The organism is Flagellimonas aequoris, from assembly GCF_003584165.1.
In the GTDB taxonomy this organism is placed as follows: Bacteria; Bacteroidota; Bacteroidia; order Flavobacteriales; family Flavobacteriaceae; genus Flagellimonas; species Flagellimonas aequoris.
The window spans coordinates 115,344-172,557 of the sequence record NZ_QXFJ01000017.1; the positions used below are offsets into that span (position 1 = coordinate 115,344).

Below are 57,214 nucleotides of genomic sequence, written 5' to 3' on the forward strand. Positions count from 1 at the left end.
GATATTTTACTACCGGGAAGGCCATAGGTAATTCGGTCACCTTTGGAGAAACCGATCAATGATGCGCCCAAACTACTGGTCACAGAAATTTGGTTTGTCGTCGCATCTTCTTCGCCAGGAGGTACAAGCCGGAAGGAATCCTGATGGTCCGAGGAACCAACAAGGGTAACCTCGGAATACAGTCGAACAATGTCAGAGGGCATCTGGCCCTCATCCAACACCACAGCATTGTTCAAATTCAGGTCCAAGATCTCCAATACACCTGTATGGATATAATCTTCCCATATACAATTCTGTTTCATGAACTTTCTGGTCATCAGAAAATCATTCTTCTCCAAAATGAGACTGCCATACTTCATAAGGTTCTCTTATTTTCACAAATCCGTCAACCGGTATTGTCCAGATTTGGCACGTTTGGAAATCCAAAGGGCAAAGTCCGTACCCAATGTTCAAAAAAAAGGAGACGTTATTGTAATCAACTGATTATCAATACACAATTGAATATTAAAAATTTTGGAGTGAAAATGGAAACGGGGTATATTTCCCCAGTCGGCTATTTTATAACCGGTTCAATCCAGCTTATCACGCAAGGTTTTGCGATCTATCTGCAGTATTTCGGCGGCCTTGGTCTTATTTCCCTTTGTGTGCAAGAGAACCTTTTTGATATATTCCTTCTCCATTTCCCTAAGGGGCACAAGACCTTTTTGGGGGAAATCAATCCGGTACTTCAAGAACTCGGGTATATCTTCGATCCCTATGGGGCCATCCGACATGATCACCACGCGCTGGATTATATTTTCAAGTTCCCTGATGTTCCCTGGCCAGTGGTATCGTTCCAAAATCCCTAAGGCCTCAGGGCTAATTCTTGGCAGACGGTCTTTATATTCAACACCATATTTTCGGAGAAACTTTTCCACCAGCAAAGGAATATCGGATTTTCTATCCCGAAGTGGCGGCACATTGATTTCCACAACCGTAAGTCGATAATATAGGTCTTCCCTAAAGTTCTTGTTCTTGATCTCCTCCAAAAGATCCACATTGGTGGCCGCAACAATGCGGATTTCCACTTTTTCCAGTTTTCGGGACCCCACCCTGGTGATTTCCTTTTCTTGAAGTGCACGCAACAGCTTGGTCTGTACCGCCAAACCAGCTGCTCCTATTTCATCCAAAAAAAGGGTTCCTCCTTCAGCGGCCTGAAAGAATCCACTGCGGTTCTCATTGGCTCCTGTAAAGGCACCTTTTACATATCCGAAGAGTTCTGCCTCTTGGAGGTTTTCGGGGATGGCACCACAGTTTACTGCAATGAAAGGTCCTTTGGAAAACTTACCGGAATAATGGATGGCCCTTGCCACCAGTTCCTTTCCTGTTCCACTTTCCCCCGTGATCAGTACAGTGGCCCTATTGTCCCTCACGCGATCTATGATATTGAGGATTTTCTGAAAGGCGTCCGAACTGCCGACCATTCCTTCAAAACGGTTATCACTTATGTCAGGTATTGATTGTTTCTTTATGGACAAAGGTTGTTTCTCCTTGCTGTACAAGGCCTTTTCAACGGATTGTTTGAGTTCCTCTTTGGTAAAGGGCTTGGTCAAATAATCAATTGCGCCCGATTTGATGACTTCCAAGGCCCCGTCCACCGAAGGATAGCCCGTGACCACCAATTTGGGCATTAGGGGATAATGTTCGTTTGCATATTTCAATAACTGTAGGCCATCCACTTCGGGCATTTGAATATCGGTGATCAAAAGATCAATAACACTATCCTTTAAAATATACAGTGCTTCCTTTACCGAGATGGCCTTATAGACATGGTAATCGAGTCCTTTCAACTGTCTGGAAAGAAGTTCCAGGATGTGAATGTCGTCATCGACAACTAAGATGTTCTCTTTGTGCAGTGCCATACCTAAATTTTGGGAAACTCTAGGGTAAAGATAGTGCCTTTGGGGGTATTGGGCCGGTGTGAGATCGTTCCTTTGTAACTACGCACAATACCGTGCACTACACTTAGACCCAGTCCTGTACCCTCACCTGTTGGTTTTGATGTATAAAAGGGTTCGAAAATTTTATCCGCATGTTCTGTTTCTATGCCCTGTCCTTCATCCGCAATTCGGATAATGGTCCTGTCTTTTGATTTGTCAAGTTCAATATGTATAGCCCCCTTCGGCGGGGAGTAATAGGCTGCGTTCATGATAAGGTTGAACAGTACTTGGGTCAGTTGAACGGTATTGGCCCGCATTTGGATATGTTCCCGGCCAAAAGATTTGACAATGTTCAGCTGTTTGGCCTTAAGGGATGGTGCCAACAAGCGTAAAACATTTTCCACAACTGCGTTCAGTTCAATCTGTTCCATCTCTTGGGGCATTTCACAAGTAAAGAACATGAGCTTTTTAACGATCTCTCGACTGAAAATAGCATTATCGATAATTTTCTGGAGATCTCTCCTTGTGGCTTCATCTCCAGTATTTTCCACGAGCAGTTCGGCAAAACCTAAAATATTGGCCAAAGGGGTATTGAGTTCATGTGCAATTCCCGCGGTGATCTCTCCCATGATGTGGAACCGATCGGCTCGTTCCATTTGTCTTTTGGTTTCCTCTTCCGAATCACGGATGTGTTTGCGTTCCATCAAATTACCGATGGCCAAACAGACATTTTTGAGCAAGGTCCTTTCCTCATCCAAAAAATCTGTTACGCTAAATTCGGCAGAAGGATAGCCCACTGTTATTCGCCCCTCTACTTTGTTGAATATCTTGACATCGGAAGAATGGGAGACCATATCGTTTCCATAATTTTTGGTCTGTACCTGGTAATCCCCGATCGTTATCTGGACCGCTGCTGCCTCAGCAAACTGCCAACCCCGTTTTAAACAATGGGCAATGGCTTCAAGGGAGGTCTCGAGTTCATCATAATTTGAATTCACAATAATGGAGGTAACCTCATAAAGACAGGTCAGTTCCTTGACACGTTCCTTTAATTTTTGTTCTGTATTTGTCATAAAGCCATATATCATTTTTACAATTTAAAAAAACAATTTCCCAATCCTAATGATGGCATACTGGGCGTGGGTAAGGTTCATAAAAACGATCTGTCCCTTTATTGACAAAAATACAACATGGTCGATCATGAAAGCCCACGCCATATATTTAAAACAATTGTCCTGTCCCCTACCCAAACATCTTTTTAACCCATTTACAAAACGAAAATAGATAAAAAAGACATTTTTATCCTCTTTATGACAATTATCATGTCCCGCCTTTTTGGTCAACCCTACATTTGTTCCTATGAAACCTTATATAATTCTTTTTGTGGCTCTCATCATGTTGGTCAAACCCCTTTGGCCGGTCATCGAATATGTGGCCAATTATGATTATATAACAAAGGTGCTCTGCGAGAACAAGGACAGGCCCCAATTGCACTGCAACGGCAAATGCTATCTGGCCAAACAATTGGAGAAACAGCAAAAAGACCAGGACAAGAACCCCTTTGGGGAACAACGATCAAAAATGGAGATCCAACCCCTGGTTTTCTTTCAGTCCTTGTTGGTTTTTGATCTCGATACCCTTTTTCAGGTGTATCCAGACAAGAATTCCTTCCGATATCAAGGAATCCATTCCCAACTGTTCATTTCCGACATTTCCCATCCCCCAGAAGTGGTCTGAACAACTTCCCTGTACACATCCCGACGCTTTAAAATACTTGTTGGGACAGTACCCCAATCCCTTTTGAATTGATTCAAAACATTTTTCAATGAAAACCACATATCCATATGGGGCATGGTCGGGCTATTTGGGCCATTTGATTTTGGTCCTCTGTCTGGGGGTCATACCATTGTCCCCACAAAAGGCCCAAGCCCAAGAACCGATCTTGGCCCCTATCATAGACTCTATTCTCCCTATTGACTTAAAGGAAGTCATCGTCATTTCTTCCTTCAACAGGGGGATTGAACACAAATCCCAACCAAAGCCCCTATCCACATTGGACCAATATTTGGAATCCTCCAAAAAGGTTTCCATGGTCAAACGAGGGGCCTATGCCTGGGACCCCATGCTCAATGACATGACCTCCGAACGGCTGTCCATCACAATAGATGGCATGCGGATCTTTGGGGCCTGTACCGACAAAATGGATCCCATTACCTCCTATGTGGATGTGTCCAACCTTTCCGATATCCATGTGGAAAGCGGCCAACAAGGGGCACGGCACGGCAATGTGATCGGGGGCGCCCTGGACATGCGTTTGGAAAAGAGCAATTTTAGGCCCTTGGGATGGACAGGTGCAGTGGAAACTGGCTATGAGAGCAACAATACTGCCCAAATTGTGGGCGGTGAGCTCAACTTTTCGAATGAACATTTCTATGTGGATACGGACCTGATTTACCGCAAAGCGGAAAACTATACGGCCGGCGGAGGTGAAGAAGTTGCTTTTTCCCAATTTGAAAAATACAACCTCTCCACAAATGCGGGATATAAAGTTTCGGAAAACCAAAAACTGTTGGCCAGTTTCATCTTTGATGAAGCCCGGGACGTAGGGTATCCCGCACTGCCTATGGATGTGTCCCTGGCACGTGCCTTTATCGGCTCCCTGAGCTGGGTACAGGACAGTTTCATCGGTGACCTGGAGAATTGGGAGACCAAACTCTATGCGAACACCATTACGCATATCATGGACGACAGTCAACGGCCCGATGTACCCATTCGGATGGACATGCCCGGTTGGAGCGACACCTATGGGTTTTACACCCAGACCGAGCTGATCTTGGATGACCATCATCTTATAGGTAAACTCGACGGCTATTACAACCGTTCCCTGGCGGAGATGACCATGTATCCCAATGATCCCAACGAGCAGGACATGTTCATGTTGACCTGGCCCGACGTGCGGACCTTGAACTCAGGCATCTATTTGGAGGACAAAATTTCGCTTAAAGAAAGTTCAGTGAAGCTATCGACACGCTTGGCACTCCAAACCTTCAACGTGGCCGATGATTTCGGCTTGAACAGCCTTCGGATCTTCAATCCTGATATGGCCCAACGGCAGACCCGGGTACTAAAGAGTGTTTCCACGCACTACCACAGACAGTTCAAGGCACTTCACCTCAGTGGTGGGCTTGCGTATGGGGACCGTGCACCATCGGTTTCGGAAGGTTTTGGATTTTACCTGTTCAACAGTTTTGACAACCATGACTATATCGGAAATCCTGACCTTAAGAATGAAAAGGCCCTAGAGGCCAATTTTAAAATGGCGTGGCCCATAAAAAATCTGGACATCGCCGTGGAAGGCAATTATTTCCATACTTGGGATTACATCATCGGCGAGGTCCATCCCGAACTGGACGTTATGACCATTGGTGCCGATGGGGTCAAGGTATATACCAATCTGGAATATGCCAACCTTTACAATGTGTCTTTGGACATGGTATACCAACTCACATCGGAACTGGATTGGAGCGGATTGGTCTCCTATCACAGGGGTACGGATCAAAATGGCCGTAACCTACCCTTTATCAGTCCATTGGCCTATCGTTCCCGACTTACCTATGGACAAGGAAATTTTTCCGGCACCCTGACCCTTTCCGGGGCCTTGGACCAAAGCGATTTCAATCCGGATTTTGGTGAGGACCACACACCGGCATATGCCCTATTGTCATTATCATTGGGCAAAACCTTTTCCATAGGAGGTGAAGCCCTGTATGGCAAAGTGGGTATCGAAAACATTTTTGACCGGTATTATTCCACCTATTCCGACTGGAACAACATCCCCCGCATGGGAAGGAACTTTTTCATGACCTTATCCTATGCCATCAATTGATCATAAAACTTTTTTATAAATCCCATTTAAAACCCTAACAATGAAAAATATAAAATCCATTTTCGCCCTTCTTGCCCTTTCCTTGGGAATCGCATCCTGTTCCAATGGTACGGATGACCCACTTCCCGTAGCGGACAATCCCCTTGAGGAATTCAACTTGACAGGCAGTTTCGAGGCCAATGGCCATGCCCTGGAAATCTATTCCGAACAGGAAGGGTTTACCATGGGGTACAATGAACTGTTCATCCGTATCAAGGATCTATCGACAGAGGACTATGTATCCGATGCCACAATACATTGGAACCCGGTCATGCACATGACCGATAAAGCGCACTCCTGCCCAAGATCGGAAATCTCAACAACGGGAGAGGATACCGTCTATAAGGGCTTTATCGTCTTTCAAATGGCCAGTAATGATGATGAGTATTGGGAACTGAACCTGGAATACAGTTTTGGGGGCACTACCTATACCACTACCGAACAGATTACCGTCAATGCCCCTTCCAACGGAAAAAGGACGGTGAATGTGTTCACCGGAACGGACGATGTAAAATATGTACTGGCCATGATGCCCCTGACACCCGAGGTCACCGTGAACGATCTATCCGCGGTCCTCTTTAAAATGGAGACCATGATGAACTTTCCCGCAGTTGTGGATTACACGGTAGCCATAGATCCCAGAATGCCCAGTATGGGCAACCATAGTTCCCCGAACAATGAAGATCTGCTCTTTGATGCCGATACTGGAATCTATTCCGGAAAACTGTCTTTGACCATGACCGGCTATTGGAAGATCAACCTAAAACTTCTCAATGACCAAGGGGATATACTCAAAGGTGAGGACGTTACCGAAGAAAATGAAGGAAGCAGTTTATTTTTTGAAATTGAATTTTAAAGCTGTTGTTTGCGCTTTTATTCGTTTGTTTGAAAGGTCATCCCATTGTGGATGGCCTTTTTGATGACTGGTACGGCTTAAATTAAAGGAACTCCTTTGGATCAGCTTTAGAAATTTTGGCTCAGACAGGAAAAAACTCCTCAACATCCCTTTTGCCTTCGATCAAATCCAAAATGGTTGTGTTTTCCAATACTTTGATGAATTTTGATTTGTTGGCACCTACCAATTTATGGAGCACGCAGGGCTGGTCGGTATCGCAATCCTTGACGCCCAGAACACATGATTTCACCCTTTTTTCCCCATCGATTACCTTCACGATATCCATCAGGGAACGCTTTCTATCTTCTTTACTTAAAAAAAAACCTCCCCTGGGGCCCCTAGTGGACGAAATAACACCATGACGGGAAAGTTCTTGCAACAATTTGGCGAGATAGGCTTCGGGCACATGGACTACCCCATGCATATCCCGGACCATGACCTTATGGTCCTCATCGGAGTTCAATGCTAAATAGAGAACTCCCTTAATGGCATATTTTGAAGAATTGGATAGCATGATGGCAATATGCTAACAAAGATTAAAAGACATTTTTATCCTTTTTATGATTATTATCATGTTTTAGATATATAACCCTATATACATTTGAATCAAAATTTTAACCATTTATCACATGAAGACAACAATAAAAGGTATGGTCTTGTTCTTTGCACTCATCTTGTTGGGCTGCGGCGGCAAGAAAGAGGAAAAAAAAGAGGAAGGTTTCAGCGTACAACGGAAAAAGGCAGCAACGGAACAGCCTGTTGAGACCAATACGACCAATGAGGTGAAGGCTTCCGAACGAGTGGATATGTCCACGAAGGGTGTCGGCCCCATAAAATCCGTGACCTTGGCCCCGGAAATCGATCAGGCCTTGGCCGCCAATGGTAAGGAGGTCTACGAACAAATGTGTCTGGCGTGCCACAGGATCGGCAAAAAATTCATTGGTCCACCACCCAATGGAGTATTGGAGCGAAGGAGTCCCGAGTGGGTGATGAACATGATCCTGAACCCTCAGGAAATGGTACAGCAAGACCCTTTGGCCAAAGACCTGCTCCAAGAGTTCAACGGATCGCCCATGTCCAACCAAGGGTTGACCGAAGACCAGGCCCGTGCCATCCTTGAATATTTCAGGACATTAAAATAATACATATGAAATCAACCATTAAACTCAGTACCCTGGGGCTGATCTTGCTGCTTACGCTCAATGGCGGTTGCAAGGATAGGGCCCAAAACGAAACAACCGCTGCCGAATCGAATACATCCGATGCGGTCATTGAGAGCAACAAGGGGCAGGCCTTTATCGAGGATGATGCTTCCACACCCAATGTACTCCAGATTGCCATCGGGTCACCCGACCATAGTACTTTGGTGGCTGCAGTGCAAGCAGCGGAATTGGAGAACGCCCTGGTCAATGCAGGCCCCCTTATGGTGTTCGCCCCCACCAATGCCGCCTTCGATGCATTACCCGCAGGTACCGTTGAAGATCTTTTAAAACCGGAGAACAAGGAAGCCCTGGCCAATATACTCAAGTACCATGTAACCCCGGGCAATTATTCCAAGGACTTTTTGAAAAAATTCAAGAAGTTGGGGCAGGCCAACAATCAAGATGTTCCAGTAGAAGTCAAGGGTGATGATGTCTTTATCGGAGGTGCCAAGATTATTGCCAGTGTACCAGCGGGCAATGGAATCGTCCATATCGTGGACAAGGTCATCCTACCCCCTGCCCAGTAAAAATCGTAAAACCTGTAAAAACGAATAAATCCTAATACAATGAAAATTTATAACCATTTAATTTTGACCTTCGGAGTGGCCCTGATGCTGGTTTCCTGTGGTCAACAGAACCAAAGCTCCAACGGGGCCCTGTCGTCCAGTGCCGCTGAAAAAGTGTATGTTGCCCCTGGTGAGCAAGATGAATATTACGCCTTCCTTTCAGGGGGATACAGCGGTAACCTAACCGTTTACGGATTGCCCTCGGGAAGGATGTTCAAGGAGATTCCTGTATTCTCCCAGTTCCCAACATCGGGATATGGGTATTCCGAAGAAACCGTGCCGATGTTGAACACCTCCCATGGATTTGTACCTTGGGACGATGCGCACCACCCTGACATTTCACAGACCAATGGCGAGTTGGATGGACGATGGATTTTTATCAATGGAAACAATACCCCTCGTATCGCTAGGGTTGACCTCAGCACTTTTGAGACCGCGGAGATCATCGAGGTCCCCAACAGTGCCGGGAACCACAGTTCTTCCTTCATTACGGAGAACACCGAATATGTAGTGGCCGGTACCCGATTTTCTGTTCCCGTACCCCAACGTGATATGCCCATAAATGAATATAAGGGAAACTTTAAGGGTGCCCTGACCTTTATCAGTGTCGATCCTGAACACGGTCACATGGCCATCAAGTTTCAACTCTTGATGCCAGGTTTCAATTACGACCTCTCCCATCCCGGCCGTGGAAAGTCCCATGGTTGGTTCTTCTTTACCACCTATAATACGGAAGAGGCCAATTCCCTTTTGGAAGTGAACGCTTCCCAAAACGACAAGGATTTTATTGCTGCCATCAACTGGAAGAAAATTGAGGAATATGTGAACAACGGTGGCGGCACCAAAATGCCTGCCAATTATGCACACAATGTATACGATGAACACTCCCATACCGGGACATCCACCATGCGCAATGAGGTATTGACCGTTGATCCAACCAAGGTACCGGGAGCGGTTTATTTTCTTCCCACTCCAAAATCCCCCCATGGATGTGACGTAGATCCAACAGGACAATATATCATTGGCAATGGTAAACTCTCCGCTGATTTGACCGTACACTCCTTTGATAAAATGATTGCGGCCATAGAAGGCCAGAAATTTGATGGGGAGGCCTATGGTATCCCAATCCTGAAATTTGAGGATGTATTGGCAGGACAGGTAAAAAGTGGTGGCCTTGGCCCACTGCATACCGAGTTTGATGGTAAGGGCAATGCCTATACCACATTCTTTATCTCTTCCGAGGTGGTAAAATGGCAATTGGGCACTTGGGAGGTAATCGACAGAAAACCCACCTATTATTCCGTGGGTCACCTAATGATCCCAGGGGGCAATTCCAGAAAGCCTTTTGGAAAATATGTAGTGGCCATGAACAAGATCACCAAGGACCGTTATTTGCCTACCGGCCCTGAAATGGAACACTCGGCCCAATTATATGATATTTCCGGTGACAAAATGGAATTGCTCTATGATTTCCCCACCCATGGGGAGCCCCATTATGCGGCTGGATGTCCCGCAGAACTATTAACCTCGAATTCCAAGAAAATCTATCGATTGGATGAAAACAGGCACCCCTACGCAGTGACTTCCGCAGACGGATCGAAAGTGGTACGTGACGGAAATGAGGTCCATGTGTACATGTCCACCATTCGAAGCCACTTTACCCCGGACAACATCGAAGGTATCAAGGTCGGCGACAAGGTATATTTCCACATCACCAACCACGAACAGGATTTTGATGTACCCCATGGCTTTGCCATCCTCGGCCAAAACTCATCCGAGCTCCTCGTGATGCCCGGACAGACCAAGACCTCTGTTTGGGAACCTAAGCAAGTTGGGGTATGGCCGTTCTATTGCACGGATTTCTGTTCTGCACTGCACCAAGAGATGCAAGGGTATGTCAGGGTCTCCCCTGCGAATTCCAATACGGAGCTCAAATGGTCCCTCGGCGAATAATTTGATGTATTGTCTTCATTGAACAAAGCGGGCTGTGTCGATGACCTGCCCGCTTTAATCCCTAATTTCAGTATATCGACATCAATCCACCAAAAATCATATTCAATTTGGAACCTCTAAATCAAAGAAAAATGAAAAAGGCTGGTATTTTAATGATCCTTGGCCCACTCTTCCTATTGGGATTGTATGTCTTCCCCCTTTGGAACATTATGTTGGGTGCCCCCCAATATCCCGATCCGTTGGGATTGAATATCCACATCAATGGTCTACGGGGCGTGAGCGAATTTGATATACAGAACATCGATGGCCTGAACCACTATATCGGTATGCACACCTTGCCCAAAGCTGAGGAAATGTGGGAATTTGGCACTTTTCCCATGGTCATAGGAATCATGGTAGGTATTGGAGTATTGATCGGTGTTTTGGGATATCTGGGCAAAGTAAGCTATAAATGGTTCCTCGGGTGGTTCCTATTGATGTCCATATTGGGAATATTGGGCATGTACGATTTCAATGAATGGCTGGTGGACTATGGTACCAACTTGGATCCCAATGCCATTATGAAATTGACCAATCCCGATGGAAGTCCGATGACCTACAAGCCCCCCCTATTGGGCCATGTAAAAATGCTCAATTTTGACGTCACCTCTTTGCCATCCACAGGTGCCTGGCTCATGTTCATGGGTATGATGCTCACCTTGGTGGCTGCATTCATGGGCTGGAAAAGCACAAAAAACCAAAATTGACGATCCAATGAAAAAACTATTTTTCTCTTTATTTTTGGTCGGGGTCCTGTCCTTGGGCTGCCAAGTCCGTCCAAAGCCCATTGATTACGGGCATGTCGGCTGCCACTATTGTAGTATGACCATTGTTGACCAACAACATGCCGCCCAATTGGTGACCAAAAAGGGCAAGGTCTTCAACTTTGATGCCGTTGAATGCATGATGAACCAGTTGAAAGATGAGGACGGAACCGCCATGGCCCTATTTCTGGTAAATGATTTTGATCGACCGGGAGAACTGACCGATGCCACCAAGGCCACCTATTTGATCAGTGAGAACATTCCAAGTCCCATGGGGGCATTTTTAAGTGCCTTTTCAGAAGAAGAAGCCGCCCTACATGTAAAGGACGTCAATGGAGGGGAACTCTTGACTTGGAACGCACTGAAACAACAATTTAAATTAGACTTCTAACCTTTGAACCATGTATGCCATAGCCATCGACAATACCATTGCCCAGCAATCATTCGACGGTCTACAGATCGAATATCTGGTCAAAACACCTTCATTGGAAATTTTGAGCATCAGTTTGGCCAGGGATGCCGTCTTTCCAAAGCATATATCTCCCAAAGATGTCCATTTGGTCGTTTTGGAGGGCTCTATCGATTTTTATATCGAGAACCAAATCGTTACTTTAACGGTACAACAACATTTTGGCTTTTCCAAAGGGGTAGAACACTGGGTGAAGGCCAATACAGATGCTAAATTCTTGATAATCCGGTAGTGGATATGGTACCCAAGGCAATAATCTTCATTCATTTGTTGGCTGCCACGATATGGACAGGGGGACATTTGATCCTTGCCCTTGGCATTTTGCCCAGGGCACTGAAAAAGAATGATTTTTCCATTATCGCCCAATTTGAGGAGCGGTATGAGAAAATAGGCATCCCTTCCCTATTGATCTTGGTGGTTACCGGTATCTATATGGCCACAGTGTACGCCCCATCCTTTTTCGATTGGGATTTAGGGGACCATTATACCCGGCATATTGCCTTAAAATTGATGTTGTTACTGATTACGATAGGATTGGCCATCCATGCCCGGTTCTTCTTGATACCTAAAGAGAAATTACAGCCTTTGGCATGGCATATCATCGGGGTCACCATCACTGCTGTCCTATTTGTTTTGGTCGGGTTCAGTGCACGAAGTGGAGGAATTTTATGAGAACGGACACACAACATAACGCCTATATGCTAGTATGCATCCTGCTGGTGCTCACCCAAACCGTCATGGCCAAGACTTGGACCGTTTGCACTTCTTGTGAGCACAGCTCGATCAAGGGGACCATTGAACGTGCCGAGGCCCATGACACCCTATTGGTACAAAAGGGCACATACCGGGAATATGAGATCCTGGTGGATAAACCTTTATATATCAAGGGTATTGGATACCCCATTGTCGATGGGGAGAAAAAAGGGGAGATTTTTCAGGTTCGATCGGACCACGTGACCTTGGATGGTCTTTTCATTATCAATGTCGGGGTCAGCTACACCAAGGACAATGCTGCCATTCGGGTGATACAGAGCAAGGATTTTCTCATCCAGAATATGGTCTTGGAACAATTGTTCTTCGGTATCTATCTGGAAAAGTCCTCCCATGGCAAAGTGTACCACAATAGGATTATCGGGGAGGCCGTGGATGAATACAATTCGGGCAATGGTATACAACTTTGGTATTCATCGGATATAGAAGTGCGCAAAAATCATGTCCAGGGAACGCGGGACGGCATTTATCTGGAGTTTTCCGATCAGATTACCATCACAGGAAACACCAGTATGGACAATCTTCGATACGGGCTCCATTTTATGTTTTCCAACCATGATGTCTACACCCATAATACCTTTGAGAACAATGGTGCTGGGGTAGCGGTGATGTTCTCCAAGTTCATCACCATGAAAAACAATACTTTTCGAAAGAACTGGGGCACCGCGGCCTATGGCATGCTGTTGAAAGAGATCAATGATGCGGAAATCAGCAACAACACCTTTGAGGAAAACACCATTGGCATCAATATCGAGGGATCGAACCGGATAGACTATACCGATAATGACTTTATAGGCAACGGTTGGGCCATTCGGGTGATAGGAGCCTGTTATACCAACACATTCAAAGGGAATAATTTCTTGTACAATTCCTTTGACATCTCTTATAACAGTAAACTTAACGACAACATTTTCGAAAGTAATTATTGGAGCAGTTATACCGGCTACGATCTGGATAGGAATGGCATTGGCGATGTGCCCTATCGTCCTGTCAAACTGTTTTCCTACGTAGTGAACCGTACCCCGGAGACGATTGTCCTTTTACGGAGCCTGTTCATGGATATCATCGATTTCTCCGAAAGGGTCTCCCCGGTATTCACTCCGGACAATCTGCAAGATGCCCAACCTCTAATGAAGATACGACCATGACCATAGAAATAAACAATTTATACAAAAAATTTGGCAAGAACCAAGTGTTAAAAGGTGTGGATCTGAACATTGGCAAAGGTCATATTTATGCAGTGTTGGGACCTAATGGTTCTGGCAAGACCACCTTGATCAAAAGTATCTTGGGGATGGTCATTCCTGACAAAGGGGACATCTCCATTCTGGAAAAGTCCATAAAAAAAGATTGGAGGTATCGCAAGCAGATCAATTATCTTCCACAGATTGCCAACTTTCCGCCAAATATCAAGGTCAAAGAACTGCTTCATATGATCAAAGACCTGAGGAACAGTCCCAGCGAAGAAGAAACACTGATTGCTTTATTCGGTCTGGAACCCTTTCTAAGCAAAAAACTATCCACCCTATCGGGAGGTACCAAACAAAAGGTGAACATTGTCCTGACCTTTATGTTCGACAGTCCCTTGATCATCCTCGATGAACCTACTACGGGCCTCGATCCAAAGGCCTTGATATGCTTAAAAGGATTGATACTAAATGAAAAAGCAAAAGGAAAGACCATTCTGATCACTTCCCATATCATGCAATTTGTAGAGGAAATGGCCGATGAGGTCTTGTATCTTCTTGAGGGGGAGATTTATTTTAAAGGAACCATCGGGCAATTGATGGAACAGACCGGGCAACATGATTTTGAACATGCCATCGCGGCCCTAACAACCACAGAAAGCCATGCTGAAAATTCTTAAATATAGTTTTTATGACCTTATCCGTAGCCGTTGGAGTTACGTTTATTTTTTGTTCTACCTCACTTTGGGTTTCGTGCTGTTGTTCCTGAACAATGATGTCTCCAAGGCCGTGATCACCCTGATGAACGTGATCATTGTCCTTATTCCCTTGATAGGGACCATTTTCGGGGTAATGTACTACTACAATTCACGGGAGTTCACGGAACTCCTCTTGGCGCAACCCATTAAACGCAGTTCCATTTTTATGGGACAATATTTAGGTGTTGCCGGTTCATTGACCTTGAGCCTGGTTCTAGGCTTGGGCATTCCCTTTGTCCTATATGGCCTTTTGCGGAGCAATGCCATCTTTGATTTCTCCCTCCTATTGGTAACAGGTGCATTTTTGACCTTTATTTTTGTGGGGCTGTCCTTCGTCATTGCCATATCCAACGAAAACAAGATCAAGGGATTCGGGTACGCCGTACTGTTATGGCTCTTTTTGGCCGTGGTGTATGATGGGCTGTTCCTGATGTCGCTCATCGTGTTCGAGGAATATCCCTTGGACACCTTTTCCTTGGTGGCGACCATGCTCAACCCCATTGACCTTTCGAGGATCTTGATCCTCCTCAAATTGGATATTTCAGCCCTGTTGGGGTATACCGGGGCCATATTTAAAAAGTTCTTTGGTACCGACCTCGGCTTTCTGGTCTCCATGGCCGTTCTATTTTTATGGACAGTTTTACCCATTTTAGGACTGCGCCATAAGGCCAAAAGAAAGGATTTTTAAGACTTATCCCAGGTTTTTATAAATTATAAGGCGTGAAGGACAGTATACATCAACGGCATATTCGGGTGGCAATTTCTTATTTCGCCATGGCCGCCCTGTTGGGAGTTTTACTGCGCTTCTATCCTATTTTCTCCTTTGGTTTCAACTACAGATATATGGTCCATGCCCATTCACACATTGCATTGCTTGGATGGGTATATGTAGCCTTGACCACACTGATCCATTACTGTTTTGTGGAAAAGGGTACCTCGGATAAAAAATATACACGTATCTTTTGGTTTACCCAGGTTTCATTGGTCGGCATGTTGCTCACCTTTCCGTTCCAAGGGTATGCGTTGTTTTCCATATTTTTTTCCACCTTGTTCCTCATCATGTCCTATGTGTTCTTCCATTATTTTTCCAGAAACAGCGACCCAAAATTCAGGCATGGTAACAGTCTACGATGTATAAGGGCAGCACTTTGGTATATGGTCATCTCCAGTTTGGGGCCTTGGGCACTGGGGATCATCATGGGTACTTTGGGGGCCCAATCCATTTGGTATCGGTTGGCCATCTATTTTTATCTCCATTTTCAATACAATGGATGGATGCTCCTGGCCTTGATCGGGCTGTTTCTCTTTGCGATGGAACGGCGCGACATGGTGATACCCAAAAAAAGTTTTATGTGGTTTTCTTGGATATTGAACGCAGGGGTCGTGCTCACCTTTTTTCTATCCACATTGTGGATAGAACCACCACCCTTGTTATATGTCCTTGCAGGAATTGGAGCGATTGCACAGGGCTGTGGCCTTGTCCTATTGTGGGCCATGGCCAAATATGACATTAAAGTACTGCCCCTTTCAAAACTACAGGCTTTGCTAATGAAGACCGCGGTGTTTCTCGTATTTATCAAAATAGCCTTACAATTGCTGACCGCCCTACCCTATTTTGCACGGATCGCGACCATGTATCTTGACCTTACCATTGGTTATCTACATATGACTTTTCTGGGGATGATCAGTATCGGGCTTTTCTTTTTGGTGGATTATTTTGGTCTGTTCGTGATATCAAAGAAAGCGTACCAATGGTATTTTTGGGGATTCCTTGTAACTGAAATCCTTATTTTTTATAAAGGATTTGCTGCCTGGGTACAATGGCCCATCTTTAAAGGCTATATGGAAATCCTGGCCTTGGTGAGTTTATCCATACTATGCGGCCTACTTTTATTGATGGTCTTAAACCGAAATCGAACATAAGATTCTGAGTATGTCGCCCTACTTTGACATAAAGTGTATATTTGAGACCGATTGGCGTTCCCGATGCGGAAAAATAATAAGGGACATTTTTGTCCGAATTATAATAAATGTTATCTTTGTAACGAATAAATTTAGCAATGATGTTTTCAAAAGCCTGTGAGTATGGTATTCGCGCTGCGGTCTATGTCGCATTGCAATCCTTGGATGGAAGACGTGTCAGTGTCAATGAAATTGCTGAAGAAATTGATTCCCCGATTGCTTTCACGGCCAAAATCCTGCAACAGCTCTCGAGGAGCAAGGTCATCCATTCTGTCAAGGGCCCCACAGGTGGCTTTGAGTTGGACCGAACCGAGATGGATACCGTAAAATTAAGTATGATCGTCCATGCCATCGATGGGGATGATATCTATGTTGGCTGTGGCCTTGGACTCAAGGAGTGCAACGCAAACCAGCCATGTCCTCTCCACGACAAGTTTGTCGATATCAGGACCGATCTAAAGAATATGTTGGAAAATACGAGTTTGTACGAACTGGCAACGGGACTGGAAGTTGGACTGACTTATTTGAAGCGTTAAAAAAATTTAAACCAATAAAGGACATTTTTGTCCTATTTATTAAAATAACATTTAATTCTAATATCATGAACGATACCATCGAAAAAACAGTGGGCCAGATGGTGGCCGAGGATTACCGTACCGCCCAGGTCTTTAAAAACCACAAGATCGATTTTTGCTGCAAAGGCAATCGGACCTTACAGGAAGTTGCCGACAAAAATGGTCTGGACAAGGAAGTGTTATTGCAAGAACTGGATGAAGTCCAGCGGAACAGTCAAACGGATCAGCCCGATTTCAATACATGGCCTTTGGACCTTTTGATCGACTATATCGAAAAAAAACACCATCGGTACGTAGAGGAACGTATCCCGATATTAAAACAATATCTTAACAAGCTATGTCAAGTACATGGCAACAAACACCCTGAACTGTTTGGTATTTTTGAACATTTCACCGGTTCTGCCGGCGAACTGTCCATGCACATGAAGAAGGAAGAACTGGTCCTGTTTCCCTGGATCCGTAAAATGGTGGCGGGAACGGCAGATGGAAAGACCTTGGGACCACCACAATTTGGTACAGTCCATAACCCTATTCAAATGATGATGGAGGAGCATGACAATGAAGGGGAGCGATTCCGAAAAATCGCCGCCCTGAGCGGCGATTACACCCCCCCTGCCGATGCCTGCAATACGTATAGGGTTACCTTTTCCCTTCTTCAGGAATTTGAGGAAGACCTTCATCGACATATCCATTTGGAGAACAATATCCTGTTCCCAAAAGCAGAAATATTGGAAAAAAAAGTGCTTAGCAACTAAAGCCCTTATGGCTGGAACACCCATCAAACGTCACAAGGCCCTACAGGGAGTAAGCCGTGAACACCATCACGGCCTGCTCCTATGTTGGAAGATTCGAACGGGACTTTCAAAAAAGGTAGCACCGGAACGCATAAAGACCTATGTGGATTGGTTCTTTAAGACCCATTTGATCCCACATTTTGAATTGGAAGAAACTTACATCTTTCCCATCCTGGGTATGGGCAACCCAAAAATTAAAAAAGCGTTAAGGGAACATCGAAGATTGGTCAGGTTATTTACATCCAATGTTGACCTGATCAGAAGGTTGGTACAGATTGAAGAGGAACTGGAACAACATATACGCTATGAGGAACGCCAGCTCTTCAATGAAATTCAAAAAATTGCCAGTGACGCCCAATTGGACCTAATAGAAAAATATCACAATCATGAAAAATTCAAAGACAATACCTATGACCCATTCTGGAACTAAAAGCAAAGGCAATGTCCTTACCAACCTTCACAAGCGTCTGTTCTTGGAATACAAGAGAGGTGAGATGGGCTACGCCACCATAGCGATCATAGGGCAAAGCTGTTTGGGCTCTGCAGCAGCAATGGTACTGTTGATGGGAGCATTGGATACCGCGGTAAAAATGACCTTATTGTTTTTTGTCACCATCTTCTGCATGGCGTTCAACGGGGCCGTATTGGCACAATTGAAACCTTTGACCACATTCAATATATTAATTTTGAGTGTGCTATTCAGTACAGGAATCATTATTTTACATTTGGGTTAGTTCTTCCACGCGGATGGGATAGCACCTTCCTACCATACCTCCTACAGGTGTATTTATAAAAATCTCCCAGCCTTCCAATTAGGATATCAAGTTGTACCACTTAATCAAAGGTTAAATTAATCGTATATATATAAATGATAAAAAGGTCATTTTATTGTTAATAAGTCTCTTTATAACTTTTGCCCTACCCCGATTATCCCCTAAACCCTTGGTCTAATTTTATACAATGAACTTAAATGAATTGCACCATATATGTTTTATCATCATTTTCAAGTAGTGCTCCAAGAGGTTCCAGGAGAGGTCAGTCTTTGCTTTTCCATCTCAGGGTGTCCTTTACGCTGCAAGGGCTGCCACTCCCCTTTTTTGTGGAAGGAAGGTAGCGGCTCCGAGCTGACCTCCAAGGACTATCAAAAGTACCTCGACCAATATGCCGGACTTGCAAGCTGCGTACTCTTCATGGGGGGTGAATGGCACCCGGGAGCATTGGTAAGGTATTTGAAACAAGCCCAAGAACTGGGATATAGGACATGCCTGTATACCGGAGCCGATCGGGTATCCCCTGATATCCTTGAACATCTGACCTATATCAAGACAGGAAATTGGGACAAAGCCCTTGGGGGATTGGACAGTCCGACCACCAATCAGGTCTTCCGGGAAGTGAGGACCAATAAATTGCTCAACCATTTATTCATCTCTAAATAATATTCCATATGATACGGCTTACCGGCAAACAGATTGCCAAAAAAATTGCTTTCATCGATCATTACCTGCATTCCCACAATGCTGCTGACGGCTCCAAGGTTGACGCCAATGCCAATGTCACCTCCAAGAACATTGCCACCATGGAAGCCGAGCTCAATAAGGATATCAATATCCAGGTGAACCGGGCCTTGGTCCAACAGAAGATCGCCTCACTGTTCGGGAAGGACCTGGCCGATGAATATGTGAGGCAGATAGAATCGCACGAGATCTACGTCCATGATGAGACCTCGTTAAAACCCTACTGCGCATCTATAAGCATGTATCCCTTCCTATTGGACGGGCTGACCAAACTGGGTGGGGAAAGCTTGGCCCCAAAACACTTGGAAAGCTTTTGCGGGGAATTCGTCAATTTGGTCTTTGCGGTAAGTTCACAATTCGCAGGGGCCTTGGCCACCGTGGAGTTCTTGATGTATTTTGACCACTTCGCGGCCAAGGACTATGGGCCCGACTACCTGGTGACCCACAAGAACATCATTGCCAACCATTTGCAGCATGTCGTCTACGCCATCAACCAACCTGCCGCGGCCAGGGGCTACCAATCCGTGTTCTGGAACATTTCCATTTATGACAGACCCTACTTTGACAATATGTTCGGGGATTTTGTCTTTCCCGATATGGGCAGGCCCCAATGGGAAAGTGTCAAAAGGCTTCAGGCCTTCTTTATGGACTGGTTCAACGAAGAGCGAACCAAGGCCATCCTTACCTTCCCTGTGGTCACCGCGGCCATGTTGATCAAGGACGGGGCTCCGGTCGATACGGAGTTTACGGACCTATGTGCCCATGAACTGGGCAAGGGGAACTCCTTTTTCATCTACCAATCCGAAAACGCCGACAGCCTGGCTTCCTGCTGTCGCCTGCGCAATGAGATCAGCGACCATACTTTTAGCTATTCCCTAGGGGCCGGAGGGGTCGCCACAGGTTCCATCAATGTCATCACCCTGAACATGAACCGCTTGGTGCAGCAAGGGGCGGATATTGTGGAAGAGGTCCAAAAGGTACACAAGTACCAGGTCGCTTTTAGAAAGCTCATCGATGACTACGAAAGGGCGGGCATGTTGCCGGTGTACCATGCCGGTTTGATCTCCCTGGACAAGCAATTCCTGACCGTGGGCATCAACGGGATGGTCGAGGCTGCGGAAAGCCAAGGCATCCAAGTGGGCAACAATGAAAAGTACAAGGACTTCGTCAACCGTTATCTCAAGGCCATCTATCAGGAAAACAGAAAGGCCAGGGAAACCTATGGGTACATGTTCAACACCGAATTCGTCCCCGCCGAGAACTTGGGTGTCAAAAATGCCAAATGGGATCGGGAAGACGGCCTTTTCGTCCCCCGGGACTGCTACAATTCCTATTTCTATATCGTAGAGGATGAACAGACCAATGCCTTGGACAAAATTGTATTGCATGGCAAGGAGACCATTCAATATTTGGACGGGGGTTCGGCGCTCCACCTCAACCTCGAGGAAACCCCGAACCAAGAAGGATTCAAAAAATTGATCCATGCCACGGCCAACGCTGGATGCAATTATTTTTGTTTCAATATCCGAATCACCATTTGCAATGACTGTTCCCATATCGACAAACGCACCCTTTGGGAATGCAGCGCATGCCATTCACAGGATGTGGACCATGCCACCAGGGTCATCGGGTACCTCAAACGGGTCTCCAACTTTAGTTCGGGCAGGCAAAAGGAACATGGATTGCGGCACTATCATTTGAAACAGGCCAAAAGCACCATGATGGATAAAAGGGCCGAAATCCTTTTGGCAGGTCAAAAAGCAAGTAATACTCAAGAAACCATAAAAATATAATCCCCGCCAAATAGTGCCAGCGTTCCTTGACCCATATATGATTTATGCCTTTTTGAACCGTTTCCATATCGATTTACATGCATGGAATGCGTGGTTCGCAAAAAAATAGGAATTCAATATGATCAACTGGACAAGGCCTTTGGAAGATCAACATAAATACGACGTATGACAGCACATTCATTCCATATACCTGTAATGGGAATAGCATTTACCATTGACACCCCGTTGAAAGTGGCACACTTTGGCATAGATTCGACGATTTCACTGGTAGATGATATTCTTTTGGAAAAAATGCGAAAGATGTATTGTGAAAGATTTGAAATACCCTATCAGGAGATCACTGAAAATAGCATCGACTTCAGGGCCAAAAGAATCAGTTCTTATCTCAATCTCATTAAGGATCTGGCAGAAAAAAAATTCGAACAGCTAAAGGACGTCACACACGGTTTAAGCGATGGGCTAAAACAATATTTCGATATGTTGCCGAACACCTCATCGCTTAAGAAGAAGTTTGAAAATGTAAGTCTGGGCACCCATAATCCGAAGTTGTCCAAAAATTTTCTTGATTCAAATCTTGCCATGGGGAACATTGAAGTGAACATCATGACGAAACTGGATCGGGAGAATTATCGAAAAAAGGTTCCTTTGGGCCAGATATACAATGATGCCCATGCAGCACTTAGGGGCTTTGCAGAAAGTAATCTGAACTCTTCGGTTGTTTTTTCAGCGGGCATGAACCCTAGATTGTACGGATACATCGAGGAGTTTGAAGATTTTTATCCCGACGATTTCGGGTTCATTAAAAAGAAAATCATCCTAAAGGTGAGTGACTATAGATCGGCCATGATCCAAGGCAAGTTCCTGGCCAAAAAAGGGCTTTGGGTCTCGGAATACAGGATCGAATCGGGATTGAATTGCGGTGGGCATGCCTTCGCGACCGAAGGTCATCTGATGGGACCGATATTGGCAGAGTTCCGAGATCGGAAAAAAGAACTCGTGGCCGAAATCCATTCTATTCTTGCAAAGGCCCTTATGCATAAAAAGCGCTATGTCCCCCAATCTCCCCTACCCATCAAAATCTCGGCACAAGGTGGGGTAGGGACAGCGGAAGAACACAATTTTCTATTGGAGCACTATAAATTGGATTCCGTAGGTTGGGGAACCCCGTTCCTGTTGGTGCCCGAAGTCACCACGGTTGATGACTCCACAATGGAAAAATTGTCCAAGGCCAAAGAACAGGATCTTTATCTGAGCAATATCTCGCCCTTGGGTGTCCCTTTTAATAGTCTGAAAGGAAATACAAAAGATTTGGAAAAGAGGGTCAACATTGAAAAAGGTAGGCCAGGAAGTGCCTGTCCAAAAAAATATGTTGCCATGAACAAAGAATTCACCAATGAAGGCATTTGTACAGCGTCGCGACAATACCAACATTTGAAATTAAAAGCGTTGGACGGCATGAACCTTACTCCGGAAAAACATCAAGAGGCATATGACAAAATTGTTGAGAAATCCTGTGCCTGTGTGGGATTGGGAACCGCAGCGTTATTAAAATATGGATTGGACACCAAGGCCGAAGGAAAAGGTGTTTCCATTTGTCCCGGACCCAACATGGCCTACTTTTCGAAAATCACAGGTCTTAGGGAAATGACTCAACATATTTATGGCACATCCAATTTGATCGAACGTACAGATCGGCCGAATATGTTCATCAAGGAGCTTACTATTTATATTGATTATCTCAAAATCAAGATCGAAGAAACCAGAGGTTCCACAACCCCGAGGCAATTGGCGTATCTAACCATTTTCACCAACAACTTAAACGATGGGATATCCTACTATCAGACCCTGTTGGGGAATATCAGCAAAGCCTTTTTGGACAACTCCCAAATGGTAAGGGCCTTGGATCGTTTCAGGACCGTTCTGGACAATTTCTCGGTTGAGATCCATGATTTGAAAACCATCAACGCCCAATAGGGACACCACCTCACTATCACATGAGCTTTTCAGTCCATGAACATGGTCTGGGTGAAACCTCTTACCTTCTTTTATGGAGGGGTGGATATTATATTTTCCTAAACCAAGAAACCCATATCAATGGGGATGAACCATTTCTATAAGTTCATCCAACATGGTATTGCCCCTATCCCTATGATACCACATCTGTAGCTCCTTTTTGAGGTTGTCGTCCACTTTTCCGTTTCGTTCTTTATATTCCGCTACCATTTTGGAAGCCGTTTTCGGCCTTGGTCCCCACTCCTGTATTACCGTTCCGGCACTATTGGTGACAATCAGCTTGGGAATGGAACGGGTCCCGTTGGTCAAAAAACAGTCCATGAGCCGTGGATTTTCATCCCTTAACACCAATCGTAGTTCAATTTTCGAGGATGCCTTGGCAATCTTATGAAGAAGGGGTATGGCCTGTGCCCCATCCGAGCACCAACTTTCCAGCAATACCAGCCAAACTTGCTTTTCTGGGAGCTTGCGGAACACATCAAGTCTTTCATCTGGAATGGTGATTGTTTTTTCGATCCTTCGTAATCTATGGGCATTTAATTTTGTGTTGGCAATCCTTTCTTCGCTTTGCTCGGTTCCTGTCGCTTTACCTTTAGCGACAAGGTCGTTTATCATTGAAATGTACCCGGCGTAGTCCATCCCCTTGCGGATACCTTCTTGAACCAAATGATGTACCTGCTTTGTCATAGGCCGTCTGTATTTTTTAGGTATTGACTATTTTTTATAGGTTCAAGATCAATGTTGTAGAACCCACCTATATTTTCTTTTCTTTTCAAGCACTGCCCGATGATAAGATGTGCCACATTGATCATATTTCGCAATTCACAAATACCCACGTCCACTTTCATGGTTCGGTATAGTACCTCAATTTCACTATATATCACATCCAGATGTTTGATGGCTTTATGCAAACGGTCGGTACTTCGTACAATCCCCACATAATCTTGCATAAGTGCCTGTAAATGGGCCGTGTTGTGTTTGATAAGGATGTTTTCCTTGGCAAACCGTGTTCCCGTATCGTCCCATTGGGGTATGGTAAGGGATTCCGGGAATCTTTCTTGGTGTTCCAAATACTCAAAAATATTGTGGGCATATACCAGAGCTTCCAATAAAGAGTTGGATGCCAATCTATTGGCGCCATGCAAACCTGTCCGCGAGCATTCCCCACAGGCGAATAGGTTATTTATGGTTGTTCTTCCGTTTGGATCCACGACAATTCCTCCACAGAGGTAATGCGCTGCTGGGACAATGGGAATCCAATCCGTTTCAATAGTGATATGTCTAGTCCGGCATTCGTCATAAATGTTGGGGAAATGTGCCTTGAAAGCTTTTATATCAAGGTGTGTACAATCGAGAAAAACGCAAGGGTCCCCAAATTTTTTCAACTCTTGGTCAATGCATCGGGAAACGATATCACGGGGTGCCAGTTCAGCCCTAGTGTCGTAGTCCGTCATAAATCTATGTCCTTTTTTGTTTCTTAAATATGCTCCGAAGCCCCTCACAGCCTCTGAAATCAAAAATGACCGGCCTGCCTTACCATCGTAGAGAACCGTGGGATGAAATTGGACAAACTCCATATCCTGGATCTGTGCCCCTGCCCGATACGCCATGGCAATGCCATCGCCAGTGGCAATGATAGGATTTGTAGTGTGGCCATAGACCATGCCCACTCCTCCTGTGGCCAAGACAGTGTACTCTGCGCGGAAAGTTTCCACAATACCGGATTTTTGGTCTAGTACATAGGCCCCATAACATGTCGTTGGGACCGGATTGGCCCCACGGAGTTGGTGTTCCGTAATGAGGTCTATGGCAAAATGGTGTTGAAAAATTCTGATGTTGGGTCGCTGACGCACCTGATTCAGAAGGGCCTGTTCAATCTCATACCCCGTATTGTCCTTGTGGTGTAGGATACGATGCACCGAATGGCCTCCTTCACGACCCAACGCCAACCGACCATTCTTGCCCGTATCAAAACGGACCCCCCAGGACATCAGTTCCCTTACCCGTTCCGGGCCTTCCTTGACAACCATCTCCACTATGGCCGCATCACAAAGACCGTCTCCCGCGATCAAGGTGTCGGATATATGCTTTTGATAGGAGTCCTCCCCTAAATCAGAAACGGATGCAACACCACCTTGGGCATATTTGGTATTGGATTCGTCTTCATCGGCCTTGGAAACGATAAAGACGGTCCGATCTGGACATTTATGCGCCATCTTAAGGGCAAAGGAAAGTCCGGCAATTCCCGAACCGATCACTAGATAATCCACTGAAACCATTTCTGTCCTATTTGGAAAGTTTCAACATTCGCTCAATGGGAACCCACGCTTTTTCCGCAATGGCCCGTGAAACTTCTATTTCGGGGGTTTCATCCCTAAGACAACGGTATGTTTTTAGAAGGGTGTTTGACTTCATGAAGGCACATTCACTGCAGGCACAACTGTTATCTTCCACTACCGGGGCCGGGAGCAGTATGGTGTCCGGAACTTCCTTTTGCATTTCATGAAGGATACCGACCTCCGTGGCAACTATATATTTTTTATTGGGATGCCGTTTCACATAGGTTATCATGCCAGAGGTGGAACCGATGAAGCTTGCGGTCCTTAAAATATGTTCCTCCGATTCAGGGTGGGCAATGATCATTGCATCAGGATGTTCCTTGCACAGATCTAGCAATTTATCGATACAAAAAGCTTCATGGACAAGACAACTACCCTCCCAAAGTAACATATCCCTACCTGTTTTCCCAATTAGATAGTTACCCAAATTTTTGTCCGGTGCAAAAATAATGGGAGCGGTCTCAGGAATATCCGAAATGACTTGTAGCGCATTGGACGAAGTACATACATAGTCGCTCAAGGCCTTGATTTCTGCCGAGCAGTTGATATAGGTCACTACAAAATGTTCCGGATGGGCCTTCACAAAGGGTTCAAAATCAGCTATCGGACAGGAATCAGCCAACGAACAACCTGCATTCAGGTCGGGCAACAGCACCTTTTTTGTCGGATTTAAGATCTTGGCCGTTTCTGCCATGAAATACACTCCTGCAAATACAATGATGTCTGCATCGGTCTGGGCGGCAGCTTGTGAAAGTGCCAAGCTATCTCCGACATGATCGGCGACTTCTTGGATTTCTGGACGTTGATAGTAATGGGAAAGTATAATGGCATTTTTTTCTTTTTTGAGCCTTAGGATTTCATGTTGAAGGTCCATTCCTGGCATAAAAAAATTCATTTGTTGTCCACCTTTCATAGTTTAGTTATTTCATGATCCGTTCCCTTTTTACTGAATTTTGTGGCAAGGGCACATTGTGGCAGGGATTTGGTGGAGCGAAACTAGATGCGTTGACTGTCACAAAAAATGATAAAAATCATAATTAAAGATAAAATTATCTTTTTATTATCTTTGAATACTTCAAATATGGGAATCCTATGTTGTCAAATGCTTGCAAATATGCAATTCGTGCAGTAGTTTATTTAGCCATCCATGGTAACGTAAACAATAAGTTAGGTGCAAAAATAATTGCAGAGGAGCTGGAAGTACCACAACCATTTTTGGCGCAACTGCTCCGCAAACTGACCACGAACAAATTGGTTTCTTCAAGTAAGGGCCCGGGAGGTGGCTTTTTCTTGGACCAAAAAAATATGGAAAATACGCTTTGGGAGGTTGTTTCCAGTATAGATGGGGAATACAAATTTGATGACTGTTTTTTGGGACTTTCCAAGTGCAATAATGAAAACCCCTGTCCCGTACACCATATCGTTTCTCCGTTCAAGGAAGAAATCCTCAGCAGTTTCAAGGATAAGTCCATAGCTGTTCTCGTAACGGAAATCGAACAGAACGGTACGATCATTTCCCTAAAGGGAATCGATCTATCAATATGACGTTGGACGGGAAATTCAATATCCAAATTTTTGACAACGATTTATTCCCCTTCAAAAATGACACCCGATGTAGGGGTTTCAAACAACTTGATTCTGCTGAGCTGTGGAATCTTTAACCTGATCTTGTCCCACAACCAAATTGCAATCAGCTCACATGTAGGGTTTTCAAGTCCCTCTACCTCATTCAACAACTTATGGTCAATACACTCAATAATCGGGTCGACCGCTCTCTTGATCTCAGAGAAATCCATGATCCATCCCAGTTTTTCATCTATCTTCCCTTCAAAATACAATGTCAACTGGTAGGTATGGCCATGAAGGCCCCTACATTTATGTCCCTTGGGAACATTCGGCAAAAAATGGGCCGAATCAAACTTGAATTGTTTAAATAGTATCATGTCTTGCTATTTTTGCCAAACTGCTATCGGTATGTGCCGTACGTTTTAGGGATACTGCCCTTGATACAATGAACAGCATTAAAGGAACAACCCCTCCAAAAAGAAATATACAGGCACCAATACCCCGTAACCATGTCAGGGATTGAAACACCCCTCCACCAATGAACGCATCGGAGCGGGCAAACCAAAGCCCATTTTCAACCACGGCCTTAAATTGGATCGTACCTGCAGGAAGAAGGTCCAGTAGGACCATGAGCATCAAACCCAAATTGATGGACCAAAACGAAACTTTTACCAGTTTTTTATTCCATTTTTTGGGTTTAAGCAACAACTTTGTGGCAAATAGCATGGCGGCCAGGGAAATGTTCCCATATACTCCCATCAAGGCGGCATGGGCATGGTTTACGGTTAGATAGGTACCATGCTCGTAGTAGTTCATGATGGGTAAATTGATGATGATTCCCAATACCCCTGCCCCAAAGAAGTTCCAAAAGTTCACGGCGATCAAAAACAAAAACACCTCGGGGAACCCGAAATCACCCAATTCACTTGGTTTGATGCCCTCAAGGGCAATTCTGGGCATATTCTTGAACCGCCAAGCTTCCACGGTCAAGAGAATAAGGGGTACAAATTGTAATGTGGAAAATATACTGCCCAAGGCCATTGTCGCCACTGGTTTGGCATTCCAATAGAAATTGTGTGAAATCCCCAACAGGCCAGTGCCCAAAAATAGGATAGTGGCAAAGTAGATGACCCTTATGGCCGCATTCCTACTCACAAGTCCCATCAATACCATGAGATAGCTCACTATAACGGTAATGAACACTTCAAAAAATGCCTCTACCCACATATGCACCACCATCCACCTCCAAAAATCGGCAATAACAAAATTGGTTTCCGGCCTAGCCACAAAACCGGAGATAAACAGCAGGGGAATCCCGATTATGGAATACATGATCCAATTGGGAAGGTTCCAAGGCATACCCCTGACAAAGGCGGGCCTGATTCCGCGGAAGACCACAATGCCCCAGAGTACAAAGATAAGCATGAGCAAAACCTGAAAAGCCTGTCCAAAATCAACAAATTCCCATCCTTGATGCCCCAAAGCGTGCCACCAATCCCCCAAAAGTCCCATTGGGCCCAAGACCATACCTGTCAAGGAACCTGCAACCAGGACAACCAAAAGAATAAATAGTATGTTGATCAGTTGAAGTTGAAATTTCACCTCTTTTTTGGCCAAAATCGGAAGGATGAAAATGGATGAGGCAATCCAACAGGTCGATATCCAATATAAAGAAAGCATCAGATGCCAACTTCTGGAAACCGTAATAGGAAAGGATTCGGAGAGATCAACACCAAAAAATCCAAGATAATCCACAAATTCATTGATGGTGACAAAACCACTTGAAACCTGTACAAAAAACAATACAATCGCCACAAAGAAGAATTTATAGGACGCTTTTTGGGTTTTTGTTGGCACAAAATCCCGAACACTTCCAGCGGTCAGTAATTCTTTGGACGATGGTTTGAAAAATTTGTTCGACAACTGATTGTACTGTCCTATGAAGTACAGCACAATACCACAAAGTAGCACAAAGGCCAAAAGCCCAAGTACGCTCCACAGCACCACTGGAGAGGTTGGGGTGTTGCCTGCTTCAGGATCATAAGGCCAATTATGTGTATAGCTAAAATTTTTTTCCGGTCTTTCGGTGACACAGACCCATGCTCCCCAAAAGAAGAAATCGGAAAGATTGAGGATCTCCGATCTATCGGTGAGATAATTCTTCAAAGGAAAAGTGTTCTCACCGGAGATCCCCATGAAAACATGTAGATAATAATTCCTGACCTTTTCCAGTGCGTATACGTACGCATCATTCAATACCACGATATCCTCGGTACCGTCATAACCATTCTTCTTGAGCTCTTGTTTCACCTTTTCGGCAATCACTTTCTGCTCATTGGGATCAGCTGGGCGACCATGCTCCACCTTATATTGCTCCTGATAGTATTCATTGACATGTATGGTTATCTGATGAAGGGTCTCTGCAGTAAAATCGGGACCTCTTTGCGCCCCGTCCCCAAAGAATGAGCCATATTCCATAAGGGCATACTTATGGAAGACGATTTGACCTTCCTCTATATTCCCCTTACTGATCAGTACCGTACCATCCGAGGTCTGGAATCCGGTCATAGGTGGTGCATCATTGTATGTTTGAAACCCGATCAAACCGACACCGGCCAGGCTTATGATCAATATGAACAACAATGGGGCCCACCAATTTTTGGTATCCATCCAATAATCAATATTCTTTTTAAAACCCCTTTTGCCTGAAATAGTCCCTTTGTTCCCCATTTTTGACGCACTTAAAGTTTTTGTTAGTTAGTTATATAATCTTGAGTTTCTTCTCCCGCTGTTCATAAGAGCGGCTCAAGACCTACATCCATTAGATCGGAATAAAGCAAATGTAAATAATAAATATAAAATGACCTTTTTATATTTTATTATTGTGATCACCTTGTTAAATAGGTTCCCTTAATGGTCAAAAAAGTTTGATAAAACAGATTCAGTTAGGGATTGAAACACCATACTGAATCAATTGGCAATTCCAAAATCTCCCCTATCCACCATCAAATTCCATTAAGGCTATTGGGGTGGAACCTCAAGTCCCTTTGCTAATGCCAAAAGAGTGAATTTCCTATTAATCCTATAATCAAGCCACTCCTACTCGTACATGAAGTTCACTTACCGGTATCATCTCCAAAGTTTATGTCGCACAATACTTCGTCCAATCGAACATCATGGGGCTCTTTCGGTAACTGGTCCATTTTTTGGAAAGGATAAAACAATCCAATTTTAAAGGACGTGTTCAAGTTCGCCAAAAAAGTGTCATAATAGCCTGCCCCATACCCCAACCGATATCGATTTCCATCACAGGCCAGCCCAGGGACCACGACCAGATCATAAGTCCCTTCAAAAACCCTTTCCCCTGCCGGATGAACAGTTCCAAAAATACCAGGTTCCAAATCCTGTAGGGAGGTAAGCACTAAATTTTTGAAACTCCTTTTGGGTAAGGACTGGGGAGAAATTACAGTTTTTTTATGGGCCAGACATTGTTCGATAAATGGAAAAATATCAATTTCGGAACCCATGGGCAGATAGGTGTGGACCGTTTGGCATCCCTGCTGTTCCATAAGTTGCCATAAGGTCTTACAGACATATCGATCATAGAGGGTCTTGGTGGTCATGGACATAAGGTCGCGCTGATGCAGCATCCGTTTCCTAATTTCCTTTTTTTGTGTTTTGATAGGGGTATTCATACCAACAATATTTCGGACAAAAATATCCGTTATTTTTCAATTCTACGTATCTTTACACCAATTTCAAGTCCTGCTCAGATAAAGATCCAAAAAGGGTAAGTGGAACTTGGTGTATGGTTATTGTAATGTAAAAGATGGGACAAAAAAAGGAAATCGCAACCCTTGGGGAAGTACGACAATTGGTGGATATCTTCTATGGCAAGGTTCGCAAGGATGATATATTGTCGGATATTTTCAATGGAGTGATCCAAGACAATTGGCCTGCACATTTGGAAAAAATGTATTGTTTTTGGCAAACAGTGCTATTGGGTGAACACACCTATTATGGTAGTCCCCTAGCCCCTCATATCAAACTACCGGTCCAAGGAACACATTTTGACCGATGGAAGCAGCTCTTTATGGAAACGGTGGATGAGAACTTTACCGGTGAAAAAGCCACTGAGGCCAAGTTTCGGGCGGAAAAGATGGCGGAGATGTTCCAATTGAAGATTGAATATTTTAAGCATATTGAATAACAAGGACTCATGAAGGTCAAACTTTCAGAAATTTTCGGGAATACCGCCAACCGATCTATGTACTCAAGGGACGAACTCCTGTCCTTGGATATAAAAATGGAATTTGTAAAACGTTTGGCCCAGTTTTATGACATCCCATATATGTCGGATGGCAACAATGAACATAACCTATGCTTTGCCAACAGTGGCGCTGTCCGTTTTGAATATAAATCGACCTTTTCAAAAAAGGATATCATCACTTATCTCCTTTCCACCCTAAAACAGGATACGTTCCATATGGGAACGGATGAAGTAATTTTTTCAAAATCGGTATGATCCATATCGGCTTATCTTCATTTTTTGTAACCCAGACCGCACATTTTAATCCAATTGGTAACCAACATGCCATTTGTACTATGAACGGTTTCATCTTTCCCTACACCACAAGACTTGTAAAAAAAGAAAAAGTCAACCACAATGTCGTCCGCTTTTCGGTCCAAAGACCCTTTGGGTTCAATTTTATTCCAGGTCAGGCTGTTGATCTGAGTATCGATCAGCCCGGTTGTGAATTGGAGGTGGCCCCCTTTACGATCATAAGTACCGAAGATGACCCATATCTGGAGTTCATCATTAAGATCCGGCCAAACAAGGACAGTTTGACCTACCGTTTGTCCGCATTAAGGCCAGGCGCGGTAATCCAGCTCAGTCGGCCCTGGGATACTTTTGAATATAGGGGTCACGGACACTTTATTGCCGCCGGGACAGGTATTGTTCCCTTTATGCCCATTCTGGACTATATCCAAAGGTTTGGTCCAGAGTTTACGGAAAGCCATTTATTGGTCTATGCCACTAAAAGCAAAGAGGATGTCCTGTTCGAAAAAAGATTGAGAAGGATGTTGGGCAATAATTTCATTACCAGATTGAGCAGCCCAACGGCAAGCGCAAAACTTCCAGGACGTATCGATTTTGGGTTCCTCCAATCGATTGTCCAAAAAAAAGATCAATACTTTTATATCTGTGGGCCCAAGTCCTTTGAATTTGATATGATGACCCACTTGATGAAAATAGGTGTTGACCAAAAACGGATCCAGACAGGTTATACGTTTGGACAGGGCAAACCCTTAAATTCCTGACGAACCATGGCTTTAGAAACAGAACAAGATTTCCTGAACAAACCCAATGCTCTTTTGGAGGAGAATGGGGAACAGCGGAGGGAACTGGAAAAAATGATATTGGAATTCGGTCATAGTTTTATAGATACTTTGGGAAGTACCAAAGCATTTAATACGAATTCCGAAACTCCCGAAAATCTCGTATTGGAATTTGGGATCAGGGAAGATACCTCGAGCCTTGGTGAGTTATTGAGATTTTTTGATCAAGCGGTGTTGAATCCTGGGCTGAATCCTGCTTCGGGTGGCCATTTGGGCTATATTCCGGGCGGGGGCCTGTTCAGTTCCGCATTGGGGGACTACCTGGCGGCATTGACCAACAGGTATGCCGGGGTCTTCTATGCGTCCCCGGGAGCGGTAAAAATGGAAAACGCCCTTATCCAGTGGGCCGGGGAATTGATAGGATACGAGGAAGGGTTTGGTGGGAATCTGACCTCTGGGGGAAGTTTGGCCAATTTAACAGCATTGTCCTGTGCCAAAAAGCACCACGGTATTTCCTCCCGAAACGTACGTACAAATGTGATCTATTGCTCCCCACAGACACACCATAGTATCTATAAGGCAATACATTTGCTTGGATTGGAAGAATGTGTCCTACAAAAAGTTCCTTTGGATGGACAATTCCGATTATCCACCCAATATTTGGAGGAACAGATCGAAAGGGATGTCAAAAGGGGGCTGAGCCCATTTTTGGTCATAGCCAATGCAGGTTCCACGGATATTGGCGCCATTGACCCCGTTGAAGTATTGGGGACCATTTGCAAAAGATACGGGATATGGTTGCATGTGGACGCTGCCTATGGGGGCTTTTTTGCACTGACAACCACTGGAAAAGCCAAACTCAAGGGTTTGGAACAAGCAGATTCCGTAATCCTTGATCCCCATAAGGGCCTTTTTCTACCCTACGGATCCGGGATTGTTTTGGTAAAGGAGCTTAAGCACTTGGTAAGGGCCTTTAAACAGGAGGCGCATTACATGCAGGATAGCTATCAAAATGACCAATTCTCCCCTGCCGATCTTTCTCCTGAACTGAGCAAACACTTTAGGGGGCCACGGATGTGGTTGCCCCTGAAGCTCTATGGACCAAAGGTATTTTCCGATTATTTGGAGGAGAAACTGGTATTGACCGATTATCTCTATCGGAAATTGGTACAGCTAAACTTCAAGGTGCTCTGTGAACCAGAACTTACCGTTATTGCATTCAGGTATGAAGCCAGGCCGGATGACCATCAGTACAATGATGAACACAATAGGGCCATTCTAAGGTTCCTTGTATCGGATGGACGCATCTTCCTCTCCTCCACCATGATCCATGATAGGTTTGTTCTTCGTGCCGCCCTACTGTCCTTTAGGACCCACAAGAAAGAGATCGACCTCCTTGTGCATTTATTGGAAAGGGCATTGATCGAAACGGACAACATGCCTTAAACAGGATATCGTTTTCGTTTGAAATAGGATATCCCTGCCAAAATGCCAACAACACCAAGGGAATAGTAAATAAAACCTGGGGTGACGATATTGTCCCCCTGGGCGTATGAATGGAGTCCTGACAAGTAGAAGTTCACACCGAAATAGGTCATAAGGATGGCATAGAAACCCAATACCCCCATAGTTGAAAACAGCCATGTATTGTTCAATTTAGGGACCAATCGCATATGGATGATCAATGCATAGACCATGATACTGACCAATGCCCAGGTCTCTTTGGGATCCCAGGCCCAGTAACGGCCCCAACTCTCGTTGGCCCATTGCCCCCCTAAAAAGTTACCAATGGTCAACATGACCAATCCAATGGTCAGTGTTATCTCTGTGAGCAGTGTTAATTTTTTGATGGCCAGTCGTAGATTGCCATGGTTCCTCTTGTTCAACAGGGCCATGAACAATAGGCTGAGTGCGCTAAGGATCATTCCCAGTGTAAAGGGGCCATAGCTCGCCACGATGATCGCTACGTGTATCATCAGCCAATAGGAATTGAGTACGGGCTGTAAATTGGCAATGGCCGGGTCGAGCCAGTTCCAATGGGCGACCATAAGAATCATGGCATTTACAAATGCGGTTGCGGCCAAGGCCAGGTCAAATTTTCGTCCAATGACAATCCCGAACAACATGGTGGCCCAACTGATATAAATGATGGATTCATAGGCATCGCTCCAAGGGGCATGTCCCGAAATATACCATCTGGCCAACAGTCCCAAGGTATGTGCGGCGAAGCATAGGTAGATCCCAACCCGGGGTATCCAAAGCATATCACCAAAGGGACCTCTTCCTTTAAAGAGGTGGAGAATCGCCGCGATCAGCAACAATAATCCAAAGGAAAGATACCAGGAAAAAAGATTCTTGAATACATCATACTCATTATAAAGGATTTCCAGATTAATCTTGGAGGCATTGGGAATGACTTCATGGCCAAACTTCGACTGGTATTTTTCAATTTGTTCCAGCAAACGGAGGGATTCTTGAAAATTTCCGGTGGGGATCTCTTTTGAAAATGTATTGAAATAGAGGGGCAGTATCCCGGCAACGAACAAGGAGTCCCTTTTTTGGAAGCCAAGTCCGACCAGCTTGCGATTTGAAGTCCAAGTATTATTCGATTCATTGGGTATCGGAAACAATCTCAGACCCTCCCCGCTAAGGGTATTGTACAAGAGGTTAACCCTTCGGTCCACCTCGATAAAGTCCTTTTCAAACTGATTGGGCACCATGGACTTATAGGCCAGTGTCACTTGGTTCTTGATCTTGTATCCGCCTTCCTTATCGAAGAATTTCGATAATGGGGCAAGTTTAGCTTGCCTGGATATCCCCAAGAGGCTCCTTAGGCTGTCATTCCCGCTCTTGATGTAGATCAATGGAACATTGAACCAAAGCTCGGGAAATTGTATCATTGACAATATGGTTTGGTTCGCATTGAGCTCCTTATATGAGTAATCTTTGCTGATTTTTCGCAATACTTCGGAAGCATAGGTGTCCATGGGCTTCATCCTCCCGTTGGCATCCTGGATGACCAAGCGGCCGAACTTTGCGGCATGTGATTCCGGAACTTTATAATGCAATAAAATGGAATCCAATTTTTTTTGGACCATCGAATCCATAGGATCAATGTCACGCTGGCCATAACCTTGGAATGAAACGAGGAGAAGGATGATAGGTCCAGCCCATTTGGTCATCGCATCGAGCCGTTTCAATTTTCTTACCACTTGGCCGAACCGGGATTTTTTGGTAAAAAGAATTGCCAAAAGTCCAAAATACAAGAGAAAATAGCCTATATAGGTGACCATGGTACCCAGAAAATCGTGGTTAACGGACAGGACGGTACCTTTTTCATCGGGGTGGAAGGATGATTGAAAAAAACGATATCCCCTATAGTCCAATACATGGTTCATATAAATTTCCGCTGATTGTTTCTTTTGGCCATCCAACACCTCAACACGGCTTTCAAAAGCTGAGTAACTATTGGTGGTCCCTGGGTATCTTTCCGCAATGAAGTCATCAAGTTTTAGCTGGAAGGGCAATTCATGTACCTTGCTTCCATAGGTGATGGTATAGCCCAATCCATCAATCATGGTCGTTGTGGGTTCCCCGACTTTTCTTTTTTTACCCAATACGACCACCTCCCGTTGTATCGTATCGCTGGCCACGGTAAGGATCAATCCATCCGAACCATCCATTTCCCCTGAGGAGGCACCCGAGGTCAATACCAATGCTCCCATGGCGGGAGGTTCCGGTACAACGAATTTCACCTTTCCAAAGTCATAGAGCACTTTGGTCTTTACTGTGTCCCTCTGCCCGCCTACGATTTCGGTTTTCCTGCCAGTGGCCATTTCCAACAAGGAGCCTGTCAAGGGTGGCTCAAGTAGGGATCCTTCCCTTAGGGTCAAAAAGTTATAGGCTCCTTCCACTGGCTTGTTGAGGCTATAGCTTATATCCCCACAATGTAACAGTTCATTTTCCTTGATAAAATGGTCGTGTCTTTCGCCTTGTTTTGTTTCCACGATCTTTAAAAATAGGGCACCTTGGGGTTCTTTTCTAAAGCTCCATCGGGCATTCTCCACAAAGTCCTTATATGAAATCGTAATATCCCTATTGTCAAAAACGGTCCCGATTGAAAACGTATTTAGCCTAGGGGTCGCACTGGACAACAATTGCTGTTTTTCGATATGCTGTTTTAAGGTTCGGGTTCCCTTCCTTGCTTCAATTTCCACCTCCAAGAAGGCATCATCCGAAAGGACCTCATCCGAAGTCGCCCCTTCACGGATGGAGATCAGCCCAGTGAATCCATGGTACCGGGTAATAAAGGCACCTATAATGATGACCACCAGGGCCAAATGTATGGTCAAGGTGGGCCATTTATGCTTTAAGTGCAGACCGAATTTTTTAATGTTCAGAAAGAAATTGATCACAAACAACCCCATCAAGGTTTCAAACCACCACGAATTGTATATATAGATCCGGGCAGCATCAATGGAATGTGCATTCTCAATAAATGTTCCCAGACCCATTCCAAGGGCAAGTGCAACAAAAAGTATCACCATGAGCCAAGTGGATCCCAGGATGAAAATCAATTTCATGAATATTGTTTTCATAATACGTAATTAGGATTAAGACCATTCATAAAGTAATCGACATGTATCTCGACCATCCCGAGTGACAGGCAACAATATCCGCTCTTCGGTAAAGCATACATCAAGAATTATTTTTTATCCAAAGTGTCCAACGATCAATTTCCATCGACCTATCCTTAAGGCTTTTGGAATAAATGGTCAAAAGGACCATCAAAACAATGGAAATGAGCCGAAATACGTTGGCATACCAACCTCCCATTGCATTTTCATCCACCGAAAAAAGTAACCAGCTCAAGTTCATAAGGGTATGGGAAAAAATGGGCACCCATAAATTATTGTCCCACTCGATGTACAACCATCCAAACAAGACAGCACCCAAAAATGTAATTCCAAAGATTCCAAGTGCCGAGATCAAATCATGGCTTTGGTACAGATGTATGCCCCCAAACCATAGGGCTCCAAAAAAAATTGCGGGAATAAAACCCAATCTGGTGAACCTGTACAATTGACCAAACAAAAATCCCCTAAAAAAAACCTCTTCAAAAAATCCGGCCGCAACCACTGAAATCAATATTTGGTCCATTGAGATTTCCGTATTCACATCAAAGGCCAAATAATAACCAACGAACATCGGGGCCGTAGCCACCATTGAAAACAATAGGGCTTTGAATGGATCTCCATCCAATCCCAAGTATCGCGTAAAGTTCCATTTCCTGTGAACGAGCCACACTCCGAAAAGAATGGGCAAAGCTGAAAGGGTATATGCCATCATATGGCTTATTCCCCTTTGTCCAATATACAAGTCCAAATGGGATCTGAGTGCATCAAAATATAAACCATCAAGTACCCAATAGAGCAAAAAAGTTCCAAAGGTGATGATCATAATTTTACCTGTGTGATTCAATCCCAAGTACATTTGTCACGTTTTTTTAACAAAATGTCCAGTTTAACCTTTGTGGATACAAAAAGGGCATCAAAGACCAATTCCGGTATAAATCCAATCATAATTTTTTTTTAGAATTAAAGTGAAAATCAATTTTTCATTTACACCAAATTCCGGTCAATCAAAAACCAAGGCCCCATCGGTTGTAATGCCCAATGAGGCCCTGGTCAGGAACAACCATCATCAATCAATCATTCAATCCATCAATCAATCAATAATCAACCAAGTCTTTATATTTATATGGATTTTAAATATTCTTGTAAATCGTCCTTATCACCTTGTGAGAGTTGAAGGTCAAAATGTCCATCGTAATGATCGATGACCTCGGCCAAGGTGGCAAATCTTCCATCATGGTAAAAGCCTCCTTTCATGCGGGCAAACAAGCCTCGCAAAGGTGTGGTCCTGTACATTCCCGTGGGCGATCTACTCGCTTCAAAATCATCGATTCCAATTTCCTCTGCTGTATGCAGGTTAAACCCGGCATCTGTGAAAATGGGTGCGATGTGGCAGGTGGCACATTGTGCGGGACCATCGAAAAGGACCTTGCCCCGCTCAGCGGCCGCTACATCATAACTTCCTTCGGGAGGTGTCGGTGCATCCAATGACAATTGGTAGGCCTGCAGTGCTGGAAGTTTTCCGGTAATCAAATCCGGGGAATTGACCACATTGGCAAAATTATTTTCCACGGCTATGGGGAACATGCCCGCATCATTCAGCCTGGCATCTGTAAAGTTCCCTTGACCGTGCATTTCCAGATTGGCGACAAAGGCATTCCAATAGACCATATCCCCCCAACCGGTATAGGTCGCCAAATTAACGCCCTGCAATCCATAGGCCGCCGGAAGTAGGTTGGCGGCAATGGACCCATCAGGTCGTGTGGCGATACCATCCACCATCAGGCCGGCATTAAACTTACCAGGGCCCCAACCATTCAATACTGCATTGACCGTAGGGACATCCACATGGAGCAAATCGGCCAAAAATTGGGCATTGTCCGTCAACGAAACAATGACACCTACATTTAAGTCCCTGTTGGGATGGCCATCCAATCGTTTGCCTATACCGGCAGAAAATGAATCATCCACGGTTGAGTGGCACAGGGCACACGTTATCCCGATGGAGGAAAGATCCCCGGCACCATCAAAATTGCCTTTGATCCCGACAACTGAATTCAACCGAAGCAATTCCACCGTTGTGGCCGGGTCATTCAGGTCAACATCCCCCGACTGTATCAAGGAGACCACTTCGTCTGGCAGTGCTTCCGCATCCACTTTAAGTCCAACAGCCAACGCTGTTGCCGGGCTCACACCTCCTCCATATCCTCCATTGTCCGCTCCCAGGATAGCCTTGTCAAGGTGAAGTACGCCGCTCCAAAACGCCTCATCCCCGAAAGTATCGTGTCTAAAGACCTCTTTACCCTCCGCCACGAGCACTGGATCAAGGCGCAATGTATCGATGGTGGTCTCGATAATGGTATCCGTGACCGTTTCCGTAATGGTCTCGGTAACCGTTTCGGTAATGGTCTCCGTCTTTGTACAACCGGACAAATAGGCGAACATTACAGTGAGTACCGATAATCTTAAATAAAAGTATTTGTTCATGGTAGTTTAATTTAGATTGCAAAATCAGTTATTGGACCGGTTTGGAACACAAGGCTCCAAACCGGTTTTTCCATAATTTTCTTTTTCAAAAATTTTATTCAACCGTAATGGTTCCCTTCATAACCTTGTGAAGGTTACAGAAATATTGTTCATCCTCTGTCACCACTTTACTCCAGACCTCATTTTGGCCAAAAGGTTTTGAAGTCCATTTGCGGTTTTTTTCATCGGTCACATCATGGAGGTAAAAATCTTTGTTCACCCATTCCACGGTATCCCCTTCCTTCACGGTCAAATGGTCTGGAATGAACTTCATCCGGAATATTTTTACCGTGTGTTTCTTCGGGGGTTCTTCCATGACCTTGAGTTTGTTATAGGCCCAGACCTCCATAAAGAATGTCAACAGGATTATTGAGGACACCGTTATTTTTGGAATCAAGGATTTCATTGTATTACCCCTTAATATTCTTTTGGACCATTTCCGCATGTCCCAAATGTGCTTCCAGGGCCGGCACCACGGCACTGAGCAATTCCTTTAATTCACTGTTTTCCGTTTCGGGGATCAAAAGGTTCTTTACCGCCCCAATAACCGCTTTATGATACGCTACTTCATTATCAATATAGGCTTCATCAAATTTTTTCTTGGCGGTTCTCTTCAATTTTTTCTTGGTCTTCTCGGCATCTGCCAAAAGGGATTGACTGACCGTATTGTCCTTTGGGTTGACCCCCAATTTTTTGACCAATGCCACCGCCTGTGCAATCACTGCATTGTGGTCCTTGACCATTCTATTGGCAAAATCCAATATTTCCTTGTTATTGGACTTTTCCAAAGCTATCTGTGCATAATCGATATCAATTTGGTTCGCCACAACGGCCACTGACGCCACCTCAGTGTCCATCAACGGGGTTTCTTGTCCAAAAGCAAGGACACCCAACATTGCGATGACCACTAGACTAAAAGCTTTTCTCATTTTTACAGTTTTTATTTGTTAATACATCCATTGGATGCAAACGGGCGAATGCGGTTACAAAAGTTTATTGGAAAGTCGACATGAACTCTTTTTTGGTCCATTCATTTTTGAACTTCCCCAAATAACTCCCTGTCTTTGTATGGCTGTTATGGTCCTTGATGCCTCTCGAGGCCACGCAGAGATGGTTGGCCTCCACATATACGGCCACATGTTCCGTGTCCAAAAGGGCGGATAAGGTCTCCGCGATTTCCCTGGTCAATTTTTCCTGGACCTGTGGTTTTCTACCGATAAAGTCCACGATCCTATTGATCTTGGAAAGCCCAATGACCTTTTTATTCGGAAAATATGCGACATTCACCTTTCCAAAAAAGGGCACAAAGTGGTGTTCGCAATAGGAATATAGACTAATGTCGTTGACAACAACCATTTCATCAAAGTTGTAGGTATTGTCAAAAAAAGACACTTCGGGAAATTGGGCCTCATCCAGACCAATAAAGGCTTCATTTAAAAACATTTTTGCGACCCGTGCCGGCGTATCCTTTAAGCTAGGGTCATCCAGATCCAGCCCGAGCACCTCCATTATTCTACCAAAATGATGGGCGATTTCGGTCATTCTATCTTTATTCCTTTGATGTTGGCAGGTCTCTCCATTGTACGACGCACCATTGACCCCGGCCATGGTACCCACTCCGGTTTGATCACGTTTACTATCCTTCATTAATATCCTATTTGTATGTTGCGCTCCTTGACGCCAAGATTCATTAAAAGGCCCTTTACGTTTTGGGAGAAGGCATCAGGCCCGCACACATAAAAATATTGATCGGGTTCGGTGACCCTGGAATTCAAATATTTTCTGTCAATTCTTCCATGTGCGTATCCAGCCGCCCGTTCTCTGCTCAGGATATTGCAACAATGAAGCCCCAAGAACTCCTCGAGTTCATTTTTAAGGATAATGTCCTCCAAGTTCCGATTGGCATAGATCAATTTATGTCCTGATAGGGTCCCCCGCCTTTTGGCCTCCTTGATCATGGGGATAAAAGGCGTAATACCGGACCCGGCCGCAATGAACGTTCCCTTGCCCAGATATTCAAAGGACCTCCACGCTTCACTTATGTCCAATGTATCCCCAATTTCCTTTTTGGAAAGGGCGGCCGTAAAACCTTTCCGATCAGGGTAGACCTTGATGATCAGTTCCAGGACTGTTGAATCGGGTAAATTGGTCAAGGTAAAAGGTGCCGATCGTTGTTTCGGCCCACTGGGCTCCAATATAATATCCACCGCATCGCCGATGGAACATTGAAATTCCTTTGGTCTTTCCAAGACAAACTGAATTACATTGTGGGTCAACCACTCCTTTCTTATGATTTTTACTAAAAATCCCATGATAATCATATTTAAGGCCAATTTTGTACCTTGACTGTAGTGGTACGATGGCATTTTCCAATCTTCCATTTTGGTACCTGGCCTTTCACATAGAAAAGTCCAGCACCACAGGTTAGATGATAATTTTAATAGGCGGTTACAAATTTTGTAACCGAAAAGACATTAATGCATCCAATGGATGTAGCCCAACTAAAAATGGAACATCATGGTGGCAAGCAAAAACGATTTTATCCAATCCGAAAAAATACTACCGGACCATGTGGTCGTGGAAAAAGTATTGAATGGGGAGACCGAACTATTTGAAATCTTAATGAGGAGATACAATGAGTTATTGTTTCGTACCGTACGGAGCTATTTCAATCAGGATACCGATGTCGAGGACATCATGCAGGATGCCTATGTAAAGGCCTATCAAAAATTATATCAATTCAAAAATGAATCTACTTTTTCGACTTGGTTGGTACGGATAGGGATCAATGAAGCACTACAGCGAAAGCGAAAACTGAAAAATTATAGATCGACCGCCCTTGAATACGAGACGGGTGTTCTTCAAATTGCAGATACTTCAGTCATGAACCCAGAAAACAATACCATTTACAAAGAGTCGACTGCCTTTATAGAAAAGGCGGTCGATACGCTCCCCCAAAAGTATAAGATCATCTTTATCCTTAGGGAGGTGGAAGGCATGGAGATTCCTGAGATATCCAAAAGTCTTGATCTGACCGTCAGCAATGTAAAAGTACGATTGTTCAGGGCGAGGAACATGATCAAGGATTATATCTTTACGGCCACAAACACCAAGAATATATTTGAATTTGGCAACCACAAATGCGACCGCCTTGTGGAATTGGTCCTTAAAAGGATTCAGCATATGGAACTGGGTTAATGTTTGATACAATAGATAAAAAGCGAAGACTTATATCATACTTTTTGTAACCCGTCCATGACATCTGCATCTAAAGGGTTCACCATAAATAGTAAAAATATGATACTTGCCAATGTACAAAAAGTGCAAAATTTATTGAAATATACGTTTGGAATTGTTCCAATCGTAGCTGGACTGGACAAGTTTACGAATTTATTGACGGATTGGTCCCAATATATGTCAACCGGTCTTATTGAAGCATTGCCCGTGGATATAGGAATTTTTATGGGTATTATCGGAGTGGTCGAGATCGCAGCCGGGGTAGTCGTTTTTGTACGGACTATAATCGGTGGTTATATAGTCGCCCTCTGGTTGACCTTGATAGCATTGGTTTTGATTTTTACCGGCAATCATTTCGATGTGGCCGTGAGGGACTTGGTCATGGCCATTGCGGCCCTGTCCTTGGTAAAATTATCCGAATAGGTTTGCCATGGGAATTGTTGAACACTCAAATACGAGGTAAAATCATTGAACAACGATACAGGCACAATTTTTTACTCATGATGCCTCCAAAGGGCCATGCTTTTTTAGTATGGTCCTTTATTTTTCAGCCCTATACGATCTTATGCTTCCATCTTGCCCAATCCAGCAATGGTGCATCAAATATTTTCATGGATATTTATTTAAGACATTTTTGTCCGATTTATTTTTAGTATTATCTTTGTCCAAAATCCTTTTCCAACCATGCAAAACGGATCGATTACAAATGAACTTAGGGTCAAGGTGCCCCAATGGTGCAAACCGAAAGAGGTACCGTTTGGATCATTACGGCCGCACATGGATCAAGGGAATCCCACCGCCCAAGGATGTGGCGTGGATTGCCCGATCAAGGGGATGACCAAGAAGTTCCGGTTGGGGACTCCCTGGGAGATGAACGATTTCTTTCAAAACATTTCTGCGCAAAGGGAGGGCCAGTACCAAGTCGGTGAGAACCCATATCGGGATGCTTCATACCAACGATTGAACAGGTTGTTTGCAGCAACAAGCCGTTCAAAGGGGTAAAAAAAATTAAACAAAAAACGGACAAAATTGTCCTATTTAAGATGTACAATGGATTATAGTAGGCAGATCTTTATTTTATCACTCTTTTTTCTACCCTTTACAGCGGTGGCACAAACTACAACGGTGAATTCGGAAAATTGGATAACGAGTCCTGGAATAATAGGCACTTTGGTCCTGGTCTTCATTGTTATTTTTATTGCGGTCCTCATTTTCATGGCGAGGCTCAACTCCTATGTAAAGCTGTTGAAACATCGACAGATCGAAAAGAAGAACCTTGCCTTCAACGAAGAGCTATTGGCACTCCAGGAGGAAGATATCGATATTATCCTCCAACAACGTAAAAGTGGATTGAAGTATCGACTGAAAGGCACAGAACTTGGTAGTGACCAGGGAGCGGTGGATGAAAAGGGCCTGATAGGTCGGGTGACCCATGAACCCGAAAATCCCCTGTTCGACGAAAAGAAAAAAACACCTCTGGGCATCGAAACGCCAGATGAACTCAAAAAGATCGTTACCTATTATTTGGGGGCGTCCGTGTTCTGGTTGGTATTTGGGACTTTGGTGGGCCAATACGTGGGAATGAAGTTCTTGTGGCCGGAAATGGACCATTTTTCCTGGCTATCCTTTGGAAGGTTGCGCCCTGTCCATACGAATGCGGTATTTTGGGGGTGGGCCTCCTTGGCCATGATCGGCCTTGGTTATTTTGTGATCGCCCGTACCTCCAATGCCAAGATCTATAGTTATGGAAGTGCATGGTGGACTTGGCGGTTGATCAATCTCACTGTGTTCTTGGGCACCCTCTCCCTGATGTCGGGAATCAACAATGGCGGTGGCGAGTACCGGGAATACACTTGGCCTGTGATGCTGATCTTTGCCATTGGCCTGATCATTACATTTTGGAATTTCTATAAAACCATTGCCTCCCGGAAAATAGCGGATATCTATGTATCCAATTGGTACATACTGGCCGCATTGATATGGACCACGGTATTGGCCATTATCGGGTATATGCCCTTTTTCTCCGACGGCTTGGGCGAGACCGTTATACAGGGATATTATATGCACCAAGGGGTGGGCATGTGGTTTATGACCTTTACCTTGGGACTGATCTATTATTACCTGCCCTCTTCATTGAACAAGCCCATTTATTCCTATTCCCTGGGGGTATTGGCGTTTTGGACCCAGATGCTGTTCTATACCATGATCGGTACGCATCACTTCGTGTTCAGCCCCCTCCCCTGGTGGTTGCAGACCACCGCCATTGTCTTCAGTGCGGGGATGTTCATTCCCGTGGTGGCCGGCACAACGAATTTTCTAATGACCATGAGGGGAAGTTGGAGCCATATATCAAAGAGTTATGTCCTTCCCTTCTTCCTGGTCGGGGTCATCTTTTATTTTGTCGGTTCCACCCAGGGCAGTGTACAAGCGTTCAGGTTTACCAATTACGTGTGGCACTTTACCGATTTCAATGTGGCCCATTCACATATGACCATGTATGGTATCATCACCTTTATCCTTTGGGCCTGTATCTATACGATCTTGCCCAAGCTTACCGGCAAGGAACCACCACAGGTCCTGGTAGGGGCACATTTTTGGATGGCCTTTATAGGACTCTTTGCCTACATGGTGTCCCTAATGGTGGGTGGGACCTACAAGGGCTTGAGCTGGATTGAGGGCAATGCATTTCTGAATTCCGTCATATTGATGAAACCCTATTGGTTATGGCGTGCCATCGGTGGGTCGTTGATGTTCACCTCGCACCTCGTCTTTGCCTATAACTTTTACATTATGGTAAACAAAAGGAAGTCGGTTGAACCTATGCGTGTATCCCAAGTGGGACAGGTTAACAATTAAGTCAAAATATTATGTTCGATTTTCATAAAAATCATAAAGTACTGGTCATAGCAGCCCTAGTGGGATTTGTAACCCTCAGTTTTATTGTCGCGGTGTTCCCCGCCTATCAAATGCAGGATGTACAGCCCTTGCCACAGCAACCGGCAATGACAGAAAATGAAAGGGAGGGATTGAATATCTACATTCGGGAAGGCTGTGTCTCCTGCCATACCCAACAGGTGCGCAATATTGAAATGGACAATATGTGGGGAGACCGTCCCTCCATCCCTTCCGATTATTATTACAGCAAGGAACGCATGGGTGTTTGGCGGCAATCCCCTTCCCTTTTGGGCAGTGAACGTACTGGCCCGGATCTGACCAATATCGGCAAACGCCAGCCAAGCATTGATTGGCACTTGCTCCACTTGTACAATCCACGTTCGGTCGTTGGACAATCGATCATGCCTTCGTATCCATGGCTATTTGATATAAGGGATACCAATACCGTCACTGGTGATGAGAAGGTAGTCAATCTTCCAGATGCTTTCGCCCCACCCTCGGGCAAGACCGTTATTGCCAAGGAGGAGGCTTTACAATTGGTTGCCTACCTTCAATCACTGCAACAGACGAGCTTGCCTGATGGACGGGAAGAAAAGTTCATCCCGGCCCTGGAATCCAAACAAACGCCCGGTACATCGGAGGGCAACGATACCAACGCCCTGAACGGTGAAAATCTGTATTTGCAGACCTGTGCGGTTTGCCATCAGGACAATGGCAAGGGAGTGGTCGGTGCATTCCCTCCCTTGGCCGGAAGTGGGATTGTCAATAATAAGGACCCTGAGCTGATGATCAAAATCATTTTGCAGGGCTATGATGCACGTTCGGAATTTGCGACCATGCAGGCCTTTGCCGATCAGCTTTCCGATGCCGAGATCGCAGCCATTGCGACCCATGAACGGACCAGCTGGGGCAATACCGGATCCAAGGTAACCGAAGAAGAGGTCCGTAAGATACGTGAATACATAAACAAAGATCTAAACCCTTAGGAAATGAAACGATTGATTCCCATTTACGGTATACTTTTTGGTCTGGGCCATCAGGTCGCATGGGCATGTGACCTATGCAAAAAAAATCAGCCCAAAGGTTTTGAGAACATTACACATGGCCAGGGACCTACTGGCAATATGGATTACATTATAACATGGTCCGCCATCCTATTGGTGATCGTCACCTTATTTTTCAGCATCAAGTTCTTGGTACGTCCCCGGGAGCATGAACCTGACCATATCAAGAACATTGTCTGGGACCATAATTTGAGGGAACATGGAGGACAATAGGATCATTAAGGTTTATTTGGACGAGGAACCCAGACCATTTGCCGAGTTTTCCCCTCCCGTAAAATTTGTTCTGGATACCACCAAGATACCCGATGGGAAACACAGTCTGCGCATTGTGGCCCGATCATCCAACAATGTGGAGGGGATACGGACCATTCCCTTTGAGGTGCGCAATGGTCCTGAAATTGCCGTGGTCGGCCTGAAGGATAACGAAGTGGTCGATACCCAGGTTTCCATTACCATAAATGCCTATGGTAGTGAGACGAACGATTCATTCGTCATCCGTGGATCGGAAACCCCAAAGGCCATTCCGGCTTGGGTATGGGCCCTTCTGGTCATCTTTGTTGGTTTTGCCCTTTTCTATGCCATCATGTACTGGAATCCTGAACTCTACAAATCCTTTTTCTGATGAAATGTGATATACGGCCAATGGATGATGTTGAACTTCTCGTGGATGTCTTTTATGATCGGGTGCGTAACGATGATCTTTTAGGTCCCGTGTTCGAAGAGGCCTTGCAGGGGGATTGGCCCGGTCATTTGAACAAAATGTACAGATTCTGGCACTCCATACTGCTCGATGATCCCTTATATTTCGGCAATCCTTTTTTGCCCCATGTGGATCTCCCCCATGGAAAGGATTATTTTGATCACTGGGTAACATTGTTCCAGAGGACCTTGGATCAATTGTTTGAAGGCCAAAAAACCGAGGAATTCAAAATACAGGTCGCTAAAATGGCGGAAACGTTCCATCACAACATTGTGGCCTGCTCCAACCTTAATGAAAATAGATGAGATGAGGACACATGTACGATATCCCATTGCATTGGCCACTTCCTTTCTTTGGATAGGTTTTATCGGGGCCATCAGTTTTATGGAGGCTTGGCTCAAGTTCCAGGCCCCCGGCATAACGGTACCCCTTGGATTGGGCATAGGCCGCTTGGTGTTCAGTGCCCTGAACAAAGTGGAATGGGTACTTGCCCTTATCATACTGGGCAATTTTGTAGTGGGCAAGGCCCATTTTTCTTCACCCAGAACCATTCTATACGCCATACCGTTGACCTTATTGGTCCTCCAGACCGTTTGGCTGTTGCCGGCGTTGAATGTCCGGGTGGAACTATTGCTCCAAGGACAGGAGCCTGAAAATTCATATCTGCATCTGTATTATGAGGGTATGGAAATCTGTAAGGTGGTCTGTCTGTCCCTATTGGGGGCCAAACTTTTTAAAAGATAGCATATGTCCGATACGATTGATCAGATTATTGACAAGTACCAAGAAATGGGTGAGAACCCGGAAACCCATCTACAAGGACTCCTTCATGCAGCGCCCATTACCTATTGGGATTATATAGGGGTCGATACCTTGCTGAGCCTTCAAAGGCCCCGAACCCCGTTCAAGGATGAAACCATCTTCATCCTATATCACCAAGTTACCGAACTCCTATTGAAAATGATGCGGCATGAACTGGAGCAGCTTGTATACAGGGAGGGGGTTGATGGGGACCAGATGGTCACAAAGATCAAACGCTGCATACGCTACACCAAAATGCTGATCGATTCCTTTGCTATTATGAAGGATGGGATGGATTATGGGGAATACCAGGAATTTCGTAAGACACTGACCCCTGCCAGTGGTTTTCAGAGCGCCCAGTTCCGATACATCGAGCTCCTTTGTACCCCTTTGGAAAACCTCATAAATGCGGAAGGTAGGAAAAGGCTCCCCAAAGACCCATCCATACAGGATTATTTTGACCATATCTATTGGAGGGATGCCGGGTATGATCGCAATACGGGCAAAAAGACCCTGACCTTGGCACGGTTCGAGGAAAGATACCTTGAGGATTTCATGGTTTTGGCCAAAAAGGTACGGGGGCAGACCTTACAGGATAAACTAGAGGGCATACAGCACCCATCAACCCTACTTTTGGATGTCCTCAAGGAATTCGACCATCTCTACAATGTGGAGTGGCCCTTGGTACACCTAAGGACGGCCGCCCATTATTTGGAAAGTAATGACGGAAAGAAAACTGCTACTGGGGGTTCCCAGTGGAAAAAGTATCTACATCCGAGACACCAACAGCGCAAATTCTTCCCAGCGCTATGGACTGAAAGTGAAAAAGAACAGTGGGGAGAAACAAAAAGTAGTTGATTATGGAAACAATGAACAGGCCCCGATTACAGGTTATGGTCAAAGGTAAGACCTACAAGGTTTTGGAAGTCGTAGGGTTACCGGGCATGGTAATGCCCCACCACCATAGTACCGGGGAAGCAGTGGTAATGGTCAAAAAGGGGGAGGCCCTTTTAAAAATGTGTGATGGCGAACACAAACTGGGAAAAGACAGTGTGTTCATCATCCCAGCAAAAAAGGAACATACCCTCACCGTATTGAAAGAATTCAAGGCTGTTGTCACCATGCCCGTGAATGCTGAAATCCAATTTATCTGACCAGAAATAAAGCACTGGAACAACGGTCGGATAGGATAGGCGCGGTGGTTTCCCAATATGGGGCATTTTACTTTTAAGGGGCAAGGACATTTTCTTACCTTACTGAAAGATGGATATGATATAAACAGGAACAAAAAAAGATGAACCGATGGCAGATACACCTTACATTACAAAAAAGAAGATTACGGTAAATGGGAAAGATTATGGATATTATAGCCTTGGGGAACTCAAAAAACAGGGCCATGATATTGATCGATTGCCATTTTCCATCCGTATCCTATTGGAAAATGCCCTACGGAACCATGATGGGTTCTCGGTAACCCAGGAAAATATTGAAACCCTTTTGCATTGGGGGTCCAAACCCTCCAACAAGGATATTCCCTTTAAGCCGGCCCGGGTATTGATGCAGGACTTTACCGGTGTTCCTGCGGTCGTCGACATAGCATCGTTACGTGCCGAGTTGGCCCGAAAGGGCAAGGATCCGAAAACGATCAATCCCTTGGTCCCCGTTGATCTGGTCATTGACCATTCCGTCCAGGTGGATTTTTTTGGCACGGCCTATTCCTATGATCGAAACATCGAAAAGGAATACCAACGGAACCAAGAGCGCTATGCGTTTTTGAAGTGGGCACAGAAATTCTTCTCCAATTTTAGGGTGGTCCCCCCGGGAATGGGAATTTGTCATCAAGTCAATTTGGAATATTTCTCAAAAGGTGTCATTGAAAGGGACGGTGAACTTTTTCCGGATACCTTGGTCGGAACGGATAGTCACACACCCATGGTCAATGGAATCGGTGTATTGGCCTGGGGGGTCGGGGGCATCGAGGCCGAGGCTGCCGTATTGGGGCAACCTCTTTACTTTATCATGCCGGAGGTCATTGGCCTTAGGCTCAAGGGCAGACTTCCTTTGGGGTCCACGGCCACCGATTTGGTATTGACCGTGGCCAACCTGTTGAGGCAAGAGGGGGTCGTGGGAAAATTTGTGGAAGTCTTTGGCCCAGGATTGGATCACCTTTCCGTGCCGGATCGGGCCACCATTGGCAATATGTCGCCAGAATTTGGGTGCACCGTCACCTACTTCCCCATTGATGACAAGACCCTTGAATATATGAGGGCGAGCAATCGTCCTGAAGAACAACTGGCATTGGTGGAATCCTATTGTAGGACCAATATGCTCTGGCGGGAGCATGAGGACCGCATCGCCTACACCAAGGTCCTTGAGCTGGACATCTCGACCATAGAACCCACGGTGGCGGGCCCCAAGAGACCTCAGGACAAAATCTTACTGAAAAATCTAAAATCCACGTTTATAGATTTCCTCTCCCAATCCCATCACAGGGATTATATATCCCCTGACCATAGGACAATGCCCACCTTAGGATCCCTATCCCATAAGCAAGGTCACCAATCTCCTCCTTCCGGTTCGGAGCATTTGGGCACCAAGGAAAGGAAAGCGCTCAGAACGGCTTGGATCGACCAGGATAATGATGGGTTCATGCTTGCGGATGGTTCGGTCGTCATTGCGGCCATTACCTCCTGCACCAACACCTCCAACCCCTACGTGATGATCGGGGCGGGCCTTTTGGCCAAAAAGGCCCGGGAGCGGGGCATTGATGTCAGGCCATGGGTAAAGACTTCCCTTGCCCCCGGTTCCAAAGTGGTCACCGATTATTTGGAAAGAGCGGATTTGATGAAGGATCTGGAGGCCCTACAATTCCATTTGGTCGGTTATGGGTGTACTTCATGCATTGGAAATTCGGGGCCCTTGCCCCCTCCCATTGCCCAAGCGATTGACCAACACCAATTGGTGGCCGCCTCGGTATTGTCGGGCAATCGAAATTTTGAGGCCAGGGTACACCCCCAGGTAAAAATGAACTTTCTAATGTCCCCCATGCTGGTGGTCGCCTATGCCCTGGCGGGAAGAGTCGATATTGATTTGACCCAGGAGCCCATAAGCCATGATAGGAACGGACAAGCCGTATATCTCAAGGACATCTGGCCAACGGATTCCGAGATCAATTCCATTTTGGCCGATGTGCTTTCCCCTAGGGACTTTGCCAAAAACTACGGGGAAATCTTTGCGGGCAACAAGAGCTGGAAGGCCCTCGAGGTCCCAACCGGAGAACTGTACCACTGGGACGGGGGTTCCACCTACATCAAGGAGGCACCCTTCTTCAACGACCTTCCAACAGCGGTACCGGAAACATTGGACATCAAAAATGCAAGGGCCCTATTGGTATTGGGGGACAGTATCACCACAGACCATATTTCCCCGGCGGGCTCCTTTGATGAAAATTCGGCAGCGGGCCGTTATTTGGTCAGTTGTGGGGTAAGCCCAAGGGATTTCAATTCCTATGGGAGCCGTCGGGGCAATGATGCGGTCATGGTTCGGGGCACCTTTGCCAATGTCCGTATCAAGAACGGGCTTGTGGACCAAGAAGGGGGATACACCCGGTATCTGCACACAGGTGAGGTGATGACGGTCTTTGATGCCGCCATGAAATACAAGCAAGACCAAACACCCTTGGTCGTTCTGGCCGGTAAGGAATATGGTAGTGGTTCTTCCAGGGATTGGGCGGCCAAGGGCACTTTTCTTTTGGGGGTCCAATGTGTATTGGCCGAAAGTTTTGAACGGATCCACAGGAGCAACCTAATAGGCATGGGCGTTTTGCCCATCCAATACCAACAGGGCGATACAGCAAAAAAATTAAATCTCGATGGTTATGAAATTTTCACCATTACCGGGATAATGGAAGATCTGAAACCTCTAAAAGACCTTGAGGTGATTGCCCAAAAACAAAATGGAACCCATGTGAGGTTCAAGGCAACGGTCCGATTGGATTCGGATATTGAAATTGCCTACTATCGCAACGGTGGCATATTACAGTATGTACTGCGCCAATATTTAAATCAATAAAATCAAGGAAGACCTACAACGGTCCCTCGAATAGTATATTAATCTTTAAAACAGAGACCTATGAAACGTAAAGCCAATGCCGTTTGGAGCGGATCCCTAAAGGAAGGAGAAGGTACCATTACCACCCAGAGCAAGGTACTGGACAACCATAAATATTGCTTCAATTCCCGGTTCGGGGATGGTAAGGCCACCAATCCGGATGAATTGCTCGCCGCGGCACATGCCAGCTGCTTTGCCATGGCCCTGAGCCTTTTTCTCAACGAAGCCGGGTTTACGGCAGAATCCCTGGATGTCACCAGCACGGTCTCCATGGATGTGGATTCCCTTGAGCTCACCAAATCCCATTTGACCTTACGGGCCATCATACCCGACATCGACCAAGAAACGTTTTTGGAGTGTGCCCATGAGGCCAAGGACAATTGCCCTGTCAGCAAGGCCCTGGATCTGGAAATAACCTTGGATGCGGAATTACAATAACCATTCCTACAAAACAGAAATACGATGAGCAAAGAAACAGAATTGGCACAAAAAAAGGCCAGTCTTGCCCCGAACCAGGTTGAAGCTTGGCGCAAGTTCAGTCGAACGGTCTTCAAGGAGGGGGTCCTGGACGAAAAGACAAAACAACTTATAGCGGTAGCGGTGGCCCATGTCACACAATGTCCTTGGTGTATCAAGGCGCACACCCCATTGGCATTGCGCAAAGGGGCAAGTAAGGAAGAGATTATGGAGGCCATTTGGGTGGCCGCTGAAATGCGGGCCGGAGCCGCCTACTCCCACGCCAATATCGCCATGGAGGAAATGGAAAACAATCCGTGAAACCTACGTTATGAAAGAACGATTGGACATCCTGAAATCAAATTCCACGGCCTTAAAAGGGCTGGTAGAAATGGAAAGATGCGCTTCCGATTCAAATCTTAAGCCTTCCCTATGTGAACTGGTGAAGCTAAGAATCTCCCAGATCAACGGTAACGACAAATGTCTGGACATGCACCTAGGGAATGCCTTGGCCACAGGTGAAAGCGAGCAGCGTTTAGTGGCCCTGGGCAAGTGGGAACGCTCCGCCTTGTTTTCAGAACGGGAAAGGGCCGCTTTGGCATGGACCGAGGCATTGACCCTGATCGCGGCCCATGAAATCCCGGATGAACTGTATAAGACCGCACGGGGCTATTTTTCCGAAGAAGATCTTGTCGCATTGACCTTTTGCATCATTGCCACCAATGGTTGGAACCGCTTGTCCAAGTGTTTCCATACGGTATGTGGCGGTACTGATCAAGAAAAAAACAATACCACTTAAACCTATGGAACTCAAGAACAAGATAGCCGTGGTCACCGGGGCCGGCAAGGGCTTGGGAAAGGCCATTTCGACTTCGCTTGTAAACAAAGGGGCGTTGGTCTATGGGTTGGCCCGTACCGAAACCGACTTGATCGCACTGCGCACCACACTAGGGAGCCATTTTGTCCCGGTACCCCTTGATATTTCGGATCGGGAACAAGTCATGGGGTGGGTAGCGGAAACATTTTCAGGGATGCGGCCCCCGCAAATCCTGATCAACAATGCAGGAGCGGGATATTTTGCAAAAATCGATGCACTGTCATGGGAACAGTGGGATGAAATGATCGGGACCAACCTCAACGGCCTTTTTTATATGACGACTGGGCTGGTCCCTTTGATGAAAAAGCAAAAGGAAACGTGTCACATCATCAATATCGGTTCCATATTGGGAAAGACCACAAGACAGGAAGCGGCGGTCTATTGCCTGACCAAATATGGGGTACAGGGATTTAGTTCGGCCCTGTTCAAGGAGTTGCGCTCCCATAACATCAGGGTAAGCTGTTTAAATCCAGGGTCCATTGCCACAAGGTTCTTTGAGGACTCCGGTATCCTTCCCAATGATAGCATGATCGCGCCACAAGCGCTTGCCGATTTGGCAATCTATGTTCTGGAGACCCCGGATACGCTATTGATCGACGAATTGACTATACGTCCCATGTCTCCCAAATGATCACCACTTGAAAATAAGGTTTCAGCACACATTAAAATGTCAAAAATTAAGATCAAACGGATATATGAAGCCTCATCCAACAAAGATGGCTACCGTATACTGGTAGATCGGATCTGGCCCAGGGGGGTGTCGAAAGGAAAAGCAAAGATCGATTGTTGGAAGAAAGAAATCGCCCCTTCGGAAAACTTGAGAAAATGGTTTGACCACGACCCTGATAGATTTTGGGAATTTGCAAAAAAATACCTCATTGAACTGGAAGACAAACAAGAGGTATTGGATGAAATTGCCAGAAAGGCCAAAAAGCAGAACGTGACCTTGCTTTATGGTGCGAAGGACACCAAACACAATCATGCCCTGGTATTACAGTGTGTCTTGGAGGGAAGGGTAAGCTATTGATCTGTTGGTAATCCATTCACCTATGAAAAGTAATGGGATGGTAAACTAGATGTTCATTGTGATAAATGGACAACCCATGTAGGATCCCTACCAAGTTTAATGGTCATTATGCATAAAAGCCATGGAAAAAGAAATTAAGCATGATATTTTGGATAGAAGCGATGTTGATCTTCTGGTCCGTACCTTCTATGGCAAGATACGGGAACACGAAACGCTTGGTCCCATATTCGATCAAATGGTCATGGACTGGGAAAGTCACTTCGAACTGTTGACCGATTTTTGGGAGTCCCAGTTATTTCTGGTCAAAAAATACAAAGGCAACCCCATTAAGGTACATCAGGCTGTCGATAAAAGGATAAATGGAACCCTCACGATGGAACACTTTGGCCAATGGCTCAATCTATGGCTCCAGACCTTGGACCAGCTTTTCGAGGGAGAAAGGGCATGGATCGCAAAAAACCGGGCCAGAAAGATTGCCACCATGCTTTATGTAAACATTTTTGAAAACCGATAAGATAAGGATCATATGCCTTTGCTTTCACCATATTCCATAGTGTTGACATTAAATCCTTTAAAGTTTTGTAACCGATTCCCTTTAAAATCATCCAATGTTCAATGGACGTAATCTTTTGGTGTCCCTACGAAACTGGGGGATATTTTTATTTGAGTGTGAGACAGCAAACATCTTTTAAAGCGCCTTGGATGTTCTCATATTGCTTCCATGGGCGACCAATATCTTGATAGGAATTTTAGTATAGCATGGGCTTCATAAGCATAGGTTTCAGTAAAGTACTCTTATTTTTTGCACTACTCCTTTGTCCTTTTATCCACATCTTATTGAAACGGGGGCTTTATGGTAAGTTGTCCAAAACTGATATAGGGCATTTTATACCCTTCTTTTTGGCTGTCTTTTTTTTTAAGGTCCTTCAACCTTATGATTGGGTGGATTGGGAAGGTCTGTTCAACTGGTTGGGTATTTTTGAGTTGTTATATGTAATGGTCTATACCACCCTATCCTTCCTTTTGATCTATGGGTTTACAGAAACCTCCCGTACATTGAAGGAAAGATTGTTTGCCTATAAGTTTATTGGCCTGTATTTTATTTTGTTCATCACCATATACAGGTTCAATCTGGATTTTGTAAATATTACCCAAGGCCAAAGAATCCTATCCTATAGTCTCGCATCCATCTTTGGTTTTGGATCGTTTATGATACTTGGGATTGATTTGGCTCTTGAATTTTATAAAAATTGTCGTGATAAAAACAAACATTGATCATTGAACAATAGGTCTTCATAGCCAACATTACCCTATAAAATCATATTGATCGTTACCATTTCATACATTCAGGTTGACTGAAACTCCATGGCAGGGTAAGCCTTATGCATTTTCAACTGGAATTGCAGCATGCCTTTGGGTGTTGGAAATCTAACCCAATAAGTAGTTCAAATCCCCATCGAGGGAGATTTTCATCCTAATAGGGCGTATGTTTATAATTACAAAATACCACCCGCCAGATTTCATTTTTATATCATTCCGTTTGCTTTTAACTGTAATTTGGCAAGACTTACTTTCCCAATTTTACATTCCGAAGATGTTGTATTGAGTATATGAATATTGAAATCCAATAGGTATGACCTTCTACAACAATCAGGATGGCCTGGTTTTAATCGGAAGATCTACGCACCTTTAGCTCAGAAGGCAAGAGACATTCATAGATCAATTCATTTGTGGGCGCGAAGATGCCTCTTTTTTTGGCTTGATGCACCACATATCCGGTCAAATGTTCAAGTTCGGAGGGTCTGCCATGGATGATGTCCCTCTGCATGGAAGTGGTGCTCATATGCTCTTGGCTTTTCAGTGTTTCCAATGTCCTCTCCACATCCCTTTGGGACAATGCAATGCCCATGGTCCGGGCCAATTCCAATATTTCATAAGCAGCATCCCGAACCATTTTGAATAGGTATGGTGCAGCACAAATGGTATTGATCTCCAACCGGGTCAAGGCCCCGACACCACTGATCGGGCAAATGAACAGGAATTTCTTCCAGAGCTCTTTTTCGATATCAAATGCAATATTATTGGCTATTCCTGCCTCTTCAAACAATTCCTTGACTTCCAATACCCGTTGCGTCAATGTATCATCCACTTCCCCGAAGGTAATACTGGGGATAAAATGGGCATGCCTAATGATCCCGGGAGCCTCAATGTAACTGATAAGATTGCAACACCCGGCCAGTACATGGCCGGATGTCAACAACTTGGTGATTCTTTGGGTATTGTCCACACCATTTTGCAGTGGTAGGATCACCGTATGTGGCAAAAGATGTGGTCGAAGATGCCCAATGGCCTCGGGAATCTGCCAGCTCTTTACACCCAACAACACCAGATCGGGCACTCCAATGGAAGCGACATCATCTGTGATCATATTGGGACGAACGGTAAAGTCACCTTGCCAACTCTTGACCAACAGACCATTTTCATGTATTGCTTCGAAATGTTTTCCCCTGGCCAAAAATGTGACATGATGGTCGGTAAGTGCC

The 57,214-nt window shown here is 45.0% G+C and carries 63 protein-coding genes (2 of these 63 only partly in view); 45 read left to right on the forward strand and 18 right to left on the reverse strand.

Translation table 11 applies throughout. The features are described from left to right. The 3 genes from D2U88_RS07485 to D2U88_RS07495 all read right to left on the reverse strand — a co-directional run. Positions 1-359: the 5' portion of a GreA/GreB family elongation factor gene (locus D2U88_RS07485; protein ID WP_072880132.1), read on the reverse strand. 91 nt of this gene lie to the left of the window's left edge; 359 of the gene's 450 nt are visible here — the first part of the coding sequence; its start codon is at positions 357-359; the stop codon falls past the left edge of the window. Between the two features lie 210 nt (positions 360-569). Further along, positions 570-1,901 (reverse strand): sigma-54-dependent transcriptional regulator, encoded by a 1,332-nt coding sequence (locus D2U88_RS07490; protein WP_119639761.1) that lies wholly within the window; start codon positions 1,899-1,901, stop codon positions 570-572. A gap of 2 nt (positions 1,902-1,903) precedes the next feature. Further along, entirely contained in the window at positions 1,904-2,992 is a 1,089-nt protein-coding gene (locus D2U88_RS07495) for a sensor histidine kinase (protein WP_072880477.1), read from the reverse strand. Between the two features lie 286 nt (positions 2,993-3,278). On the opposite strand from D2U88_RS07495, the gene D2U88_RS07505 reads away from it, so the two are divergent. The 3 genes from D2U88_RS07505 (at position 3,279) to D2U88_RS07515 (ending at position 6,700) form a co-directional block, all read left to right on the forward strand. After that, positions 3,279-3,656, forward strand: coding sequence for a hypothetical protein (locus tag D2U88_RS07505; RefSeq protein ID WP_119639762.1), 378 nt, complete (start codon positions 3,279-3,281; stop codon positions 3,654-3,656). Between the two features lie 88 nt (positions 3,657-3,744). After that, the gene (locus D2U88_RS07510; protein WP_119639763.1) at positions 3,745-5,805 is read left to right on the forward strand and encodes a TonB-dependent receptor; all 2,061 of its coding nucleotides are present in this window, start codon (positions 3,745-3,747) and stop codon (positions 5,803-5,805) included. A gap of 40 nt (positions 5,806-5,845) precedes the next feature. Then, positions 5,846-6,700 carry a hypothetical protein gene (locus D2U88_RS07515; RefSeq protein ID WP_119639764.1) on the forward strand — a complete coding sequence of 285 codons (855 nt, stop codon included), beginning with the start codon at positions 5,846-5,848 and terminating at the stop codon, positions 6,698-6,700. A gap of 121 nt (positions 6,701-6,821) precedes the next feature. Here the strand turns inward: D2U88_RS07515 and D2U88_RS07520 are convergent, their stop codons facing one another. Further along, positions 6,822-7,253, reverse strand: a complete 432-nt coding sequence (locus D2U88_RS07520; protein ID WP_072880141.1) for an RrF2 family transcriptional regulator — start codon at positions 7,251-7,253, stop codon at positions 6,822-6,824. Positions 7,254-7,368: 115 nt separating this feature from the next. Between D2U88_RS07520 and D2U88_RS07525 the strand changes: the two genes are divergently transcribed. The 18 genes from D2U88_RS07525 to D2U88_RS07610 all read left to right on the forward strand — a co-directional run bounded on the left by D2U88_RS07525 (position 7,369) and on the right by D2U88_RS07610 (position 23,060). Further along, positions 7,369-7,881, forward strand: coding sequence for a c-type cytochrome (locus D2U88_RS07525; RefSeq protein ID WP_072880143.1), 513 nt, complete (start codon positions 7,369-7,371; stop codon positions 7,879-7,881). A 5-nt stretch (positions 7,882-7,886) separates the two neighbouring features. Next, entirely contained in the window at positions 7,887-8,468 is a 582-nt protein-coding gene (locus D2U88_RS07530; RefSeq protein WP_072880145.1) for a fasciclin domain-containing protein, read from the forward strand. A gap of 39 nt (positions 8,469-8,507) precedes the next feature. Further along, on the forward strand, positions 8,508-10,460 hold the full coding sequence (gene nosZ, locus D2U88_RS07535; RefSeq protein WP_072880147.1) for a Sec-dependent nitrous-oxide reductase: 1,953 nt from the start codon (positions 8,508-8,510) through the stop codon (positions 10,458-10,460). 131 nt (positions 10,461-10,591) lie between these two features. Beyond that, the gene (locus D2U88_RS07540) at positions 10,592-11,206 is read left to right on the forward strand and encodes a hypothetical protein (protein WP_072880149.1); all 615 of its coding nucleotides are present in this window, start codon (positions 10,592-10,594) and stop codon (positions 11,204-11,206) included. 7 nt (positions 11,207-11,213) lie between these two features. After that, positions 11,214-11,654 carry a nitrous oxide reductase accessory protein NosL gene (locus tag D2U88_RS07545; RefSeq protein ID WP_072880151.1) on the forward strand — a complete coding sequence of 147 codons (441 nt, stop codon included), beginning with the start codon at positions 11,214-11,216 and terminating at the stop codon, positions 11,652-11,654. A gap of 10 nt (positions 11,655-11,664) precedes the next feature. Next, entirely contained in the window at positions 11,665-11,964 is a 300-nt protein-coding gene (locus D2U88_RS07550; RefSeq protein WP_119639765.1) for a cupin domain-containing protein, read from the forward strand. A 5-nt stretch (positions 11,965-11,969) separates the two neighbouring features. Continuing rightward, complete coding sequence (locus tag D2U88_RS07555; RefSeq protein WP_119639766.1) at positions 11,970-12,404, forward strand: CopD family protein; 435 nt, start codon at positions 11,970-11,972, stop codon at positions 12,402-12,404. 26 nt (positions 12,405-12,430) lie between these two features. Then, positions 12,431-13,651 (forward strand): nitrous oxide reductase family maturation protein NosD, encoded by a 1,221-nt coding sequence (locus D2U88_RS07560; protein ID WP_119639811.1) that lies wholly within the window; start codon positions 12,431-12,433, stop codon positions 13,649-13,651. Then, positions 13,648-14,370 (forward strand): ABC transporter ATP-binding protein, encoded by a 723-nt coding sequence (locus D2U88_RS07565; protein ID WP_072880156.1) that lies wholly within the window; start codon positions 13,648-13,650, stop codon positions 14,368-14,370. Before D2U88_RS07560 ends, D2U88_RS07565 begins: the two co-directional genes overlap by 4 nt. After that, positions 14,354-15,136, forward strand: coding sequence for an ABC transporter permease (locus D2U88_RS07570; RefSeq protein ID WP_072880158.1), 783 nt, complete (start codon positions 14,354-14,356; stop codon positions 15,134-15,136). The genes D2U88_RS07565 and D2U88_RS07570 overlap by 17 nt, the downstream gene beginning before the upstream one ends. 32 nt (positions 15,137-15,168) lie before the next feature. Beyond that, positions 15,169-16,371, forward strand: a complete 1,203-nt coding sequence (locus D2U88_RS07575; protein WP_119639767.1) for a hypothetical protein — start codon at positions 15,169-15,171, stop codon at positions 16,369-16,371. Positions 16,372-16,511: 140 nt separating this feature from the next. Beyond that, on the forward strand, positions 16,512-16,946 hold the full coding sequence (locus D2U88_RS07580; RefSeq protein ID WP_072880162.1) for an RrF2 family transcriptional regulator: 435 nt from the start codon (positions 16,512-16,514) through the stop codon (positions 16,944-16,946). A 65-nt stretch (positions 16,947-17,011) separates the two neighbouring features. Next, complete coding sequence (gene ric / locus D2U88_RS07585) at positions 17,012-17,740, forward strand: iron-sulfur cluster repair di-iron protein (RefSeq protein WP_072880164.1); 729 nt, start codon at positions 17,012-17,014, stop codon at positions 17,738-17,740. 7 nt (positions 17,741-17,747) lie between these two features. Then, on the forward strand, positions 17,748-18,209 hold the full coding sequence (locus tag D2U88_RS07590; protein ID WP_072880166.1) for a hemerythrin domain-containing protein: 462 nt from the start codon (positions 17,748-17,750) through the stop codon (positions 18,207-18,209). After that, positions 18,190-18,513: a hypothetical protein gene (locus D2U88_RS07595; protein ID WP_072880168.1), complete on the forward strand. Its 324-nt coding sequence runs from the start codon at positions 18,190-18,192 to the stop codon at positions 18,511-18,513. Before D2U88_RS07590 ends, D2U88_RS07595 begins: the two co-directional genes overlap by 20 nt. 252 nt (positions 18,514-18,765) lie before the next feature. Next, positions 18,766-19,215 (forward strand): anaerobic ribonucleoside-triphosphate reductase activating protein, encoded by a 450-nt coding sequence (gene nrdG, locus D2U88_RS07600; protein ID WP_119639768.1) that lies wholly within the window; start codon positions 18,766-18,768, stop codon positions 19,213-19,215. Positions 19,216-19,223: 8 nt separating this feature from the next. Next, entirely contained in the window at positions 19,224-21,086 is a 1,863-nt protein-coding gene (nrdD, locus tag D2U88_RS07605) for an anaerobic ribonucleoside-triphosphate reductase (RefSeq protein ID WP_119639769.1), read from the forward strand. 165 nt (positions 21,087-21,251) lie between these two features. Further along, positions 21,252-23,060, forward strand: coding sequence for a hypothetical protein (locus D2U88_RS07610; protein WP_119639770.1), 1,809 nt, complete (start codon positions 21,252-21,254; stop codon positions 23,058-23,060). A 117-nt stretch (positions 23,061-23,177) separates the two neighbouring features. On the opposite strand, the gene D2U88_RS07615 is transcribed toward D2U88_RS07610, so the two are convergent. The 3 genes from D2U88_RS07615 to nadA are packed head-to-tail and all read right to left on the reverse strand — an operon-like array spanning position 23,178 to position 26,312. Next, on the reverse strand, positions 23,178-23,786 hold the full coding sequence (locus D2U88_RS07615; RefSeq protein ID WP_119639771.1) for a thioredoxin family protein: 609 nt from the start codon (positions 23,784-23,786) through the stop codon (positions 23,178-23,180). Continuing rightward, positions 23,783-25,378, reverse strand: coding sequence for an L-aspartate oxidase (nadB, locus tag D2U88_RS07620; protein WP_119639772.1), 1,596 nt, complete (start codon positions 25,376-25,378; stop codon positions 23,783-23,785). Before nadB ends, D2U88_RS07615 begins: the two co-directional genes overlap by 4 nt. Positions 25,379-25,385: 7 nt before the next feature. Continuing rightward, positions 25,386-26,312, reverse strand: a complete 927-nt coding sequence (gene nadA, locus D2U88_RS07625; RefSeq protein ID WP_067036096.1) for a quinolinate synthase NadA — start codon at positions 26,310-26,312, stop codon at positions 25,386-25,388. Between the two features lie 218 nt (positions 26,313-26,530). Between nadA and D2U88_RS07630 the strand changes: the two genes are divergently transcribed. Beyond that, positions 26,531-26,983: an RrF2 family transcriptional regulator gene (locus D2U88_RS07630; RefSeq protein ID WP_072880181.1), complete on the forward strand. Its 453-nt coding sequence runs from the start codon at positions 26,531-26,533 to the stop codon at positions 26,981-26,983. A 41-nt stretch (positions 26,984-27,024) separates the two neighbouring features. Here D2U88_RS07630 and queD read toward each other — a convergent pair whose 3' ends face one another. The 3 genes from queD to D2U88_RS07645 all read right to left on the reverse strand — a co-directional run bounded on the left by queD (position 27,025) and on the right by D2U88_RS07645 (position 30,699). After that, a complete protein-coding gene (gene queD / locus D2U88_RS07635; RefSeq protein ID WP_119639773.1) occupies positions 27,025-27,381 on the reverse strand; it encodes a 6-carboxytetrahydropterin synthase QueD in 357 nt (118 codons plus the stop codon). Further along, a complete protein-coding gene (locus D2U88_RS07640; protein ID WP_119639774.1) occupies positions 27,368-29,734 on the reverse strand; it encodes a nitric-oxide reductase large subunit in 2,367 nt (788 codons plus the stop codon). Before D2U88_RS07640 ends, queD begins: the two co-directional genes overlap by 14 nt. A 386-nt stretch (positions 29,735-30,120) precedes the next feature. Further along, the gene (locus tag D2U88_RS07645; RefSeq protein ID WP_119639775.1) at positions 30,121-30,699 is read right to left on the reverse strand and encodes a 5-formyltetrahydrofolate cyclo-ligase; all 579 of its coding nucleotides are present in this window, start codon (positions 30,697-30,699) and stop codon (positions 30,121-30,123) included. 134 nt (positions 30,700-30,833) lie between these two features. On the opposite strand from D2U88_RS07645, the gene D2U88_RS07650 reads away from it, so the two are divergent. The 4 genes from D2U88_RS07650 (at position 30,834) to D2U88_RS07665 (ending at position 33,790) form a co-directional block, all read left to right on the forward strand. Next, entirely contained in the window at positions 30,834-31,214 is a 381-nt protein-coding gene (locus tag D2U88_RS07650) for a group III truncated hemoglobin (RefSeq protein ID WP_119639776.1), read from the forward strand. 9 nt (positions 31,215-31,223) lie between these two features. Beyond that, positions 31,224-31,529, forward strand: coding sequence for a hypothetical protein (locus D2U88_RS07655; protein ID WP_072880191.1), 306 nt, complete (start codon positions 31,224-31,226; stop codon positions 31,527-31,529). A gap of 80 nt (positions 31,530-31,609) precedes the next feature. Beyond that, positions 31,610-32,326, forward strand: a complete 717-nt coding sequence (locus D2U88_RS07660; RefSeq protein WP_182859125.1) for an FAD-binding oxidoreductase — start codon at positions 31,610-31,612, stop codon at positions 32,324-32,326. 6 nt (positions 32,327-32,332) lie between these two features. Next, a complete protein-coding gene (locus D2U88_RS07665) occupies positions 32,333-33,790 on the forward strand; it encodes a pyridoxal phosphate-dependent decarboxylase family protein (RefSeq protein WP_119639778.1) in 1,458 nt (485 codons plus the stop codon). On the opposite strand, the gene D2U88_RS07670 is transcribed toward D2U88_RS07665, so the two are convergent. The 7 genes from D2U88_RS07670 to D2U88_RS07700 form a co-directional block, all read right to left on the reverse strand. Next, positions 33,787-36,942, reverse strand: a complete 3,156-nt coding sequence (locus D2U88_RS07670; RefSeq protein ID WP_119639779.1) for a cytochrome c biogenesis protein CcsA — start codon at positions 36,940-36,942, stop codon at positions 33,787-33,789. The genes D2U88_RS07665 and D2U88_RS07670 overlap by 4 nt on opposite strands. 100 nt (positions 36,943-37,042) lie before the next feature. Beyond that, entirely contained in the window at positions 37,043-37,804 is a 762-nt protein-coding gene (locus D2U88_RS07675; protein ID WP_235855750.1) for a CPBP family intramembrane glutamic endopeptidase, read from the reverse strand. 296 nt (positions 37,805-38,100) lie between these two features. After that, the gene (locus D2U88_RS07680) at positions 38,101-39,465 is read right to left on the reverse strand and encodes a hypothetical protein (RefSeq protein ID WP_119639781.1); all 1,365 of its coding nucleotides are present in this window, start codon (positions 39,463-39,465) and stop codon (positions 38,101-38,103) included. Between the two features lie 94 nt (positions 39,466-39,559). Then, the gene (locus tag D2U88_RS07685) at positions 39,560-39,910 is read right to left on the reverse strand and encodes a plastocyanin/azurin family copper-binding protein (protein ID WP_072880215.1); all 351 of its coding nucleotides are present in this window, start codon (positions 39,908-39,910) and stop codon (positions 39,560-39,562) included. A gap of 4 nt (positions 39,911-39,914) precedes the next feature. Then, positions 39,915-40,433 (reverse strand): DUF4142 domain-containing protein, encoded by a 519-nt coding sequence (locus D2U88_RS07690; RefSeq protein WP_072880217.1) that lies wholly within the window; start codon positions 40,431-40,433, stop codon positions 39,915-39,917. A 64-nt stretch (positions 40,434-40,497) separates the two neighbouring features. After that, a complete protein-coding gene (gene folE / locus D2U88_RS07695) occupies positions 40,498-41,151 on the reverse strand; it encodes a GTP cyclohydrolase I FolE (protein WP_119639782.1) in 654 nt (217 codons plus the stop codon). After that, positions 41,151-41,816 carry an FAD-binding oxidoreductase gene (locus tag D2U88_RS07700; RefSeq protein ID WP_182859126.1) on the reverse strand — a complete coding sequence of 222 codons (666 nt, stop codon included), beginning with the start codon at positions 41,814-41,816 and terminating at the stop codon, positions 41,151-41,153. Before D2U88_RS07700 ends, folE begins: the two co-directional genes overlap by 1 nt. Before the next feature lie 205 nt (positions 41,817-42,021). Here D2U88_RS07700 and D2U88_RS07705 point away from each other — a divergent pair, with 205 nt between their 5' ends. The 19 genes from D2U88_RS07705 to D2U88_RS07795 all read left to right on the forward strand — a co-directional run bounded on the left by D2U88_RS07705 (position 42,022) and on the right by D2U88_RS07795 (position 55,946). Then, positions 42,022-42,702 (forward strand): RNA polymerase sigma factor, encoded by a 681-nt coding sequence (locus tag D2U88_RS07705; protein WP_072880221.1) that lies wholly within the window; start codon positions 42,022-42,024, stop codon positions 42,700-42,702. Between the two features lie 99 nt (positions 42,703-42,801). Then, entirely contained in the window at positions 42,802-43,164 is a 363-nt protein-coding gene (locus D2U88_RS07710; RefSeq protein WP_072880489.1) for a hypothetical protein, read from the forward strand. Positions 43,165-43,425: 261 nt separating this feature from the next. After that, positions 43,426-43,743, forward strand: a complete 318-nt coding sequence (locus D2U88_RS07715; RefSeq protein ID WP_119639784.1) for a hypothetical protein — start codon at positions 43,426-43,428, stop codon at positions 43,741-43,743. Positions 43,744-43,848: 105 nt separating this feature from the next. After that, positions 43,849-45,597: a cbb3-type cytochrome c oxidase subunit I gene (locus D2U88_RS07720; RefSeq protein WP_417935277.1), complete on the forward strand. Its 1,749-nt coding sequence runs from the start codon at positions 43,849-43,851 to the stop codon at positions 45,595-45,597. Positions 45,598-45,608: 11 nt separating this feature from the next. Then, positions 45,609-46,622 (forward strand): cbb3-type cytochrome c oxidase subunit II, encoded by a 1,014-nt coding sequence (locus D2U88_RS07725; protein ID WP_119639786.1) that lies wholly within the window; start codon positions 45,609-45,611, stop codon positions 46,620-46,622. A gap of 3 nt (positions 46,623-46,625) precedes the next feature. After that, the gene (locus D2U88_RS07730; protein ID WP_072880229.1) at positions 46,626-46,913 is read left to right on the forward strand and encodes a hypothetical protein; all 288 of its coding nucleotides are present in this window, start codon (positions 46,626-46,628) and stop codon (positions 46,911-46,913) included. Beyond that, the gene (locus D2U88_RS07735) at positions 46,900-47,322 is read left to right on the forward strand and encodes a cytochrome C (protein ID WP_072880231.1); all 423 of its coding nucleotides are present in this window, start codon (positions 46,900-46,902) and stop codon (positions 47,320-47,322) included. Before D2U88_RS07730 ends, D2U88_RS07735 begins: the two co-directional genes overlap by 14 nt. Continuing rightward, a complete protein-coding gene (locus tag D2U88_RS07740) occupies positions 47,322-47,705 on the forward strand; it encodes a group III truncated hemoglobin (RefSeq protein WP_119639787.1) in 384 nt (127 codons plus the stop codon). Before D2U88_RS07735 ends, D2U88_RS07740 begins: the two co-directional genes overlap by 1 nt. Before the next feature lies 1 nt (position 47,706). Next, positions 47,707-48,144 carry a hypothetical protein gene (locus tag D2U88_RS07745; protein WP_119639812.1) on the forward strand — a complete coding sequence of 146 codons (438 nt, stop codon included), beginning with the start codon at positions 47,707-47,709 and terminating at the stop codon, positions 48,142-48,144. Positions 48,145-48,147: 3 nt separating this feature from the next. Continuing rightward, a complete protein-coding gene (locus D2U88_RS07750) occupies positions 48,148-49,059 on the forward strand; it encodes a tryptophan 2,3-dioxygenase family protein (protein ID WP_119639788.1) in 912 nt (303 codons plus the stop codon). A gap of 2 nt (positions 49,060-49,061) precedes the next feature. Continuing rightward, positions 49,062-49,355, forward strand: coding sequence for a cupin domain-containing protein (locus tag D2U88_RS07755; protein WP_119639789.1), 294 nt, complete (start codon positions 49,062-49,064; stop codon positions 49,353-49,355). Positions 49,356-49,503: 148 nt separating this feature from the next. After that, positions 49,504-52,272 (forward strand): aconitate hydratase AcnA, encoded by a 2,769-nt coding sequence (acnA, locus tag D2U88_RS07760; RefSeq protein WP_119639790.1) that lies wholly within the window; start codon positions 49,504-49,506, stop codon positions 52,270-52,272. 60 nt (positions 52,273-52,332) lie between these two features. Next, on the forward strand, positions 52,333-52,749 hold the full coding sequence (locus tag D2U88_RS07765; protein WP_119639791.1) for an OsmC family protein: 417 nt from the start codon (positions 52,333-52,335) through the stop codon (positions 52,747-52,749). Positions 52,750-52,773: 24 nt separating this feature from the next. After that, positions 52,774-53,088, forward strand: a complete 315-nt coding sequence (locus tag D2U88_RS07770) for a carboxymuconolactone decarboxylase family protein (RefSeq protein WP_119639792.1) — start codon at positions 52,774-52,776, stop codon at positions 53,086-53,088. 10 nt (positions 53,089-53,098) lie between these two features. Further along, on the forward strand, positions 53,099-53,566 hold the full coding sequence (locus tag D2U88_RS07775; protein WP_072880244.1) for a carboxymuconolactone decarboxylase family protein: 468 nt from the start codon (positions 53,099-53,101) through the stop codon (positions 53,564-53,566). Between the two features lie 4 nt (positions 53,567-53,570). Continuing rightward, entirely contained in the window at positions 53,571-54,275 is a 705-nt protein-coding gene (locus D2U88_RS07780; RefSeq protein ID WP_119639793.1) for an SDR family oxidoreductase, read from the forward strand. A gap of 36 nt (positions 54,276-54,311) precedes the next feature. Then, the gene (locus D2U88_RS07785) at positions 54,312-54,671 is read left to right on the forward strand and encodes a DUF488 domain-containing protein (protein WP_072880248.1); all 360 of its coding nucleotides are present in this window, start codon (positions 54,312-54,314) and stop codon (positions 54,669-54,671) included. 121 nt (positions 54,672-54,792) lie between these two features. After that, entirely contained in the window at positions 54,793-55,185 is a 393-nt protein-coding gene (locus tag D2U88_RS07790; RefSeq protein ID WP_119639794.1) for a group III truncated hemoglobin, read from the forward strand. Between the two features lie 245 nt (positions 55,186-55,430). Then, positions 55,431-55,946 carry a hypothetical protein gene (locus D2U88_RS07795; RefSeq protein ID WP_147378555.1) on the forward strand — a complete coding sequence of 172 codons (516 nt, stop codon included), beginning with the start codon at positions 55,431-55,433 and terminating at the stop codon, positions 55,944-55,946. 391 nt (positions 55,947-56,337) lie between these two features. On the opposite strand, the gene D2U88_RS07800 is transcribed toward D2U88_RS07795, so the two are convergent. Beyond that, positions 56,338-57,214 carry the 3' portion of a ketopantoate reductase family protein gene (locus D2U88_RS07800; protein WP_119639796.1) on the reverse strand. 56 nt of this gene lie beyond the right edge of the window, so 877 of the gene's 933 nt are visible here — the last part of the coding sequence; the start codon falls outside the window, past its right edge; the stop codon is at positions 56,338-56,340.

Excerpts from the sequence above, each read along its gene's own strand:
- queD (WP_119639773.1), bottom strand. The coding sequence starts at position 27,381 with ATGATACTATTTAAACAATTCAAGTTTGATTCGGCCCATTTTTTGCCG.
- D2U88_RS07755 (WP_119639789.1), top strand. The coding sequence starts at position 49,062 with ATGGAAACAATGAACAGGCCCCGATTACAGGTTATGGTCAAAGGTAAG.
- D2U88_RS07710 (WP_072880489.1), top strand. The coding sequence starts at position 42,802 with ATGATACTTGCCAATGTACAAAAAGTGCAAAATTTATTGAAATATACG.
- D2U88_RS07570 (WP_072880158.1), top strand. The coding sequence starts at position 14,354 with ATGCTGAAAATTCTTAAATATAGTTTTTATGACCTTATCCGTAGCCGT.
- D2U88_RS07515 (WP_119639764.1), top strand. The coding sequence starts at position 5,846 with ATGAAAAATATAAAATCCATTTTCGCCCTTCTTGCCCTTTCCTTGGGA.
- D2U88_RS07530 (WP_072880145.1), top strand. The coding sequence starts at position 7,887 with ATGAAATCAACCATTAAACTCAGTACCCTGGGGCTGATCTTGCTGCTT.
- D2U88_RS07785 (WP_072880248.1), top strand. The coding sequence starts at position 54,312 with ATGTCAAAAATTAAGATCAAACGGATATATGAAGCCTCATCCAACAAA.
- D2U88_RS07560 (WP_119639811.1), top strand. The coding sequence starts at position 12,431 with ATGCTAGTATGCATCCTGCTGGTGCTCACCCAAACCGTCATGGCCAAG.
- D2U88_RS07705 (WP_072880221.1), top strand. The coding sequence starts at position 42,022 with ATGGTGGCAAGCAAAAACGATTTTATCCAATCCGAAAAAATACTACCG.
- D2U88_RS07680 (WP_119639781.1), bottom strand. The coding sequence starts at position 39,465 with ATGAACAAATACTTTTATTTAAGATTATCGGTACTCACTGTAATGTTC.
- D2U88_RS07740 (WP_119639787.1), top strand. The coding sequence starts at position 47,322 with ATGAAATGTGATATACGGCCAATGGATGATGTTGAACTTCTCGTGGAT.
- D2U88_RS07490 (WP_119639761.1), bottom strand. The coding sequence starts at position 1,901 with ATGGCACTGCACAAAGAGAACATCTTAGTTGTCGATGACGACATTCAC.
- D2U88_RS07780 (WP_119639793.1), top strand. The coding sequence starts at position 53,571 with ATGGAACTCAAGAACAAGATAGCCGTGGTCACCGGGGCCGGCAAGGGC.
- D2U88_RS07640 (WP_119639774.1), bottom strand. The coding sequence starts at position 29,734 with ATGGGGAACAAAGGGACTATTTCAGGCAAAAGGGGTTTTAAAAAGAAT.
- D2U88_RS07715 (WP_119639784.1), top strand. The coding sequence starts at position 43,426 with ATGCAAAACGGATCGATTACAAATGAACTTAGGGTCAAGGTGCCCCAA.
- folE (WP_119639782.1), bottom strand. The coding sequence starts at position 41,151 with ATGAAGGATAGTAAACGTGATCAAACCGGAGTGGGTACCATGGCCGGG.
- nadB (WP_119639772.1), bottom strand. The coding sequence starts at position 25,378 with ATGGTTTCAGTGGATTATCTAGTGATCGGTTCGGGAATTGCCGGACTT.
- D2U88_RS07655 (WP_072880191.1), top strand. The coding sequence starts at position 31,224 with ATGAAGGTCAAACTTTCAGAAATTTTCGGGAATACCGCCAACCGATCT.
- D2U88_RS07690 (WP_072880217.1), bottom strand. The coding sequence starts at position 40,433 with ATGAGAAAAGCTTTTAGTCTAGTGGTCATCGCAATGTTGGGTGTCCTT.
- D2U88_RS07725 (WP_119639786.1), top strand. The coding sequence starts at position 45,609 with ATGTTCGATTTTCATAAAAATCATAAAGTACTGGTCATAGCAGCCCTA.
- D2U88_RS07545 (WP_072880151.1), top strand. The coding sequence starts at position 11,214 with ATGAAAAAACTATTTTTCTCTTTATTTTTGGTCGGGGTCCTGTCCTTG.
- D2U88_RS07550 (WP_119639765.1), top strand. The coding sequence starts at position 11,665 with ATGTATGCCATAGCCATCGACAATACCATTGCCCAGCAATCATTCGAC.
- acnA (WP_119639790.1), top strand. The coding sequence starts at position 49,504 with ATGGCAGATACACCTTACATTACAAAAAAGAAGATTACGGTAAATGGG.
- D2U88_RS07610 (WP_119639770.1), top strand. The coding sequence starts at position 21,252 with ATGACAGCACATTCATTCCATATACCTGTAATGGGAATAGCATTTACC.
- D2U88_RS07615 (WP_119639771.1), bottom strand. The coding sequence starts at position 23,786 with ATGACAAAGCAGGTACATCATTTGGTTCAAGAAGGTATCCGCAAGGGG.
- D2U88_RS07555 (WP_119639766.1), top strand. The coding sequence starts at position 11,970 with ATGGTACCCAAGGCAATAATCTTCATTCATTTGTTGGCTGCCACGATA.
- D2U88_RS07590 (WP_072880166.1), top strand. The coding sequence starts at position 17,748 with ATGGCTGGAACACCCATCAAACGTCACAAGGCCCTACAGGGAGTAAGC.
- D2U88_RS07580 (WP_072880162.1), top strand. The coding sequence starts at position 16,512 with ATGTTTTCAAAAGCCTGTGAGTATGGTATTCGCGCTGCGGTCTATGTC.
- nosZ (WP_072880147.1), top strand. The coding sequence starts at position 8,508 with ATGAAAATTTATAACCATTTAATTTTGACCTTCGGAGTGGCCCTGATG.
- D2U88_RS07745 (WP_119639812.1), top strand. The coding sequence starts at position 47,707 with ATGAGGACACATGTACGATATCCCATTGCATTGGCCACTTCCTTTCTT.
- D2U88_RS07495 (WP_072880477.1), bottom strand. The coding sequence starts at position 2,992 with ATGACAAATACAGAACAAAAATTAAAGGAACGTGTCAAGGAACTGACC.
- D2U88_RS07675 (WP_235855750.1), bottom strand. The coding sequence starts at position 37,804 with ATGATCATCACCTTTGGAACTTTTTTGCTCTATTGGGTACTTGATGGT.
- nrdD (WP_119639769.1), top strand. The coding sequence starts at position 19,224 with ATGATACGGCTTACCGGCAAACAGATTGCCAAAAAAATTGCTTTCATC.
- D2U88_RS07775 (WP_072880244.1), top strand. The coding sequence starts at position 53,099 with ATGAAAGAACGATTGGACATCCTGAAATCAAATTCCACGGCCTTAAAA.
- D2U88_RS07650 (WP_119639776.1), top strand. The coding sequence starts at position 30,834 with ATGGGACAAAAAAAGGAAATCGCAACCCTTGGGGAAGTACGACAATTG.
- D2U88_RS07765 (WP_119639791.1), top strand. The coding sequence starts at position 52,333 with ATGAAACGTAAAGCCAATGCCGTTTGGAGCGGATCCCTAAAGGAAGGA.
- D2U88_RS07790 (WP_119639794.1), top strand. The coding sequence starts at position 54,793 with ATGGAAAAAGAAATTAAGCATGATATTTTGGATAGAAGCGATGTTGAT.
- D2U88_RS07700 (WP_182859126.1), bottom strand. The coding sequence starts at position 41,816 with ATGGGATTTTTAGTAAAAATCATAAGAAAGGAGTGGTTGACCCACAAT.
- D2U88_RS07730 (WP_072880229.1), top strand. The coding sequence starts at position 46,626 with ATGAAACGATTGATTCCCATTTACGGTATACTTTTTGGTCTGGGCCAT.
- D2U88_RS07595 (WP_072880168.1), top strand. The coding sequence starts at position 18,190 with ATGACCCATTCTGGAACTAAAAGCAAAGGCAATGTCCTTACCAACCTT.
- nrdG (WP_119639768.1), top strand. The coding sequence starts at position 18,766 with ATGTTTTATCATCATTTTCAAGTAGTGCTCCAAGAGGTTCCAGGAGAG.
- nadA (WP_067036096.1), bottom strand. The coding sequence starts at position 26,312 with ATGGACCTTCAACATGAAATCCTAAGGCTCAAAAAAGAAAAAAATGCC.
- D2U88_RS07510 (WP_119639763.1), top strand. The coding sequence starts at position 3,745 with ATGAAAACCACATATCCATATGGGGCATGGTCGGGCTATTTGGGCCAT.
- D2U88_RS07735 (WP_072880231.1), top strand. The coding sequence starts at position 46,900 with ATGGAGGACAATAGGATCATTAAGGTTTATTTGGACGAGGAACCCAGA.
- ric (WP_072880164.1), top strand. The coding sequence starts at position 17,012 with ATGAACGATACCATCGAAAAAACAGTGGGCCAGATGGTGGCCGAGGAT.
- D2U88_RS07795 (WP_147378555.1), top strand. The coding sequence starts at position 55,431 with ATGGGCTTCATAAGCATAGGTTTCAGTAAAGTACTCTTATTTTTTGCA.
- D2U88_RS07565 (WP_072880156.1), top strand. The coding sequence starts at position 13,648 with ATGACCATAGAAATAAACAATTTATACAAAAAATTTGGCAAGAACCAA.
- D2U88_RS07540 (WP_072880149.1), top strand. The coding sequence starts at position 10,592 with ATGAAAAAGGCTGGTATTTTAATGATCCTTGGCCCACTCTTCCTATTG.
- D2U88_RS07630 (WP_072880181.1), top strand. The coding sequence starts at position 26,531 with ATGTTGTCAAATGCTTGCAAATATGCAATTCGTGCAGTAGTTTATTTA.
- D2U88_RS07670 (WP_119639779.1), bottom strand. The coding sequence starts at position 36,942 with ATGAAAACAATATTCATGAAATTGATTTTCATCCTGGGATCCACTTGG.
- D2U88_RS07525 (WP_072880143.1), top strand. The coding sequence starts at position 7,369 with ATGAAGACAACAATAAAAGGTATGGTCTTGTTCTTTGCACTCATCTTG.
- D2U88_RS07660 (WP_182859125.1), top strand. The coding sequence starts at position 31,610 with ATGAACGGTTTCATCTTTCCCTACACCACAAGACTTGTAAAAAAAGAA.
- D2U88_RS07770 (WP_119639792.1), top strand. The coding sequence starts at position 52,774 with ATGAGCAAAGAAACAGAATTGGCACAAAAAAAGGCCAGTCTTGCCCCG.
- D2U88_RS07750 (WP_119639788.1), top strand. The coding sequence starts at position 48,148 with ATGTCCGATACGATTGATCAGATTATTGACAAGTACCAAGAAATGGGT.
- D2U88_RS07505 (WP_119639762.1), top strand. The coding sequence starts at position 3,279 with ATGAAACCTTATATAATTCTTTTTGTGGCTCTCATCATGTTGGTCAAA.
- D2U88_RS07645 (WP_119639775.1), bottom strand. The coding sequence starts at position 30,699 with ATGAATACCCCTATCAAAACACAAAAAAAGGAAATTAGGAAACGGATG.
- D2U88_RS07665 (WP_119639778.1), top strand. The coding sequence starts at position 32,333 with ATGGCTTTAGAAACAGAACAAGATTTCCTGAACAAACCCAATGCTCTT.
- D2U88_RS07520 (WP_072880141.1), bottom strand. The coding sequence starts at position 7,253 with ATGCTATCCAATTCTTCAAAATATGCCATTAAGGGAGTTCTCTATTTA.
- D2U88_RS07685 (WP_072880215.1), bottom strand. The coding sequence starts at position 39,910 with ATGAAATCCTTGATTCCAAAAATAACGGTGTCCTCAATAATCCTGTTG.